The following is a 54,489-nucleotide window of genomic DNA, read 5'->3' on the forward strand; positions in this document are numbered from 1 at the left end:
CCTCGACGGTCGCCTCGTCGAAGCCCTCGAACCCGAGCACCGCCGAGGCGCCCACCGTGGCGCACACGTCCGGCAGGGGCCGGCCGCGCTCGGCCTCCAGGTGGGTGACCAGGGTCAGGCCGTGCTCGGCGAGGGCGACGGTCAGCTCCTCCACGAAGCGGCTGATGCTCGGGCCGATGGGCAGATCGGGAATGGACAGCAGCACGATGTCGCTGCGGCCGGCGGCCAGCGCGCGGGCGGAGGCGTGCGGCCGGTACTGGAGACGTTCGGCGGCGGCCAGCACCCGTTTCCTGGTCTCCTCCGGGATCGTCTGCCCGGGCCGGTTGTTGAGCACGTAGCTGACGGTCGTGCGTGAGACACCGGCCGCCTCGGCGACATCGGCGCTGGTGATCCGTTTCGCGGGGCGTGTCATGACCCTCTGATCCGTCCGAACCGTCGGCACGCCGGCGCGCGTGTCCCGCCCCTCGCGCCCGGCCCGCCACCTGCCGAGGTGTCGGCAGGCACCCCGATGATACGCGGCCCGCGACTTCGTCACTGACGCGCATCAGTCCATGCGGCTCAGGGGCGGCGGACGACACGGGTGCGTTCCATCAGGCGCTTCAGCGTCCCGTCCAGGGCGCCGCCCTCGACCAGGCCCACGACCCTCTTCATCGGTACGTCCCGCACCGCCTGGAGCAGCTCCGGCCGGTCGCCCAACTGGGAACCCTGGTCCTCGGGAAGAGCGGCGGTCAGCTCCTGGAGAAGGGTGGCGCCGACGGCGGGGTGGGCGATCCACTCGCCGAAGGTGGACTCCAGGGTCAGTTCCTGGGCCACGGCGTCTCCGGCGAGGGGGACGGCCGCCTCCGCGATCACCGAGGCCGCGTTCTCGCCGATCTGGACGAGGTACTCGCCGGGCGCGACCGCCCAGTCGCCGTCCTGGACGTCGTAGTGCGCGAAGGCGCGGCGGCCGAGGTCGAAGCCGACCGTCCGCGACTCGCCGGGCGCGAGGCGGACCTTGGCGAAGGCGCGCAGCTCGCGCGCGGGCCGCCGGACCGGTCCCGCCTCGGTGGCCACGTAGACCTGGACGACGTGCTTGCCCGCGCGGGCGCCGGTGTTGGTGACGGTGAGCGAGACGCGGGCCGAGTCGGCGCCGGTGCTCTCCACGGCCAGGTCGCCGACCGTGAAGGTGGTGTAGGACAGGCCGTGCCCGAACGGGTAGCGCACGGGTGCGCCCGTCGTCCCGTACCAGCGGTAGCCCACCATGACGCCCTCCCCGTGACGGACATGGCCCTGCTCGCCGGGGAAGTTCACGAAGCTCGGGTTGTCCTCCAGGCGCAGCGGAATCGTCTCCGCGAGGCGGCCCGACGGGTTGGCCTCGCCGAACAGCAGGTCGGCGATCGCGTGCCCGCCGCCCTGCCCGAGCAGAAACCCTTCCAGGATCGCGTCGACCTCGTTGTGCCAGCCCTCCAGCGAGACGATCCCGCCGTTGGACAGCACCACGACCGTACGGGCCGCCTCTGCGGCGACGGCACGGATCAGTTCGACCTGTACGGCCGGGAGGCACAGGTCGTCCCGGTCGAACCCCTCGGACTCCGCGCTCTCCGCGAGCCCGGCGAAGACGACGGCCACGTCCGAGGAACGGGCGGCGGCCAGCGCGGCCTCCCGCAGCGCCGCGGCGTCACCGGAACCGTCCAGCGTGAAGCCGGGCGCGAACTCCACCGTGCTGCCGTGCGCGGCTGCCGACTCCCGGATCGCGTCCAGGGCGTTGTCGAGCCGGGTCGGGTTGAGGTGCGAGCTGCCACCCGCCTGGTAGCGGGGAGTGGCCGCGAACTCCCCGATGACGGCGATCCGTTGAGCGGACGCCAGGGGGAGGGCGCGGTCCTCGTTCCTCAGCAGGACGGCGCACTCGGCCGCCAGCTCGCGGGCCAGCCGGTGGTGGGCGTCGGCGTCGAACCCGTAGGACTCGGGGGACCCGTCGGTTTCGTCCGACTGCCCGCCCGCGAGACCGGCCAGGGCCGCGATCCGTCGTACGGCCATGTCCACCACGCGTTCGTCCAACTCGCCGTCGCGCACGGCGTCCACGATGCGCCGGGCGTTCTCGGGGGAGGGGCCGGGCATCTCCAGGTCCAGCCCCGCGCGCACGGACGCCACCGGGCCGTGGACCGCGCCCCAGTCGGACACCACCGCTCCGGTGAACCCCCATTCGTCGCGCAGGACCTCGGTCAGCAGCCACCGGTTCTGCGCGGCGTGCACACCGTTGACCTTGTTGTAGGCGGCCATCACCGTGGCCGGGGCGGCCTCGGTCACGATGTGCTCGAAGGCCGGCAGGTAGATCTCGCGCAGGGTGCGCTCGTCGACGTCGGCGCTGACCCGCATCCGGTCGGTCTCCTGGTTGTTGACCGCGAAGTGCTTCAGCGAGGCGCCCACGCCCTGTTCCTGCTGGCCGCGCACGTGCGCCGCGCCGAGGTGCCCGGACAGCAGCGGGTCCTCGGAGTAGTACTCGAAGTTGCGCCCGCACAGCGGCGAGCGCTTGATGTTCACGCCGGGGCCGAGGACGACGTGCACACCGAGGGCGCGGGCCTCGCGTCCCACCGCCGCTCCGACGCGCGCGGCGACCTCGGGGTCCCAGCTGCTGCCGACGGCCACCGCGGGCGGGAAGCAGGTGGAGGGCATGCTCTCGTATATCCCCATGTGGTCGAACTCGCCGACCTGGCGGCGGACCCCGTGCGGGCCGTCGGTCAGGACGACCGAGGGGAGGCCGGCGTCCTGCGCCGGGCGGGTGGACCAGAAGTCCTGTCCCGACAGCAGTGCGGCTTTCTGCTCCAGGGGCAGACGGGACGGGTCGATGTCGGGCATGTGGGTGTCCTTCGGGATCGTGGCGGCGGCTCATCGCTCACTGACGCGCGTCAGTGGCGCGCGTCCGTGGACCTTAACCGGGTGACTGTGGGTGGACAAGAGCGAAGAGCCCGGCCGGACCCGGAATCATCCCGGGGCCGTACCCACCGCTCCTCCCGGAGGAGGACAGGACAGCGTCGGCTCGTGCGGGGGCACCAGGCGGGCTCGTGCGGGGACACCAAGCGCGATTGCGGGCAGCCGCACGATGCCCCGGCACCCCCTCTCCCGCCAGGCTGGCCGTCTACCCGAAACCTGACCTGGAGACCCGTTTCCCGTGGCTACCTTGCTCTACCGTCTGGGCCGGACCGCCTTCCGGCGCCGCTGGCTCGTGGTGCTGTTGTGGGCGGTGATCCTCGGCGGCGCCGGGGCCGGCGCCGTCACGGCGCCCGCCTCCTCCGACGACGGCACGTCGTTCATGCCCGGCATCGAGGCGCAGAAGGCGTTCGACCTGATCGGGGAGCGCTTCCCCGGCACGGACGCCAACGGCGCCGACGCGCGCATCGTGTTCGTGGCGCCCGACGGCGAGAAGGTGACGGCCGCCGGCAACCGGGCCGCCATCGACGCCCTCGTGACGGAGGCGGCCGACGAGCCGAAGGTCCTGAACGCCGTGAGCCCGTTCAAGGCGGGCGCGGTGAGCGAGGACGGCTCCACCGCCTACGCCACCGTGAACTTCAAGGTGACGGCCGACGACCTCACCGACGCCGACAAGGCCGCCCTGGAGAAGGCCATCGGCCAGGCGCGCACGTCCGGTCTCACGGTCGAGGTCGGCGGCACGGCCCTCGCCGAGCAGCCCGCGGCGGGCGGCAGCGCCGAGGCCATCGGTATCGGTCTCGCCGCGGTGATCCTGCTGATCACGTTCGGCTCCCTCGCGGCCGCGGGTCTCCCGCTGCTCACCGCGGTGATCGGCGTCGGCACCAGCATGGCCGCGATCATGGCTCTCGGCAGCGTCTTCGGGCTCTCCCTGACCACGGGCACGCTCGCCTCGATGCTCGGACTCGCGGTCGGTATCGACTACGCCCTGTTCGTGGTCTCCCGCTACCGGGAGGAGCGCGCCAACGGCCACGCCCCGGGCCAGGCGGCCGGACTCGCGGTCGGCACCGCCGGCTCCGCGGTGGTCTTCGCCGGGCTGACGGTCGTCATCGCGCTGGCGGGACTGACCGTGGTCGGCGTTCCGATGCTGACCAAGATGGGTCTGTGCGCGGCGGGCGCGGTGGTCGTCGCCGTGCTGGTGGCCCTCACCCTGGTTCCGGCGCTGCTCGGCATGTGGCCGGACGCGGTGCTGTCCCGCCGTACCCGCAAGGGCGGCCCCGCTCGGCGGGCGACCGACAACGGCGGCTCCCGGTGGGCGCGCTTCGTGATGCGCCGCCCGCTGGCCGTGCTGGTGGCGTGCGTCGCGGGCCTGGGCGTCCTGGCCCTGCCCGCCGCGAGCCTGGAGATGGGCATGCCGGGAGCCGAGTCCAAGCCGGTCTCGTCGACGGAACGGCGTGCCTACGACGCCCTCGCGGACGGCTTCGGCGCGGGCTTCAACGGGCCGCTGACGATCGTCGTGGACGCCAGGGGCGCGGCCGGCACCAAGGCGGCCACGGCGGCTGTGAAGGAGATCGCCAAGGAGATCGGCGCCACCGACGGGGTCGTGTCCGTCTCCTCGGCACGGTTCAACCCGGCCGGTGACACCGCGCTGTTCTCCGCGGTTCCGGCCACCGGCCCGAACGACGAGCACACCAAGGACCTCGTCCGCACCATCCGCTCGGAACGCACCGCCCTGGAGCGTGCGACGGGGGCGACCTTCGAGGTCACCGGCAGCACCGCGATGAACATCGACATCGCCGAGGCCCTGCAGGCCGCGCTCGTGCCCTACCTGGCCGTCATCGTCGTACTGGCCCTGCTTCTGCTGCTGGTGGTCTTCCGGTCGGTGCTCGTACCGGTCAAGGCCGCCTTCGGCTTCCTGCTGTCGGTGCTGGCCGCCCTCGGTTCGGTCGTGGCGGTCTTCCAGTGGGGCTGGGGCGCGGGGCTGCTGGGCGTGGAGCAGGCCGGGCCGATCATGAGCCTGATGCCGATCTTCCTGGTGGGCATCGTGTTCGGCCTGGCCATGGACTACGAGGTGTTCCTCGTCGCCCGGATGCGGGAGGCGTACGTCCACGGGGACCGGGCCCCCGACGCGGTCGTCTCAGGGTTCCGGCACAGTGCCCGGGTGGTCGTCGCCGCGGCGGTCATCATGATCGCGGTGTTCTCCGGGTTCGTCGGTTCCGGTGAGTCGATGGTCAAGACGATCGGCTTCGGGCTCGCCGTGGCGGTGCTGTTCGACGCGTTCGTGGTACGGCTGGCGCTGGTGCCCGCGGTCCTGGCGCTGCTCGGCGACAGGGCGTGGTGGCTGCCGGGATGGCTGGACCGGCTGCTGCCCCGTGTCGACGTGGAGGGGGCGGGGCTCGCGACCGCACCGCCGGTGGCGGGCGGCGAGGCCGCGCCGCAGGAGCCGGTCCGGGTCTGACGTCCGGAGCGGGTCTACGTCTGGCGCCCGGAGCCGGTTCGCGTCCGGCGCCGGGCGCCCGTCCGGGTCCGACACCCCGAGCCGGTCCGCGTCCGACGCCCGGAGCCGGTTCGCGTCCGACGCCCGCACCCGTGGTCGCGGCGCCGAGCAGCACGGCGTCGCGACCCGCGATATGTGAGCATGGCTGTTCCCTGGAGTGTTTCGGAGCGTGATGAGTACCAGCTGGCGGCACCGGGCGGCGACCCACCGGAAAGCCCTGGACCTCTCGGTCCTCGTCCTGCTGTTCGCCGTCACCTTCACCGGCCTCCTGCTCACCCGGGCACTGGCCTCCGGCCCACTGGCCCTGTGGCCCGGCGTCACCCTGTCCGCGCTCGCCTGCGCGGCGCTGCACCGGCGCCGGAGCCACCCCCTGGCCGTGCTCGCCGGCACCGCGCTGTGCACGATGGCCCTGGGCGCGCTGGGCTACCTCCTGACCCCGCTGCTGATGGGCCCGCTCCTGGTCGCGCAGTACGCCACGAGCCTGAGCACGCCCCGGCGCACCGGATGGAACAGCGCCCTGGTCGTCACCGGCTGCGTGGTGGCCAGTGGCCTGGTCTTCCCTTCTTTCCTCGACTCCCTGGTCTTCTCCGTGGTCAACCCCGCCGCGTGGATCCTGCTCTGCGCCGCTCTCGGCAGCTACCGGCGGGTGCGCCGCGAGTACGCCGTGGCCCGCGCCGAGTACAGCGACCGGCAGCGTGAGGAAGAGGCACGTCACCGGGTCGTCCAGGAGCGCATGCGCATCGCGCGCGAACTGCACGACGTGGTCGCCCACCACCTGACCCTGGCCGACGCCCAGGCCGGAGCCGTGAAACATCTCGTGCGGACCCGGCCCGACAAGGCCCAGGAGATCATCGACAGGCTCCCGGAGACGACGGCCGCGGCCCTGCGCGAACTCAAGGCCACGGTGGGGCTGCTGCGGGAGGACACCGACCCCGCCGACGACCTGGCCCCCGCCCCGGGACTCGACCGGCTGCCCGACCTGGTCGAATCCTGTGCGGCGGCCGGACTCCAGGTCACCGTCACCGTCGAGGGACAACGGTGCCCGCTCGGCCACGTACTCGATCTGACGGCCTACCGGATCCTCCAGGAAGCACTCACCAACGTCACCAAGCACGGCGCCGGCCGCACCGCCGAGGTACGGCTCGCCTACGCGCCCCGGCGTCTGACCCTGACCGTCACCAACGCCACCGCCCCCGGCCGCACCCCCGCGCCGCCGGGCCCGGACGGCGGGTTCGGCCTGATCAGCATGCGCGAACGCGCCACATCGGCGGGCGGCACCTTCCACGCGGGCCACCGCACCCAGGGCGGCTTCGAAGTCGTCTGCACCCTGCCGCTGGACACCCTGCCCGGCAGCGCCACCGACAGCGACCACGAAAGCCCCGCCCCATGACCATCCGCGTTCTGCTCGCCGACGACCAGGCCCTGCTCCGGGCCACCTTCCGCATCCTCATCGACTCGGCCGACGACCTGACGGTGGTCGCCGAGGCAGCCGACGGGCGGGAGGCCGTCGAGCTCACCGAGACGCACCGGCCCGACGTGGTCGTCATGGACATCCGGATGCCGAACCTCGACGGAGTGGCGGCCACCGCCGCGATCTGCTCCCGGCCGGAGCTGACGGGCACCCACATCCTCGTCCTCACCACCTTCGAGAACGACGAGAACGTCGCCAAGGCCCTGCGCGCCGGCGCGAGCGGCTTCCTCGGCAAGGGCGTCAGCCCCGACGTCCTGCTGTCGAGCATCCGCGTCGTCGCGGCCGGCGAAGCCCTCCTCTCACCCACCGCGACCCGCGCCCTCATCACCCGCTTCCTGACCAGCCCGGACACCGACGACCTCCTCGCCCTCCCCGACGCCGTCAAGGCGCTGACCGACCGTGAACGCGAGGTCGTGACGCTGGCCGCGCACGGCAGGTCCAACGCCCAGATCGCCGACCGGCTCGTCCTGAGCCCGCTGACCGTACGCAGCCACATCCAACGGGCCATGACCAAGCTCGACGCCCGCGACCGCGCCCAGCTCGTGGTCATCGCCTACCAGAGCGGACTGGTGAAACCGCAATCCCCCGCCCCGGGTCCGCCGGACACCCTCTGACCGGCGGAACCCGTCCCGTCGAAGGGAAGTCGAAGGGAAGTCGAAGGGAAGGGGAGCGCGGTGAGGAGGCGAGAAGCCGCCGGGCCAGGCGGGGCAACGCGCCCTGATCGGTTCCTGCCGGTGTCCCTGGCCGACGGCCGGCTGCCGCCGCCGCTCCCACCTTGTCGTCGTCAGGACCGGGCAGTTGACGGATCCTGACCGGGGACCGGCACGTCGAAGCAGTTCAGCACCATCGCGATGAGGCAGTAGCTGCCGATGAGGAACACGAGCTCGCCGACCCCGTCATGGCCAAGCAACTGCGTGGCCCGGTCGTATGTGGAGTCCGGCAGTATGCGCCCGGAGGTCAACGCCGCCGCGACGTCGTGGGCGACGGCCTGTTCGTCGCTCAGCCCGGACGGTCGGCCGCCCGCCGCCAAGGTCGCGATCTGTGCCGCCGGAAGGCCGACCTGATCCGCCGTCTGCTCGTGTGCGTACAGCAGGTACCGGGCGCCGTACGCGCCCCCGACGGTGAGGATCGCCACCTCGCGAACGACGGGATCGAGGCGAGCCTCGGCCGCGACCGCCCGCTGCAGAAACAGAGCCGGAACCCCGAACGTGGGGAAGTGCAGCATCGCCGCGAACGGCCCGACGAGTGCGCCGTCGTCGTCGAGGATGACGACGCGGTCCTGCTCCTCGGTGACGATGCCGGCGATGCCGTCGTGCACCTCGCGGAGTGCGGGGTCGAGCTCATCGGGTGGGATGGGGCGAATACGCATACGATGCTCCTCCTTCTCAGAGTCCGTCGGTGTACTGGCCGTCGATGAGTACGAAGGCGACCCGGCAGTTCACGGCCGACCGGTTTGCCCACGCGTGGTTGGTGCCGCGCTGAACCACGATGTCTCCGGTGCGGACGACGGTCTCGCCCTCGTCGAGGACCAGCGTGAGCTCGCCCTCGACGACGATCCCGTAGTCGATCGTCCGCGTGCGGTGCATCAACGGATGCGGGGTGCCGGCGGCGGACCGTGCGGCGTCGGCACCACCCATCTCCCCGAACTTCTCGGCCGCCTCGGCCCCCGTCAGGTTCCGGATCCGGTCGTCCTCCGGAGGGAAGTCGATCACCCGGATGCGAGTGCCCTGCTCGGGAGGCCCGAGCACCAGACCTTCCTCCGCCGGCTCACCCGACTGCCGGTCGATGACGGCCGGCGTCTGGCGTGTGTTCCACACCTCGTAGAAGGTCGGGCCACCAGGTCCGCCGATCTCCACCACGCGAGTCGGCGGCGCGTCCTGCGTGATCACCGCACGGCCGGACGCGTCATGGCCGGTCACGATTCTCCGGAACGGTTGCACTGGGCTCATATGGTAAGTCCCGTCCCTTTCAACTTGTTTGGGCATTCGAGGTCGTCGCGTCAGTGCGGTAAGCGGCCCGACGGACTTGGGTGCCGCCGCACACCGCAAGACTGGCGAACTCCACTTGACGCGGAGTGGACCGTCCGTGGACGGCGCTCCGCCGTCCGTAAAGTCCGTTTCGCTACGCGCGCCCAGCGAGAGGGGCGTCGATCGATGTTCACCCTTGCCCGAACAACCCGAGTGAGAAAGCAACGGAGTTGAGGGGGCCGCCCGCACCGGCCGGCCCACGTACACTCGCACGAGGTCGGCACTGGCGAAGAACGCGTCATATCCATCCCGGAATCGAGGAGTGTGGCGGTGCCAGTCCTTGCAGCCCGGTCCGGCGGTGAAGACCAGCCGGCCGGGAGGGGCTCGCCGTATCTGCAGATCCTGGGCCCGTTGCGGATCTGGCGGGACGGTGTCGAACTGGACCCCGGGCCCCGGCAGCAGTCGTACCTGCTCGCGGTGCTGCTCGCCCGCGCGGGCCAGCCGGTCAGCACGAACGAGTTGGTCGATCTGATCTGGGGCGAGGACGTCCCGGCGTCGGCGGTGAACATTCTTCAGAAGTACGTCGGCGCGTTGCGTCGGCTGTTCGAGCCTGTGCTGCCCGTCCGTGAAGCCGGATCGTTCCTTCAACGCCGTGGCAATGCCTACCTCTTCGCCGCCGGCCCCGCCATGCTGGACCTTGTCTCCTTCCGGGAACGCGTCGCTGCCGCCAGGGCTGCGGCGAATCGGCAGGATCACGAGGCGGCCCTCGATCACTTCGTGGAGGCGCTCGGGCTCTGGCACGGTTCGGCGGGCGACGGCATCGCCGAGGGGACCAACGCCACGACGGTCTTCGCTGCACTCGACAACGAGTTCTACGACGCGTGCATCGCGGCGGCGGAGCTGGCGGTGTCGACGGGGCGGCCGGAGCGGGTGCTGGTGGCTCTGCAACTGGCCGCGTCGATGGCGCCGTTCAATGAACGCGTGCAGGCCGGTCTCATCGGCGTTCTCGGCGCTGCCGGGCGTCAGGCGGAGGCGCTGTCGGTGTTCCGCCAGGCCCGCGACCGGCTCGCGGAGGAACTCGGCATCGACCCGGGTCCGGTGCTGGAGGACGCACACCGGCGGATTCTCGCCCAGCCCCCTGCTCCGCCGCCGGCGCAGAACGACCGGATCTTGTTCGGCCGGACCGAGGAACTCGCCATGCTCCAGGGCGTCGTGGAGCGCGCGCTCGCCGGTGACACCGCGATCGGTGTGGTCGAGGGCGAGCCGGGTGCGGGCAAGACCCGGCTGCTGGAGGAGGCCGCCGCCGTGGCGGAGCGGCTGGGCGCACTGACGGTGTGGGGTTCCTGTCTGGAGGGCGAGGGGACTCCGGCGATGTGGCCCTGGGAGCAGGCGCTGGGCCAGGTGGTGCGGAGTCTGCCCGCTGCGGCGGGTGAGCAGTGGCTCACCGGCGGGCTGGGCAGTCTCCTTGCGGCGCGGGACGACGCGGCCCGGGAACTGCCGGACGGCAACGCCCAGTTCCGGCTGTTCGAACAGGTCGTGGCCCTCGTCGGACGGGCCTCTGCGCGGCGGCCTACCCTCCTGATCCTCGACGACCTCCAATGGGCCGATGCCACCTCCCTGCGGTTGTTGCAGCACCTGGCGGGGCGGCTGCCCCAGTCCACCGCGGTCATCGGCGCGCTGCGCGACCGCGCCCCGGCACTCAGCCCCGGCCTCTCCCGGGTGCTGGCCGCTGCGGGTCGGCGGCCCGGTCACCGCAGGTTCCGGCTGGGCCCGCTCGGTCCGGCCGAGGTGGCCGAACTGATCCGCCACGAGGCCGGCCAGGAACCCGGCGACGCCGTCGCCCGTGCCATCCACGCCCGTACCTCCGGCAATCCGTTCTTCGTCCGTGAACTCGCCCGGCTCCTCGGCACGGCCGGCGCGATCGGCGACAGCGAAACCTCTGCTGCGGCCGGAGTCCCCTCCACCGTCCACGACGTCGTGCGCGACCGGATGGCCGGGCTCGACGACCGTGCCCGTGACCTGCTGCGGGTGGCCGCGCTGATCGGCCGCGACGTCGACCTCAGGCTGCTGTCCCGCGCCACCGGTGTGGACGTCGCGGACTGTCTGGATCGCCTGGAACCGCTGTATACGCTCGGGCTGCTCGAACCCGGGCCGCGGGACCCGTCCTCGCTGCGCTTCGCGCACGACCTGGTGCGCGAGTCGGTCTCCGGGAGCGCGACGAACGGGCAGGTCACCCAGTTGCATCTGCGCGTCGCGGACGCGCTCGAACAGATCCACGCCGACGACGAGGACGTCGCCGAACGCCTCGCCTACCACCTGTGGGCCGCCGGCCCCCTCGCCGAGCCCGACCGCACCGCGGAGGCGCTCATCCGCGCGGGGCGCCGCGCCGCGGCCAAGCTCGCGTTCGAGTCGGCCGGCCGGCAGCTGCGCTCCGCCGTTCAGGTCACCCGGGCTTGCGGACTCTTGGAACTGGAGTTCTCCGCACTCACCCTGCTCGCCATCGTCGTCAGACGAGAAGCGGGCTACGGTCCGGCGACCTTCGACCTGCTGGAGCGGGCCGAGTACCTGGCCCGCACCCTCGGCCGGGAGGCGGAGGCCGCCGACTTCCTCTTCATCCGCCTCATCGGCGCACACACCTCCATCGAGAACGGCCGCGGACAGCTGGCCCGCCGCATGCACGAGCTGGGTCAGGCGTCCTCCGATCCGGTCGTCCGACGCTACGGCCGGCTGGCCTGGGGCCTGCATCAGTGGGACACCGGCAACATCGGCGAGGCATACCGGTCCTTCACCGAGGCGGAGGGCGCCGCGGCCGACGGCACCCTCGCCCCGGACGGAGAGACACCGCTCCGGCGGGACGGCATCACCATCAGGGAAGGGCCCTTCATGCGGGCCGTCATGACCGCGCTGCTCGGTGACGTCGACGCGGCGCTGGCCTTCGTCAACACCGGGGACACTCCGGGGGATCCGTACGCGGCCTCGGTCCAGGTCTACTACACGACCATGATCGCTTCCATGGCCGGGGACGCCGAAGCGGCACGGCGAGCCGGCGAGCGGTGGTCCGCCGCCGGCCTCGACCGTCTCCGCACCCAGAGGGACCACTACATCCGGCAAGGCTGGTGCTGGGCACGCGCCCTCACCGGCGAGAACCCGGCCGCCGCCGCGGCCGAGGCCGAGGAACTCCTGGCCGCCCACCTGCTCGATCCGCCGCAATGGGGCATTACCTACCACTACGCACTGATCGCCGAGATGTGGCTGGCCGCCGGATCCCCCGACCGGGCCGAAGCCGCTCTCGACCGAGCCGACCAGACAATGCGGGACTACGGCCAGCGGTACGCCGAAGGGCTGCTCCTGCTGCTGAAGGCACGCCTGCTGCAGACCCGCGGCGCACCCCTCACCGCCGTCCGGGCCGCCGCCCAGCGGGCCCACACGCAATCCACCGCATCCGAGGCGCACCTGTTCGCACGCCGCGCCGAACGACTCCTCACAGGACTTCTTTCGCAGCCTTTCGGGGACATCCCGCGTTAGGGAGCCGACTCTCCCCACGCGCTCCCCGAATCGCGGTCGGAGAGTCGACCCGGGCAGCGGCGCCGGGCCGCTTCCCGGGCTGTGTGCCTGCCGTCGTGCTGGGCCGGGGTTCGGTTCACCTGTACGGCGGACATCCGCTCGTTCGCTCGCGAGCGCCGGGTGAGGCTGGCCGTAGCCCCGTCCGCCGTGGCGCCGGCCAGGCAGCAGCGAGGGAGATCCAGATGTCCCAGAGTACCGAGGGCAAGCCCGTGCAGCCGGGTGTCGCCGAGGCCAACAGGGCGGTGCTGCGGCGTTTCCCGTTCGACGACACCCGGGACCTGGAAGACGCACGGCGCGGCTTCATGGGCACGGCGCAGGAGAGCGTCGTCAAGGATGCCGACGGCCGCGCGGTGTGGGACCTCGGCGCGTACGGCTTCCTCGACCAGGACTGTCCGGACACGGCCAACCCGAGCCTGTGGCGGCAGAGCCGACTCTGCTCGGAGCACGGCCTGTTCGAGGTGGCCGAGGGTATCCACCAGGTACGCGGCTTCGACCTGTCGAACATGACGATCGTGGAGGGCGAGCGGGGCGTCCTCGTCATCGATCCGCTGCTCACCGCCGAGACCGCCGCGGCGGCCCTGGCCCTGTACCGCGCCCACCGAGGCGACCGCCCCGTGACCGCCGTCCTGTACACGCACAGCCACGCCGACCACTTCGGCGGCGTGCGGGGTGTCCTCACCGACGAGGACGTGGCCGGCGGGGTCCCCGTCCTCGCTCCGCACGGCTTCCTCCGGCACGCCGTCAGCGAGAACGTCTACGCCGGTACGGCCATGAACCGCCGCGCCGCCTACATGTACGGCGCCGCGCTGCCGAAGGGGGCGCGCGGGCAGATCGGCACCGGCCTCGGGCAGACCCTGTCGACCGGCACGGTCGGCCTGATCCCGCCCACGGTGGACATCGCGCGCACCGGGCAGACGGAGACCGTGGACGGTGTCCGCATGGTCTTCCAGCTCACTCCGGGCACCGAGGCGCCGGCGGAGCTGAACATCCACTTCCCCGACCACGCGGCGCTGTGCATGGCGGAGAACGCCACCCACAACCTGCACAACCTGCTGACGCTGCGGGGTGCCGTGGTGCGCAACCCACGCGTCTGGGCGCACTACCTCACCGAGGCCATCGGCCTCTTCGGCGCCTCCGTGGACCTCGCCTTCGCCTCCCACCACTGGCCGACCTGGGGCCGGGACCGGGTGGTGGAGTTCCTCTCCGGGCAGCGCGACCTCTACGCGTACCTGCACGACCAGACCCTGCGCATGCTCAACCAGGGTTTCACCGCACCGGAGATCGCCGAACGCATGGAACTGCCCCCGGCGCTGGAGCGGGCCTGGCACACCCACGGCTACTACGGGTCCGTCAGCCACAACACCAAGGCGATCTACCAGCGTTATCTCGGCTGGTTCGACGGCAATCCGGCTCACCTCTGGGAGCACCCCCCGGTCGAGGCCGCGCGGCGGTACGTGGAGTTCATGGGCGGCGCCGACGAGGTGCTGCGCCGCGCCCGGCGGTCGTACGCCGACGGCGACTTCCGCTGGGTGGCACAGGTCCTCGGCCACGTCGTGTTCGCCGACCCGGACCACGCCGAAGCCCGCGAGCTCCAGGCCGACGCCCTGGAACAGCTCGGCTACGGCAGCGAGAACGGCACCTGGCGCAACTTCTACCTGATGGGCGCCTACGAACTGCGCAACGGATCGGTCGGTACCCCCACCTCCACCGTCTCGCCCGACCTGCTCGCCGCGCTCACCCTCGACCAGCTCCTGGACTCCCTCGCCATCCGGGTCGACGGACCACGCAGCTGGGACGCCGACATCACGGTCCGCTGGAACGTCAAGGACGGCACCCCCGTCACCATGCGACTGCGCAACGGTGTCCTCACCCACGTCACCGGCACCGGCACGGCCGCCCCCGCCCCGGACGTCGAGTTCACCCTCACCGAGACCGACCTGCGGGCCGTCGTGCTCGGCACCCTCCCGCCCGCCGCCCTGTCGGCACGCGACGACATCAAGATCACCGGCGACGCCGGCAAACTGACCGAACTCCTCGGCCACCTCACCGCCCCCGACCCGGACTTCGCCATCGTCACCCCGTAACACCGCCCTGGTCAGAGCATGACCCGAGACTTCACCCAGACTTGAACAGCATCCGGCCGGAGCCGCAGCCCACCGTGACCTTCTCGACCGAATTTCCCGGACGCCCCCGTGACGCCCTGGGGGGACCGGTTGCTCAGAGCCAGTCCTTCCGCTTGAAAATGAAGTACAGGCTGGTACATACGATCGCCATCAGGATGATTGCGAAGGGGTATCCCCACACCCAGTGCAACTCCGGCATCTCCCGGAAGTTCATGCCGTAGATCGTGCCGACGAGGGTCGGGGCGAAGAGGATGGCGGCCCAGGAGGAGATCTTCTTGAAGTTGTCTACATAACGGCGCTGACCTGCAACGATGCTGCTGTTGACGTGCCTGGCCTGCGTCGATGTATCTTCCGCGGTCTTTCAGGCTTGGGTCGCGTTACGAAGTCGGTTCTCCCCACGCGCTCCCCAAGGCGGTTCATTCCCCCCAGATTCTCCCCACGGCTTGCAGTGGCCAGCTCAGTGGTCGCGCTGACGCTCGGTCCGTATCGAGCGCCACCACAGGAACGCAGAGTGACAGAGAGGGTGGGGAGGAAGGCTGTCTCGTTGCGTAGTCGGGCGCTCGGTTCGCGGACATGGGCGGGCCCGCGCTGCTCCTGAAGGAGTCGGCGCGGGCCCTGGATCGGTGCTGGGTGTCAGTGCAGTGCGCCGACTTCGGTCGCCGAGAGTGTGCGTGGGTAGACGTGGAGGTCGGTGACGGAGCCGGGGAAGGCGAGGTAGGGGGTGGTGGCGGAGGCGCTGTTAATGCAGCCGCCGATGGTGAGGGGCAGGGAGGAGTCGTACTGGGGGCTGAGGTTGGTGGCGGTTCCGATGAGGTTGCCGTTCTGGTAGAGGGCCATGTTTCCGGTGGTGGTGGCTCCCGGGACGGGTGCCCGGAAGGTGGCGACGAGGTGGGTCCAGGTACCGGTCGGGCCGCTGTTGGGGTCGCCTTCGGCGGTGGGGAAGTCGGAGTTCTCGTCGTTGGTGGTGGTGGTCTGGAACATCCAGGCGGCGCTGGGTTTGTCGTAGGAGAGGTAGAAGGCTTGGTGCTGGGTGGTGCCCTGGCAGACGGCGGTGGTGCCGAGTGCTGAGTTGATCTTCACCCAGGCCGAGACGGTGTAGTCGCCGAGGGTGTTGACCGCGCTCTGCTTGCTCTTGAGGAAGCCGGTGCTGCCGTCGAAGGCGACGCTGCCGGACATCCCGCTGGGTGCGTCCGTGTTGAAGGTGGCGGTGCCGGTCGGGGTGAGGGGGTTGAGGGAGGCGGTGTCGGTGCCGTTGGCGGCGAGTTTCCAGTCGTCCTCGGGCATGCCGTTCTGCCAGCCGCTGGGGACGATCACGCTGCCCGCGTCGGCGTCGCTCGCTGTCATGGCGTAGGGGTAGACCTGGACGTCCGAGACGGAGCCGGGGAAGGCGTTGTACGGGGAGGTCGCGGCGGGGTCGTTGACGCAGCCGCCGATGGTCAGGGGCATGGAGGAGTCGTACTGCGGGGTGAGGTTGGTGGCGGTCCCCATGAGGGTGCCGTTCTGGTAGATGGACATGACGCCGGTGCTGTCGTCGCCGTCGACGGGTGCGGTGTAGGTGACGAGGAGGTGGGTCCAGGTGCCGAGGGCTCCGGTGCCGGCGTCTCCTTCGGCGGTGGGGAAGTCGGAGCTGTCGTCGTTGGTGGTCGTGGTCTGGAACATCCAGCCCTGGTTGCCGCGGTCGTAGCCGAGGTAGAACGCCTGGTGCTGACTGGTTCCCTCGCAGATGGCGGTGGCGGGGCCTGCTGCCGAGTCGAGTTTCACCCAGGCGGAGACGGTGTAGTCGGCGAGGGTGTTGACGGCGGTGTGGTCGCTTTCCAGGAATCCGGTGCTGCCGTCGAAGGAGGTGGCGGCGGCGGGGGCGTTGAGCGCATCGGGTCCCGCAGCGTTGAAGGTCGCCCCGCCGACCGCCGTGAACGGGTTGTCGCCGCGCTGGTCGGTGCCGTCGGCGGCCAGCTCCCACTCGTTGTCGGGGGTGTCGCTGCCGGTGGAGACCGGGACGATCAGGTTTGGCGCGATGGCGATGGCATCAGTGTTGTTCGTGTCGCTGAGGTAGCGGGCGGCCAGGTCGTCGTAATAGGTGCTGGAAGGGGTGCCGTTGGTCAGGTCGGCGGCTTTGACGGTGGAGGATGTAGCTGTGCCGTCTGTGGAGACTGCTGCGGCGAAGTCGATGACCTGGCCCCCGAAGAGGTCGGGTAGTTGGCTGTTGACCTGCTCGCGTGCCGCTTCCTGCGTCGCCGTGCCTGGATGGGCGGCGGTGAACGGTGGGATGGTGGTGATGTAGACGGTGATGTTGGAGTTCTCCGTCACCGACTGATGGTCGTCGTATGGCTGCCCGTCGTCGGTGGTATATGAGCTCAGCTGGCTGTTGAGCGAGGTCAGTCCGCTCTCGACGCTTTTGGCGCAGGCGTCGGCGCTACCGGTGCAGTTGAGCAGGTCGGTGGCGCCGGTGGAGACGAGGACGGTGCGCACATTGCCTTGGGTCAGGACGTTGCGGTCCAGGGGGTTGAGCGCGTTGACCGGCCTGTCGCTGTAGGTGATCTGCGGCAGCTGGTTGTTGTTCAGGCTGGTGCTGTTGGTTCCCGCGTTGAGTACGCCGTAGTCGACGGAGTTGTCCCCGTTGGTGTCGCTGACCAGAGCGTTGGTGATGGCGTCGCTGAGATGGTAGGGGCTGCTACTGGTGCCTGCGGTGTCACCGTTGATGTTCTGGTCGCCGTAGAGGACCACCGCGCCGGTAGGAGTGGAGGTGGGGGTGGTGACGTCGATTCCGGTCAGGTACGGAAGGCCGGTGAACGTCGTCTGCGTGTAGTTCGCGGCTGAGGTGTCAAGAGTCCGGTTGGCTGCGTCGCTGATCCACACGGGTGTCCGTGCCGTGGCGTGACCGGGCAGGGCCGTGACCGAGGCGTGCACCTGAAGGCTGACCAGCACGGTTCCCTGCTGTGCGACGGCCAGGCTCACGGGGTCGCTGGTGGCGTCGGCGCCTGCAGGGATGGTGACGGAGGTAAGACCACCGAAGGCCAGCGCCGCGGGTGCTGCAGTTGTCGTGGCGCCGCCTGCGGTGGTGTCCTGCAGGGCCACGGAGGCCGCGTCGAAGGTCACGGGTGTGGTGCCCATGGCGTTGGACAGGTGGATGCGGACACCGTTGCCGTCGTCGGTACCGATGCTGACGTGTGCCGGGATGCGCAGGGTCTGCTTCCCGTTGGCAATGGCCGTGGTGCCGCCGGACTGCTGCACCTTGGCGGTGTCCTGGGCGGAGGACCAGGTGCCGACCCAGTGCTGGGTGTTGGATCCGCTACTGGTGAGGGCCATCGGGCGTATGCCCATCCCGAGGATGTGCAAGGCCGGCTGGTTCTGCTGAACGCCGTTGGTGAACAGCGGCAGGGAGATACTGCTGATGACCGAGCCCGGGCATTGCAGCGGAACGCTGATGGCGTAGATCTTGGGCCCGGCAGCCGGGCTGGTCTGGGTGTTGTCGTGATGGTTCTCGTGGACCAGCGTGAGCGCGGCAGCTGAGGCGGGGCCGCTGAGCCACTCGGGCACAGTGTCCAGCTGGTAGGGCTGGATGGGGTCGCCGCCTGGGCGGCAGTTGTCCTTGGCGTAGGTGATGGTGCCGTTGGTGCCCGTGGCGGCGCCGCCGGTGGCGAAGGCGAGGAATACCAGGGCGTCACCGGTGTTCACTATGCCACTGTCCGGCAGGGTGACGGTCTGGCCGGAGGCCAGCATATTGTCGTAGGTGCCGGTGCCGAACTTCGGCAGGGTGATGGTGGCGCCGTCGACGGTCACTGTCTTGCCGCTCTGCCAGCCGGAGGTACTCGTCAGGTCGGCGGAGTTGATGCTGTTGCCGGATCCGTCGGCGTCGGCCGGGCTGGTCGTGGTGGTGAAGGTGCTCGTCGCGGTGTTGTTCAGGCAGCTGCTGGTGTCGTTGATCGCGCAGGTCAGCGCCGGGGCGAGTCGCAGTACGTCGATGCCCGCCTGGAACCCGGCCGACTTGGAGTTGTTGCTGGTCAGGGTGAGGGTCAGAGTGTGTACACCCTGTTTGAGGGTGAGTAGTTGGCCGTTGGCGTCCTTGGGCATGCCGAGGTCGACGAAGTGGGTGGTGGTGTAGGAGCTGTAGGCGTCGTAGTCGCTGAGCAGTGTTGTCTGGGTACTCTTGCCCGCGTCCAGGACCAGTCGGTAGATGCCGTAGTCCTTGGCCTTGGTCAGGTTGACTCCGAAGCTCCAGGGGCCGTCCTTGGGGATGTCGAAGCTGAAGGTCGCGCTGTCGCCGGAGACGACCTTCGAGGTGGTGCTTTTGTTGGCGAGCCAGGCTTGGTAGCCGTCGGCGAACTCGTAGCCGCTGCCAGCGGCCTGGCTGATCAGCTGGCCGCCCTTGGTGGTGGTAGTCGCTTTGGGTACGGCTGTGGTGGTGCCGTCGGTGTTGGTCGCCGTCCACCCGGCGATCATCTTGTCGCCGTAGGCGTAGGTCGGGGTGCTGGTGCCGGCGTAGAAGGCGTAGGACGTCTGGACGGAGGTCGAGCCGGCCTGGTCCACCGCCTTGGCGTACAGCGTGTGAGGACCTGTGGTGCCAGGGGCGAAGGAGGGGGAGGCGCTGCCGTTGACGACCGACGTTCCGGTACCGGGGCCGTTGTCCGACGTGACGTAGTACGCCTGGCCCGGCACGATCTTGGTCGTGGCGGTCAAATGGATGACGTTGCTGCTGCTGTAGACGGTGTTGCCGAGTGTGGCGTCCAGAGCGAACAGGTATCCGGTGATGTTGTTGGTGTGTTTGTTGCCGAGCGTGAAGGTGCCCTTGTCGCCGAAGGCGGCGCCGATCTGGCCTGCCGGGAACTGGCTGGAGGTCACTGTGGGCGGGGGTGGCGCGAGGGTGTCCACGGTGAAGGTCTGGGTCTTGGTCCATGTTCCTGATCCGGTGCCGGCCCAGTAGCCCGCTGCGTTCTGCGCGGTGGCCTTCCAGGTGTAGGTGCCGTCGGGCAGGCTCGGGGTTGTCCAGTCGCTGCCGTTGGTGTTGTACCGGGCGCGTTTCTTGGAGTCGGTGCTGGGGCCGAAGCCTTGGTGGATCAGGGTGCCGGAGGAGTTGTAGACGTTGTACTCGATGCGGACCAGCTCGCTGCCCCCGGCCAGGTCGGGGTTGACCGCGCGGGCGGAAAGTGTCGGGGTGTGGGTGGTGGTCATTGTCTTGCCCAGGTTCACCGTGGACGGCTTGATGGCTGGGGTGCCGGTGCCGTTCTTGAGTTTGGGCCGGTAGCTGTAGGTGACCGACATGGTGGCGCCGCCGCCGTAGGCGAGCTGCTTCCACTGGGAGGCGTCGTTCATGTCGGGTGACTGGACCATCAGCGTCATGCTGCTCCAGCTGCCGGCCGCTGCGCTCTGGGCCCGGGAGGTCACGTCGAATTCGAGTGAGGGCGGGCTGACCCAGGAGTTGGCACCGTCGGTGACTGGGCAGGTGCCGGCCTCGTGGCTCTTGGGGTTCGTGCCCAGTGCGCCGGTACGGCTGGCGGGTTCGTTGCCCCAGTACAGCTTGGAGGAGCTCCATCCTGCGGGGCGGTCGGTGCCGTAGACGGCGGCGGGGGTGTCGGAGCAGGAGGCGGCGGAGAGCTGCTTCACGTACAGCGAGGCGTGGCTGACCACGGCGCCTTTGATGCCGCTGGTGTTGATCTGGTAGTAGGTGCGGGCCCGTTCGCCGTTGCCCGGCGTGTTGTTGTCCCACCCTTCGCGCGCGTTGGTGGCGCCTGTGGTGGACGTCGAGTTGTAGACGTTCCACCCGTTGTCGGAGATCCGGGCCCAGTCCAGCTGGGAGGGCTTGCCGCTCCACTCCGGGTCCACGTAGACGGGGTAGACGGTGCTCTTGGAGGAGAGCAACTTCCTGTCCAGGCCGAGTAGTTGCTTGCGCGGTTTCAGGTTCACGCGGACCTGGGCGCGGTGGCCGCCGGCCTTGCCCGACGCCTGGTGCTCGGCTCGTGCCGACGACACGGTCTTGGTGTGTGCCAGGGGCGTGTGCGTGGCTTTCTGCCCTGCGCTGTCCCACATCAGCGCGGTGTCGCTGTGGAAGACGGTCTCGCTCGTGTGCTTGTCCGTGGCCTGAACACCACCGTTGGGGGTGGCGGAGAGCTTGAGGCCGGACGAGGCAGTGTTGAGCGTGAGGCTCTTCAGTCGGGGATCGGCTGCGGCCTTGGGGGTCTTGACCACCAGGATCGAGGAGTAGCCCGAGGCGTCCGCGGTCAGCTGGAGATCGACCTGGGGCAGCACGTCCGGGTAGGTGGCGGTGTCACCGGAGACCACCGGCCTGGGCAGGGCGGTCGGCCAGGAGAAGCCCAGCCTGTCGGCCCCGCTGCGCATGGTGACAAGTGCGCCGAATCCGCCGTCGGAGAACGTCACGTCCGTGACGGCGGCTTTGGGTCCCCAGGTCCCGTTGGCGTGCCGTACCAGGGTGGTGTCGATGGGGACCCATTTCCCTTGCTGCTGTACGCGCTGCGGCATGGATGAGTCAGTCCGGGTGAAGGTGCCGTCCGGGTTGGCCACCACCTGCGTACCGGTGCCCGTGAGCGAGTCGATGGTCACCGGCTGGCCAGTGGCCTTCGCCTGCTGGGACGCCCACTCTGTTGCGTTGAGGCTGCGGGTGACGGACCGCGAGTCGTCGCGCTGCGAGGTGGCCTTGGAGGAGGAACTTGGCGTATCCAGCGGCCCGGCGTGGGCGGGTGCGATGGCGGCCAGCGATCCGGCAGCCAGGGCTGCGACGACGAACGCCGCAATCGGTCTGGACGCGGGGTGTCTGGCATGCGGAGATGTGCGAGAGGCGGACATGTGGGGTCGGAGTCCTTCGCAGGTGTCGTGCGGTTCCCCCCGTGGGCCCCGCGCCGTTGTGCATTCTGTGGGGCCGGTGTGAAGGCGGTCCATCGTCAATTGATCGACAAGTGCCCGCGTAGGGTCCGCTTTTGGCGACTACAGACCAACTTGCGGTCCAGGCTGTGGAGTTCCTTTGCTTTTCCTCTGGGAACGCTTTGCCTTCGGGGTTGAGGTCAAGCCCTAGCGTGATCGTGTGCGGGGGATGTGATCAATGTGTGCCTCCGCTGTGGCGTGCACTCAAGTCACCTAATTTGCAAGCAAGTTGGGTGGTCTGGGACCGGGGAGGGGACGCACAGCATGGCGCGGATATCGGGGCGGAGACGCGGTCGCGCGGCTTGGACGACGCGGCGGGTTCGGCACACGGCAGCGGTGGTGGCCGGTGCCTTGATGGTGGGCCTGCTGCCCGCCGGGGTCGCCGCGGCAACACCCTCTGAGCAGCGGCACGCAACGGCTCCTGCGGCACCGCAGAACAAGCGGGTGCCCTTGGTCCACTCCAGACCCGGGTGGGGCTCCACCTCGAAGCGTTTCCAGCACTTCGATCCCGGCGGTCACGCGAAGCTACCCGGGGCGGGCAGCTCCGTGGTCACTCTGCCGGTCCGCGCCGCTTCTGCGCGGCTGGCAGCCAAGGCTACCGAGGTGCGGGCCAAGGGCACGCCCGTACTGCTGGGTGACGTGGCAGGAGCGGGGTCAAAAGCTGCCGCCCTCACCGGATCGCAGCGGGTGCGGGTGACCGTGCTGGACCAGAAGACCGCACAGACCGTCGGCGTGCACGGTGTGCTCTTCACTCTCCAGCGCACCAGTGCTGGGGGCGGAAAGGTCGACCTGCGGGTTGATGACTCCTCGTTCCGTTACGCCTTCGGCGGTGACTTTGCTTCGCGCCTGCACCTGGTTCAGCTGCCCGCCTGCGCGCTGACCACGCCGAAGCTGGCGAAGTGCCAGACCCAGAGTGCGGTGCGCACCGCCCCCGGAACACCACTGTCCGCCCAGGTCACTCTTCCTGGGCCGAGGCCGGTGGCGTCGAATGTCGTCGGCTCGGCCCGTTCGGCGACGGCGTCGTCCGGTGCGATGGTGGTCATGGCGGCGGCCGCGGGTTCGTCGGGTTCGTCGGGTGACTACTCGGCGACCAGCCTGTCACCGGGCGGTTCTTGGTCGGTCTCCGGCAACACCGGTGCGTTCACCTACAGCTATCCGATCTCGGTGCCGCCAGCGATCGGCGGCACGGTCCCGAACGTCGATCTATTCTACAACTCCTCCAGCCAGGACGCGCGCACCGAGGGGACGAACAACCAGTCCTCATGGCTGGGCGACGGCTGGAGCTCGGCGGAGAACTACGTTGAGCGCACGTACAAGTCCTGCAAGGACGACTCGTCGTCCGGGGCCCCGGACAACGACGGCGACCAGTGCTGGGCGGGGCAGATCCTCACCCTCTCACTGAACGGCAAGTCCACCGAGGTCGTCTACGACGACTCGACCAAGACGTTCCACCCCGCCGACGACAGCTCCACCATCAAGATCGAGGACCTCACCGGCGCCACGAACGGTACAAAGAACGGGGAGTACTTCAAGGTCACCGAAGGAGGAGTGCAGTACTTCTTCGGCCGCAACCGCCTGCCTGGCTGGACCAGCGGCAAGGACGAGACGAAGTCGGTGTGGACCGAACCGGTCTACCACGCGCACAGCGGCATCTCCGACTGCCCGGACAGCACCGACTTCGCCGCCACCTCCTGCACGCTGGGCTACCGCTTCAACCTCGACTACGTGGTCGACACTCACAGCAACGCCACCGCCTGGTACTACTCCCCGGAAACGGGCTACTACGGCGCGGACATGAAGAACACCGCGGTCGCGTACATCCGCGGCGGCACCGTGTCCCGCATCGACTACGGCATGACCGCTTCGACGATCTACTCGGCCACCGCGCCGGAGCAGATCGTCTTCGACGCCTCGGCCGAACGCTGCATCCCGGGCACCCCGTCCGGGAACACGTGCGCGGACACTCAGTTCACCACGGCCAACGCCGCGTACTGGCCGGACGTACCGGTGGACCTGAACTGCGCCTCGGGCTCGACGAACTGCACCAACCACGGCCCGAGCTTCTGGTCCCGCAAGCGCCTGACCTCGATCACCACCCAGATCCAATCGGGCGGGGCGACCCAGCAGGTCGACAAGTACACCTTCACCCAGTCCTTCCCCGACGGCGGCGACCACGCCCCGACACTGTGGCTGGACTCCATCAAACGCACCGGCCTGGACACCCTTGGCGGCGCCTCGGGCAGCTCCTCCACCCCGGCGGTGAGCTTCGACCCGCCGCTGCAGCTGCCCAACAGGGTCGGGACGATCCCGCAGATGCCGCTGATGTACCACGACCGGATCCAGGTGGTCACCAGCGAGGCCGGCGCGCAGACGACGGTCACCTACGACCGCCCCGACTGTTCCAAAGCACCGGCGAGCGACCCCAACGACCCCACAGACGCGGTCGCCAAGACCTTCGCCTCCACCAACACGCTGTCCTGCTTCCCGGTGTACTGGACCCCTGACGGACAGCCCGCGCCGTGGATGGACTGGTTCTACAAGTACAAGGTCACCTCGGTGGTCACCGAGGACCCGAACAACTCCTACCAGGACGGCACCCAGCCCAAGCTGGAGACGGACTACGTCTACAAGGGCAACCCCGGCTGGCACTACGACGACAACGAGACCGTCAAGGCGAAGAACCGCACCTGGGGCCAGTTCCGGGGCTATCCGGAAGTGGACGTCACCACCGGCGACCCCACCGTGTTCCACAAGACGGACGGTGTCGCGGGGCACGACCAGAAGACGCTGACGAAGACGTACTACTTCCTGGGCATGAACAGCGACACCCTGCCCGGCGGCAAGACCCGCTCGGTTCCGGCGCTGACCAGCCAGGACGGTGCCACCTCGGTCGCCGACGACAACGCGCTGGCGGGGCAGACCTTCGAGACCGACACCTACGCCAGTGCCACGGGCAGCCTGGACAAGGCCGTGGTCAATGTGCCCACGATCATCGGTCCCACGGCCAGCCGCACCCGCAGCGGTCTGCCGGACCTGACGGCGCAGATGGCCCGCCCTGCCAAGACGCTGACCCGGCAGGCCGTTTCCTATGGCTGGCGCAAGACCGAGACCGACACCTTCTACAACACCGCTCTGGGCAAGTCGACCACGGGCATGGCCGTGCAGGTCGACGACCGCGGCGAGACCACAGCAAGCGGCAACGTCGCCAAGTGCACCTACAACCACTACCTCACCGGCAGCCTCGACACCCTGGTGCTGGCCGCCGAGACCCTCACCACGGCCCAGGACTGCTCCACCGCGGGTGCCACCCCCAGCGGCACCCTGATCTCCGACACCCGCACGTCCTACGACAGCAACGGCTTCGCCTACGACGGCGACGGGCAGACGAATCCCGCCCTGCCCAAGACCGGTGACGCCACCCTCGTCCAGGGAGCATCTGCCGCGAGCGGCGCCACCGCGACCGCCTTCGTCGACAAGACCGCCACCACCTACGACTCCTACGGCCGCACGACGAAGGTCACCCGAACCCCCAAGTCCACGTCACCGGACGGCAAGAGCCTCGCCCAGTCCGTCTTCACCGCCTACACCCCGGCCAGCGGTGCGCTGCCCACCAGCAGCACGACCGTCACCCAGGTCACGCCCGGCGTGGACTGCTCCGCGGTCACCGTCTCGTCCAAGGACTGCCAGCTCGCCAGCAGCACCCTGGACCCGTCCCGGGAGCTGCCCACCGCCAAGACAGATGCGGCCGGCAAGCTCACCTCGCTCACCTACGACGCACTCGGCCGCCTGACCGGGGTGTGGCTGCCCAACGAGATCAAAGCCAACAGCGCGCCGGCGAACACCACCTATACCTACAGCATCTCCCAGTCGGCACCCTCGGTCGTCGCCTCCAATGCCCTTCTCGACAATGGCAGTTACCAGACCAGCGAGACGCTGTACGACGCGTTGCTGCGGCCCCTGCAGGTTCAGAAGACCGGTGAGAACTCGAGCACGGCGGTCACGGACACCCAGTACGACTCCCACGGCTGGACGGTCGTCACCAACAACAACTACAGCGTCTCGGGCAGCCCCCGCAGCAGTCTGATCTCCGTCTCCCAGGTGACCATCCCTGACGCCACCGTCACCGACTACGACGGGCAGGGCCGCGCCGGCCTGGTCACCGAGGAACACAACGGACTCAAGACCTGGAGTACGGCCACCGCCTACACCGGGGACAAGACCACCGTCCTGCCGCCCAAGGGCGGAGTCGCCTCGACCACGTTGGTCGATGCACGCGGCCAGACCACCGAACTGGACCAGTACACCGCCCCGCCCACACTGACCGGGTCCGCGACCGCCGGATTCACCGCCACCGGCGGCACCACCTCGGCCACCACCTACCAGTACACGGCTGCCGGGCAGCAGCACCAGGTCACCGGCCCCGACAAAACGGTCTGGACGTTCGACTACGACCTGCTGGGACGCAAGAAGTCCCAGACCGACCCGGACACGGGCGGGAGCAGCTACGGGTACGACGACGCCGGCAACCTGATCTCCACCACCGACGCCAAGCAGGTCGAACTCGACTACACCTACGACCTCCTGGGCCGCAAGCTCACCGCGACGGACAAGGCCAAGTCGAACTTCCAGTTCGCGTCCTGGACCTACGACACCCTGCGCATCGGCCTGCCGACCTCCTCCACCCGCTACGTCCAGGGCACCACCGGCGGCTACACGGTCGCCACCACCGGCTACAGCAGCCTAGGCAAGCCGACAGGCACTCAGATCACGCTGCCGGCGTCCGAGGCACCGCTGCCCTCGATCTACAAAACAACCTATTCCTACACGCCCAATGACCAACTGCTCGCTTCGCAGACCGACCCCCGCGCCCAGGGCCTGAGCAACGAGACCATCACCTACGACCGCGACGTACTCGGCAACCCGACCGGCTCGGGAAGCAGCACCTTCGTCATTACCGGGACCGTGTACACCGACTACGGTCAGCCGTCACGGGTCACCATGGGAGCCTCGACCAACACGGCCACGGTCACCTATGACTACGACGACCAGACCCTCCGCCTGAAGGAACGAGTGGTCAGCCGGACCCAGGCGCCCGGCCCGACGGTCGACGACACCAACTACACCTATGACGCCTCCGGCAACCCCACCTCCACCATCGACCAGCAGTCGGAGACCGGCAACACCGTCACCGACCAGCAGTGCTACGGCTACGACACATTGGACCGGCTCACCGATGCCTGGACGGCCAACAACTGCAGCGTCAACCCGCCGACCAGCAGCACACTTACCACGACGGCTGGCTCCTACTGGCAGACGTTCAACTACGACGCCATCGGCAATCGGCACCAGAGCATCGACCACGCCATCGGCACCACTGCCAGCAGCGTCACCACCACCTACGCCGATGGCTGCATCGCCAACTGCAACTCCACGGGAGCCCAGCCCCACACCCTGACCGCCACCACCGGCGGCACCAACCCGACCACGTTCGGGTACGACGAAGACGGCAACCTGCACACCCGCACCCCCACCACCGGTCCCGGCCAGACCCTGACCTGGGACGACGAGGGCCACCTGGCCCAGGTGGACACCACCGGCGCCACCCTCACGAGCACCAAGTACCTCTACGACGCCGACGGCAACCAGCTCATCCGCCGCGACCCCGGCCAGACCACCCTCTTCGCCGGCGACACCGAGATCGTCGTCAACACCAGCGTCACCCCCAACACCCTGCTGGGCGCCGTCCGCATGTACAGCCACGGCGGCACAGGCTCCCCCGTCGCCATGAGCTCCAGTCTCTCCGGCGGGGGAGTGAAGTACCTCTTCAACGACGCCCATGGCACGTCGACCCTGGCGATGGACGCCAGCACCCAGCAGGTCGCCCGCCAGCAGTACACCCCCTACGGACAGCCAAGAGCCAGCGCCAACACCGTCACCTGGCCCGACCCCACCCACTCCTACCTCGGCAAACCACAAGACAAGAACACCGGCTACACCGACGTCGGCGCCCGCAAGTACGACCCCAACCTCGGAAGCTTCATCAGCGCCGACCCCATCTTCGAAGCCTCCAGCCCTCAGGAACTCGGCGGCTACACCTATGCCGCCGGCAATCCGGTGACAGGCAGCGACCCGACCGGCACCATCAGGGTGAACTCCGACGGTACCCAGTGCAGCGGCGGCTGGAATGAATGCGGCCCTGGCACCGTGAGCACCGGTGGCGGGTCGACGACGGAAGCCACCACCACGAGTCACGGAAGTGGTGGCCTCGGGGGCTGGTTCGGTGGCGTGGTCAGTACCGTGGTCGACCAGGCCAAGAAGACCATCGTCAACATGGTGGCGTCCCCCTACCTCCAGTACGAATCAGACAAGCAGTGCTTCACCAGCGGCGACAACTGCACATCGCTGCTTTCTCAAATCGACCCCAGCTTCGCCGCCTCCAATGCGGTAGTGGGTCGCGGGTCTGAGATCTATGGCGACTTCGCCCACGGCAGAACCGCCGAAGGCACCGGAAAGCTGCTGTTCGACGCGGCCTCGCTCGTCGTCACGCGCGGTGAGGGTGAAGCGGTCGAAGCCGAAGCCGCAGAAGCCAGAACCGTGGCCAAACCGGTGAAGTGCAGCTTCGCCCCCGCCACTCTCGTTCTCATAGCCAACGGCAAAACCAAACCCATCCGTGACGTCAAACCCGGCGACAAGGTCGAAGCCGCAGACCCCGAAACCGGAAAACACCAAGGCACCCGCACCGTCCAGCACGTGTGGATCAACCACGACCACGACCTGCTCGACCTCACCATCCGCACCAAGAACGGCCAAACCGCCACCCTCCACACCACCGCCAACCACCCCTTCTGGAACGACACCACCCACACCTGGGTCCCCGCCGGCAAACTCCACCACGGCGACACCCTCAACACCGCCACCAACGGCCACGCCTACGTCGACGCCGTCCATCCCACCTCCGGCACGGCAAACCGCTGGAACCTCACCGTCGAGCAACTCCACACGTACTATGTGGTGGCGGGCGGCGTCTCGATCTTGGTTCACAATACTGGTTGCCCCAATGATCCGGTGGTCCTGTATCGATCTCCGGGGACGGGTAACAGGGCCAGTGAGGCGAATGGGCTGAATGCGGCCAACCATGGTGGTGATCATCCGACCGCGTACCTCTCGAATCTCCCGGAGGGGGCTGCTCATTATGCAGGAAATGGTCATGATCTCGGGATGCATGTGTTCACCATGAAGCCGGGCTTTCGAGAGGCGTTCGGCAATAAGGAATTCCCGCTTGAGAATTCAATGGGGCTGACCGAGGGGTTGACTGAGTGGAGGATTCCGGCGGATCGGTTCGATGAATTCAATTCCTATATTGATCACGATTTGACAGAATGGTGGGATGCGGCCGACGGGCATTTCTTCGCGCCTCCGGGATCGATACATTCTCCGTGATGCTGTCGGGGTGGGGTGATTCCGGGGGAGAGTCGTCTCACTCACCGCATGGGAAAGGTAGAGCTCAGGTGACTGAGTCTGGTAGTTCTGAGCGGTTCGATCGCTTCGTGGAGCGCTTGAGCTCGGCTCTTGGTGCTGCTCCAGAAGTTCGTGAGGTCACACCGCGTGTCCCAGCCGATGGGCGGGTCTACTCGGTGGTGTTTGCGGATAGGCCCAAGTCGGGGCTTATTACCGGTATCACATATGGACTCTCGTCGCTGGTCGGTTCGCCGGCCTTCGGGCGTGAGCTTTGCATCACCATGCGTTCGGGTAATCGGGAATGGGCTATGGTCCCGGCGATCACCGTGGCTGCATTGCGCGGCTTGTGTCCCTTTGTGTCGGGGATGGTCATCGGATATGAAAAGCCATATGTTGAAGGGTCGGGCTTGAGTAGCCTTCTGCTTGGATCGCCTGAACCTAGGCTGCACTTGGAGCAGGGGATTAACCTTGCAGCCTTGCCGGGCAGGGATGCTGATGATTTCGTAGAAATCGTCGGAGCGTATCCGATCTATCCGTCGGAGAGGAAGTTTTTCCATGCCCGTGGAGCGGAAATGGCATGGAGCTCTGAATGGGATCCAACCAATCCGCTTCGTCCCGCCCTGGTCTGATGGCAGAGAGGCCCCACCGGAGGTTTCCCGGTGGGGCTCCCGAGGCGTCTGACGGCAGTAGTTGACGGCAACGTCAGCGGACGGGTGCTGTAGAAGACGGCGGATCGTCGCCATCGTCGGGCTTGGCTCCAGTTTCGGTGAGGTCGCCGAGTGCGTGTCCGAGGAGGTCGATAGCCTGGCGCTGGAGTCGGAGGCGGACGTGAGCGTAGACCGTCGCGGTCACCCCGATGTGCGCGTGGCCCAGGAGCTCCCGGTCATGGGCGACCTCGACCTCCATGGCATCCCCGTTGGAGTGCAGCAGGGAGGCGGTGGGGACCCCGCGCTCCACGGGGTCTGCCGCTGTGCCGGGCGCGCCCGCTTCAGGGCCGCGCCATCCGGTCCACCTTGGTGGGCCGCATTGGCCTCACTCTCAACGGCCGAGGGCGTTCTGCAGCTGCTTCTTGGTCATCGAGGAGCGGCCGTCGATGTTGCGGTCCTTCGCCTCCTCGTAGAGCTGGTCCTTGGTCGGGCCCTGCGCACCGCTGTGCGAGCGCTGCCCGCCGCGCTGGGACGCGGACTTGGGGTCACGGGTCGAGGTCTTGCTCGCGGTCTTCGACTCGCCGGACCTTGCCCGCTCCTTGTTGACCGTCCGCGCGGCGATCTCCTTGGCCCGTCCGGCGGACTCCCCCCGGTCCTGGGCGCTCTTCTTGATGTGTTCGTACTGTCGTTCCCGCTTGGAACTCGATCCGGCAGGCATGCTGCTCCTCCTTGCCGTACTCGACGAGACTGGACGGCGCCGCTGCTGGGGCTGCCAACGTCTCGGGTTCCCCGAAGCTGTCGTTCGACCCGCGAACCCTCCCGCTCCGCGTCAGCCGGTGAGCAACATCTCCCGGACTGCTCTGACGCGCAACTCCTCCAGCGTGTTCATCTGCCGTTCGGCTCGTGCGATCAGTCCGTCGAGCCCCTGCTCGTCGATGCGGCCGTCCGCCTCGGCCAGGGCGCGCAGCGTGCGCCAGCCGAGTTCCTTGCCCGTCACCCCCAGCCGGAGGAACTCAAGTTCGATCACCAGCGTCAGAGGTGAACGCCTGCAAAGGCGCCCATTGCTCTTGAGACGCCCCAGCCGCTCGGCCGCGCCGGATGCCGCGACCTTGTAGCGGCGCCGCGGCACGCCAGGCTCCGCATGATGCGCAGCAGGCTCGCGCGGTCCTCGGCGATCTCGTCGGCGAGATGCCGCAGCGGTTCCGCGTAGGGCGGGTCGCGATGCGAGCGGGCCGCGAACCGGGAGCGTCCGGCTCCGACCGTGGCACCTGCCAGATGGTCGTTGAGGTAGATCCCAAGCAGGTCCGTGCGGGCCCGGTGGATCTGCGGGCGTATGCCCGGCGTCGGTGTCTTCATGGCTCGTGCCCTCTCGCTTCTCTCCACCCACGTGCGGCGGTCTTGCACGAGTACCCGTACGGGACCCGTCCGGCCCCTCGCCTTCGGGGGACAGGACCACCGGGCGCCGCTCCCGGCGGGAGCCGTCCGAGCCATCTGTCTCAGCCGTGGCCGTCGGAGTGCGGGACGAGGACGTCGCAGGGGTGCTCGACCTTCGCGTCCGGCACGTCCTTGACGTTCCCGGTACGCGGTCCTCGGCGAACGGCGGCCGTCACGATCGCTCCTTTCGCGCCGCTCCGGTCCGCGGACCGGAAGGCGGCTGAGTGGGCCGGGGCCGGTTCATGCCGGGTCCTCGCGCGCGATTCCGGTGAATCGGGCTGAAGGGATGGGGTGCCGGGTCGACCTCGAACAGGTCGGTGCGTGTCGCCACGGCAGGACGGGAACTCGGCGGCCATGAAAACCGAGCAAGTGCTCCGCGGGTCGTACTGGATCGAGACCGCCCCGGGCGTCGAGCCCACTCTCCCGCCGTCCGGGGATCTCGCCGTCGAGGTCGCGGTGATCGGTGGCGGTGTCGCGGGGCTCAGCACCGCCTGGGAGCTGGCCCGGCGCGGCCACGAAGTGGCCGTACTGGAGGCCGACAGGATCGCTGCCGGGGGCACCGGCCACACGACGGCCAAGCTGACCGCGCTGCACACCCTGCTCTACGATCATCTGCGCCGCACCCGTGGCCGCGAGGGCGCCCGGCTGTATGCCGACTCGCAGTCCGCGGCGATCCGCCGGGCCGCCGAGATCGTGGCCGACCTGGAGATCGAGTGCGAGTGGGAGCAGGCAGCCGCCTGCACGTACGTGGAGAACCCGCGGCGCGTGACACAGCTGCGGGCGGAAGCCGAGGCGGCGCGGGAGGCGGGCCTGCCGGCCGAGTTCGTCACCGAAACGGAGCTTCCCTACCCGGTGGCGGGCGCCGTCCGGGTGACTGGCCAGGCACAGTTCCATCCCGTGAAGTACCTGCGTGCCCTGGCCGGCGACCTGCGTCGCCACGGCGGCACCGTGTACGAGGGAACGCGCGTCACGGCCTCACCGAAGGCGAACCCTGCGTCCTGGCGACCGACACGGGAGTGTCGGTGCGGGCCCGCGAGGTCGTGGTCGCCACGCACTATCCCGTCTTCGACCGGGCCCTGCTGTTCACCCGTCCATCCTGGAGGCCGCCAAGCAGGTGGGGGCCACCCTGAAGCGCGCCGGGCACAAGTTCGCGCTCGCCGGGAGCGTGGCGGTCTACGCCCACGGTGGCAGCGGCACACTCCAGCACGACGCCGACTTCTGCGTGCTGCCCGAGGAGGCCGAGGCGGTGGCTGGGTCGCTGCGGTCGGCCGGTCTCACCGTGCGGGTGCCCCCGGAGGACTGGCTGCTGAAGACCACCTGCCTCGGCCAGGACGTCGACATCATCTTCGAGCTCGCTCACCGGCCGGTGACCGTGGACCTGCTGGCCCGCGCCGAGGAGATCCCGGTCGACTCGGTGCACATGCCCGTCCTGTCGGCGACCGACCTGCTGGTGAATCTGAGCACCGCCTTCTCGGAGCACCACTGCGACTTCGGCGCCGTACTACCAGTCGCCCGGTCCCTGCGCGAGAAGGTCGACTGGCAGGAGGTGCGCCGCAGTTGCGGGGACGAGCCGATGCCCGCCGCCTTCCTCTACCTGCTGGAGCGGCTGCATGTCATCGGCCCCGACCAGGAACGGGAGCAGCGATGAACCTCGAATACCGCGTGGCCCACGTCACCGAGCGGCTCGCGGCGGGTTCCTGCGGCGAGCTGGGGGTGCGGGCCGAGATCCGCGGCGAGGCGGTCCTGCTGACGGGCACGGTGCCGTCCGCCGGATGCCGCGAGGACATCCTTCGTGTCGCCCACGAGGACCTGGCGGGCGTGCCCGTGCACTGCGATCTCGTCGTCGCCGAGACCTCCCCGCCCGACCATTCCGAGGAGCTGACATGACCCGGGTCGCGGTCGTCGGCGACATCCATATGGGCCTCGACAGCCAGGGCACCCTCCGGCCCGCCTTCGAGACCCTGCCCGACTGCGCCGACATCCTCCTGCTGGCCGGTGACCTCACCCGGCACGGCACGCCCGAGGAGGCCCGGGTGGTCGCCCGCGAGATCAAGGACCTCGGCGTCCCCGTCGTCGCCGTCCTCGGCAACCACGACCACCACGACGACCATCCCGACGAGGTCACCGCCATCCTGCGGGAGGCCGGAGCACACGTCCTGGAGGGCCAGGCGACCGTCGTGACCCACGGCGATCTACGGATCGGCGTGGCCGGCACCAAGGGGTTCGGCGGCGGGTTCGTGGGCCGGTGCGCCCCCGAGTTCGGAGAGCCCGCGATGAAGGAGTTCGTACGGTACTCACGCCACCGCGCCGACGGCCTGCGCGCGGCCCTGAAGGAACTCCACGGGTACGAGTGCGACGCGCGGATCGCCCTGACCCACTTCGCCCCCGTGCCTGACACCCTGGCCGGAGAACCCTTGGAGATCTACCCGTTCCTCGGCAGCTACCTCCTCGCCGAGGCCATCGACACAGCGGGCGCCGACCTCGCCGTCCACGGACACGCCCATGCCGGCACCGAACACGGCATGACTGGCGGCGGCGTGAAGGTGCGCAACGTCGCCCAGCCCGTCATCGGGCGGGCCTTCCACATCTACTCCCTGGACTCGTGTCGGCCCGGGGAGGGACTGCGCACGAGGGGTACCCGGTTGCCGACAGACACCAACGAACAGTGAGAAGGGGACCGGTCATGGCCCAGCATGTGCGCGACATCATGACGAGCGACCTTGTGACCGTCGAACCGCAGGCATCGGTGACCTCCGTGGCCCGGCTGATGCGCGATGAGGACGTCGGCGCCGTCCTGGTGACCGAGGAAGGACATCTGCGGTGTCTGGTGAGCGACCGCGACCTGGTGGTGCGGGCCTTCGCCGAAGGCGTCGACCCCGAGCAGACGACGGTGATGCAGGCCGCCAGCGACGACCTGATCACCATCACCCCGGACGACAGCCTGGACCGAGCGGTCCGGCTGATGCGCGAGCACGCCGTACGGAGACTCCCCGTCGTCGAGGGCGACCGGCCGGTGGGCATCCTCGCCCTGGGCGACCTTGCGATGGAACGAGACGAGGAATCCGCCCTCGGCGACATCAGCGTGGCCCGGCCCAACACGTGAAGACTTGGCGCCAGCCAGTCAGCCGGGGGCCGGCAGGTCGGTGCCACAGGCGGCCTGGTCGCATGCTAGGTCCGTGTACGGGATGAGATCCGACGCGAACTGCGCCGCACCGGAACCGACCTGTCCTCGATCACAGAATGGTCCTGGCGGGGCCGGCTTGACACGGCCGGTGCATAGTCCGAGACATACGGTGCGGCGAGTGCGCGGTGTGCGGCGAGAGTCTGTGGGTATTCGGCTCGGGTTGGTGAGGGAGCGGCGTACCACCTGGGGAGGTCGAGCGCCGCTCCCTGCCGACGGTCGGACTTGGGGAAGGTGCCAGCGATGAGTCGGCTACGGAGTCGGCTGCGCGACGGGCTCGCCCTGTGCGTCAGCTGTCGGCGCGCGCTGTGACGTCGTCCGCCACCCGCTTCATTCCCTCTGACCAGGCGGGCGATGGCGCTCGGGGACTTCGGGAGGCCGATCCGATCGGCGCCCTGGAGGGCCTTGGCGTCGAAATACGGCGCCACTTCGGGCCAGAGGCCCTGGGCTTCCCGAAGGGAGATGTCCGCGCCGGCGGGCCCGATGCCGGGTAGTTCGCGCAGCAGGCGCTTGCATTCCTCGTTGTCGCCGCCGGTGGCCTCCCGGAGCCTGTGTAGGTCGCCGCCGTACTGCTCCAGCAGCCGGTCGGCGGCTTCGCCGAGGCGTCCACCCCCTGGTGCCCGGTGGCTTCACGCATGCGCTTCGGGTTACATCCCGTCATTGCACAGGGCGCGTGCGGCGTCCGTGGCCACGGACGCCCTGACACGTGCGCTGAGCAGGTGGGCGAGCACCAGCAATTGGTAGAGGGGCTGCGGCGTGTGCGGAGTAGGGCGTCGGCCCTGGCCTGTTCCGTCGCGGTCGGCATGATCGCATCACTCCCTTCACCCGGTGCGGCACTCCCGCGACGAGTCCTACCAGGCCGCCCGGCAGACCGCCGAACGCGTCGAGGCGATCGGCCGCGCCATGGCGGCCGGCCATGCCCGCCACCGGGTGCAGCAGGGGACACTCGCCGCCGGCGCCGGAGAGAACGTCGTCAACGACGCCTACCTCGTCCCGCGCGAGGCGGCGGCGGAGTTCCGTTCGCGGGTCCTCGACACCGTCCAGGACCTGCCCGGCGTACGGATCGACGTCACCGGGCCGTGGGCGCCCTACTCCTTCGCCACCCCGCCCGGTGCGGAGACTCCCGCGACGGACCCGGCGCCATGAGCGCGGTCGAGCGGCCGCCCGGTGCCGAACCACTGGCCCAGCGCCAGGTGGCCCTCATCGACCTCCTCGACCGCCTGCTGAGCGGAGGTGTCGTAGTCACCGGGGATCTGGTCCTGTCGATCGCCGACATCGACCTGGTCCGGATCTCGCTGCGCGCCCTGATCGTCTCCGTGAGCGCCCGGAACCCGTCACCGTGGCCGACACCGGCCCGCCCCGAGGACGCGTCATGACGGACGCGGCCGCCGACCGACACTCCGGTCCCGGCGGCCCGGACCGGCTGGCCGAGGTCACAGCGGCGGCGGCCCGGGCCTTCCGGCTGCTGCCCGCCGTACCGGACGACACCCGGGAGCCGGGACCGCCGCGCCCGGCCCGCCGTATCAGCGCGGACCCGGACACCGTCGAACGTGACCTGGTCAGGCTCGTTCTCACGCTGGTCGAACTGCTGCGGCAGCTCATGGAACGGCAGGCGCTGCACCGGGTCGACCAGGGGGATCTCACCGAGGAGCAGGAAGAACGGCTGGGCTCGACCCTCATGATCCTCCACGACCGCATGTCCGACCTGTGCGCCACCTACGGTCTGACCATGGAGGACCTCAACCTGGACCTCGGCCCACTCGGCACCCTTCTTCCGCCGGCGCGCCCCGACTGACGATCGCCATTCCGTTTCAGCGTCCGACAGGGGGGTTACCCGGAACGGGTGCTCGATTTCCCATGGGGCGAGGAGGGAAGGACCATGGCCAAGCAGCAGAAGATCAAGGGCAAAGCCGAAGAAGCCGCGGGAAAGGCCAAGGAGACGGTTGGCCGCACCGTGGGCAACGAGCGGATGACGGCCGAAGGGCAGGCCAAGAAGTCGAAGGGCGCGGCCCGTCAGGCCAAGGAGAAGACGAAGGACGTCTTCAAGCCCTGACAAGTCGACCACCGGGCGGGCTCTCCATTCGGGGGCCCGCTCCGTCGTGCTCGGGAGGTGAGGAGAATATGGTCGTCCGGCACCCTGCCGAGAGAGGCAAAGGGAGATTCGAGCGGTTCGCCGAATCCGCCTCGAACGTGACCAGCTCGCCCGTGTTCTACGGGTTCTGCCTGCTGCTCGTCGCCTTCTTCGTGGCCACGCACGTCGCCGGTCTGTCGATCTCGCAGCAGATGCTGGCCGGTGACCTGATGACGTGCGTCACGTTGCTGCTGCTGGCGTTGTTGAAGAACTCGGAGCGACGGGCCGAGCGCGCCGTCCAGCGAAAGCTCGACGCGATCGCCGCAGCGCTCCTCGAACAGAGCGAGGGCGAGGCGCGCGAGGCCCAGGAGGACCTTCGGAACGCAATCAGACTGGAAGACGATCTCTGAATTCGCGTCTCTCGCTGCGCGACAGGTTGGGCGCGGAGGAAGGGGGCCAGCCGTGCCCCAGCATCTGCGCGACATGATGACCAGCGACCCTGGTAACCGTCGAACCGCGCAGGCTTCGGTGGTGTCCCTGACCCGGATGATGCGGGACGAGGACGTCGGCGCGGTCCTGGTCACCGAGGACGGACATCTGCGCTGCACGGTGATCGACCGCGACCTGGTGGTGCGGGTCTTCGCAGAAGGCTCCGACCGGGACCGAACCACAGTGATGCAGGCGGTAAGGCTGCCTGCGGGCGCGATGCGGGGAGGCTTCGGCGGCGAAGGGGGTCTTGGTCCCCAAACGCCGGGGGCGAAGCCACTGCTCACGTATCTTCGGGATGACTGATGCGACCGCGGCCGACCGGACTGATATCGCCGGCAACGTCCTCAGCGAGTTGGCCGCCGCTTTCGGGATCGGAGGGGTGCGGGAACGCCGCTACCTCGCCGACGGGCTGATGAACGTGAACTGGAAGGTCGACACTCCAGTCGGGGCATTCGCCCTCAAGCAGGTCACCGACGTGTCGCTTGACCGGTTGAGCCGCAACCTCGGCGTGCTCGCGACGCTCGCCGGCGACGGCGTCCCGGTCAGTGCTCCTGTCGCCCTCGATCGTCACTCGACGTCGACTCCGTAGGCGCGGGCCAGACCGTCGAGGCCGTTCGCCCAGCCCTGGCCGATGGCGCGGAGTTTCCAGGTGGGGTGGCCGTCGATGATGTGGCGGTACAGCTCGGCGACGACCATGGCCCGGATGTTCGGGTCGGCGGGCGGCTGGAAGATCCAGGATGCGCCTGTCGTGCACGTCATATGCAGGGCGGCGGAAGTGAGAGAACCACAGGTCAATCCGGTGTCGACGTCCATGTTGACGGCGATGGCCACGCGGCGGACCCGTTCGGGCAGGGCGGACAGGTGGACGGTGGCGCGTTCGACGGTGTGCGGTCCCTCGGGCTGTTTGCCGAGCAGGCGGGCGGCGCCGTCGGCGGCGGACGGCTGGTTGTAGAAGACGAAGTCCTCGTCGCTGGCGACACGGCCGTCATCCGTGGTGAGGAAGAGGGTGAGGTCGGCGTCCGCTCCCGCGAATCCGAAGGCGATGTGGAGCCCGTGCCAGGCTTCGTCGGGCAGTACCAGAGTCTGGCCGGGGATCAGCGCGGTCGGTTCCGAGGGAGGCGTGGACGGCATAGGAGGCGGTGGTGAGGAGATCTCCTGCCGCCACTCGGCGAAGGACTTGATGCGGTATGGCTCGACGACCGGATTCCCTTGGTCGGGGCGGGTGTTGGCGCCGAGGCTGATGTCGAGGTCGGCGATCGAGGACTCGCCTGCGTCGGGTTCGTCCTGAGCATGGTCCAGGAGTTCCTGGAGACCGGGGACGCGTGTGGTGTCCAGCGGCTTGATCGTGCTGGAGAGGTTGCCGGACGCGGTGGTGGTGACCGAGCATGCGACGTCCTGGCCGATGTCCAGGAAGCGCAGGGCGTCCTCGGCGGTGCGCCAGGGTGTGGACTCGATCGCCTGACGCGTCCAGCGGCCGTAGACCACGAATCCGAGGCGCTGTGTGTCGGGCAGGCGGGTCAGTACGGCCAGGTCGATGGCCGTGATGCCGGGGGCGGTGGCGAAGCCCTCCTTGAGTGTGGCGACGATGTTGGAGCCCACGGCGGTGAGCCACCACAGCAGCCGATCCCGCTTGGTGAGGTTCTTGAGGGTCGGACGTCCGCCCGGAGTCAGTCCGGGGGTCTGGGTGGGCATGAAGTCGAGGTCCTGCTGGCGCATCACCACCGACAGCACGGACCCGTCCACGCCGACGGCGCAGCCTGCGGCGGGGTTGTCGGAAAAGGCCGTGTTCACCGCCTCGCAGACCGTCGCCTCGTCGTTGGCCACCAGGTCCTGCCACCACTGCTGGGCCTCGCCGGCCAACTGCTGGTGCACCGCCGCCAGACGTGCCGACTCCGCGGCCAGGTACGCGGGCGCGTCCTGTTGCGCGCGCTGTTTCGCCGCAGCCCGTTCAGCGCGGGCCAGCCGGCCCACTCCCCGCAGATGGAAAGTCTGCGCCTCCGCGATTGCCCAAGGCAGACCCAGTTGAGGCGCCTCCGGGATCGTCGGCGGGTGAGCCGCCGGGAAGGACTGCAGGTGGACGCAGGTCATCTGCTCCCGCAGCGAGCGCAGTTGGGCGATCGCCGCATCGCGCTCGGCGTCCTGCTGCGCCCGTTCCGCCTGACGGCGGGCCCGGTCCAGCTGGGCAGCGGAGGGGACGACCGCCCGGGGACGTGAAGACCGCCGGGTGCTAGTCCGCCGTCGGCTTCCACCCAGGGAACTCGACGCGTAGAAGGGCCCGAGTCCCGACGACATCCGGGCCCCGCCGCTACCCACGCTGAGCCTCGCCATCCGCGGACCGATGGAGGTACGCACCCCACGTGTCGAGACCCGCACGCTCATCCCGGGAACTCCGACTCGGAACCCGAACCCCATGGCATACCCCTCTCCCCACCGCCAAGTCTGACATCGCTCAAGGACGGAAGGGGCAGGTATGACCATGCGTGATGCGATGTGGGTCATCGATTGTCCGGGGCCACGTAGCGACTGCCACGGGACGTTTGTCGCTGCCCGGCCCACGCTGATGTCTCCATCGGCCCCCGCACTTCTAACGCGGGCGCCGCTTAGGCGGTACCGGTCCGGGGATGACGTCAAGGTTCATGTGCTCCTTGAACAGGTGGACCAGATTGGCGCCGTCGAGGAGTTCGAGCCTCCCGTGCTCGTTGGCGAACGCCTCGCTCGCCCGGCCGAACCAGGAGGTCGTCACCAGGATGCCCTTGGCCGCACGCTTGTGTTCCACAACGCCGGCGAGAGCGGAGACGGTCTCGAACGGGACCACGTTCTTGGTGCGCTTGGCCTGGATGATGCACAACCCCTTCATGACCGGATCCGTGTTCATCGCGACCGCGTCCACACCTTCGTCCTTCGATGGCTGGGTGTTCACGCTGTCCAGGCCGATAGCTTCGAACAACTGTCGAATGAGGTGCTCGAATTCCGTGGGTGTCAGGTCCATCAGGACAGGTCGGCTGTCCAGACCGGCCACGACATCAAGGCTGTCCATGATTCGGAACTTGGACAGGTCGAACGTGACCAGCGGGCGCACTGGCTCCAGTTCGTACGGGTTGGGTGAGATCAGTGACCGTAGTCGTTTCAGGCAGGCCCGCGGGTCCACCTGTGTCAGGACCAACTGGCTGAATTCAGCCCGATCGGCCTGGAGAGTGATCAAGCACGGGTGGACGTTCCGCCCCGTGGCGCGATCGATAGTGGCGACATGCCCGTTCAGGGCGATGGACTGGACCACTTTTTCCGTGTCGGACGCGAAGAGTTCGTGGACGGTACGCAAGGCCGTCTGAGCCAGGACCGACGCGTACAGTTCCTTGCGATCTCTGTCCGGCCTCGGTACGGGAGTGATCTCGTCGCGGGTCTTCACGTATCGGTATGCACGGGCCGCGGGGACCACGTCTTCCAAGGGCAGGTCGATCTCAATCAGCAAGTCGCCGGTGTCGGCTTGGAACGAGACCTGGTGGGTCTTCGGGAAACCGTGTGGATAGACGGAGGCGGCCAGGACTTGGTCGACGAACCATTCGACGGCTTCGACATCCCTGTCCCGGTAGGCGCTGCGGCGCTCCTCCAGCGCTGCATTCCACGTTTCGACTCGGGCAGCCTCTTTCCGGTTTCCCTCCTCATGCTGTGCCCGTGCCTCCTCTAACTTCGCCACGCGCTTCTTCTCGTCACGTGCGTGGTCACGCAGAGCCCTGTCGAACCTCTTGCGCGCTGCCTCGACGTCCGCGTCGTACCCTCGCCGTCCGAATCCCAGAGCGCCCAGCAGCCCCCGCGGAGGCTCTGGCTCGTACTCCTCCCACCGGGGCAGAGGAGCAGCCTTGGTACGCCCTTTGGGCAGCAGGAACGGCGACGGAGCGAACTCCTGCTTCAATCGTTCGAACGTCAGCGGGCGCCCACCCACAACGGACGTGCGTAGCAGGTGGGAAAGCTGTTCGGCGTCATGCTCAGTCACGCTCGTCCGGTCTGCGGCCTCCTGGGCGCGGGCCGCCTCGTAGGCCAATTTCTCCGCGCGGGCCTTCTTCCTCGCCTCCGCCTCGGCGGCCTTCTGAGTCTTCTCTCGTTCTCTGGCCTGCCGTGCGAGTTCCCGTGCGTAAGGATCGTTCCCGCCCGCCACAGCTTTCCCCCAGTTCAGCGCATGATCGCCAGTTCGGAACGTTCCGCAGTATCCCGCAACAGGCCGATGGCGTCAGCAGGTACTTGTGGAAGGTGCTCCCTGCCATGCACTGCCCGGTCACTTCGCGGCCGAACCGGCTGGGGCGCTTGCGCATGGAGCCGGGGACTCTCCGATATCCACTTGGGCCGTCGGTGTCCGGCCTGCACGATGTTTCCGTGAATCAGCAGAGTGATCCTCATATCGTGATGATGACCTTGGACCGCGAGACCTCCTCGGTCGTTCTCACACGCTCAGACGGCAAGGAAGCTAGGGCGCCCCTGACAGACCCGCCGTTCGCCCCTACAAGCCTGCTGGTCCGGCTGCACTATTCACCTCTGGGTGGCCTGCTCGCCGTGACCCGTGACGGCGACGAGGTCGCTTTCGAGATGCCCGGTCGGGGCCGAACCGAGCCTCTCGACGGCCGACTTGTCGTGTATCTGGACCAGAACATGTGGCGCCCCGTCAGCGAGGCTCTGCAAGGCGGTGACACGGTGAGCGGAGAAGATCGAGCATCCGCTGAGCAGTTGGCGGAATGGGTTCGGACTAGGCGGATCATCATGCCGGCCTCGGCGGGTCACCACTACGAAACGACCAAGTGGTCCGTGGCGGACAAGCGATACAGCCTCGGCCTGACCATTCTCCAGCTGAGCAGGGGCTGGCAGATGCGGGACCCCCTGCAGGTGCGTGCAGACGAGATCCTTGAGATGTTCCGTTGCTGGAAGGGCAAGGCTGACAGCACCCGAGCGTCTTCCGTGTTCACGCTGGCCCCGAACGCACTCCACTCGTCGAGGAGCGGTGTAACGCCAAGCACGCCACCGTCGGACTTTTCAGCTGCCGACGCCTTCCGCTGGATGTCCCTGACGTCTGCAAGTACCTACATCGACGTCATGCTCGATGCCGAGCATGTTGAGCCTGGACCGGAGACCGGTTGGGTGGCATCGAATCAGCGGTACAGCGACTGGTTGGACACCCAGGACTGGGATTCGCAGCAGAAGCGCCGATCCATTGACGCCTTCCTGTTCAGCGACTTCCAACGTGAATTCGCGGAAGGAGCATACGCGGCGGGCCTGACTACTCAGGAAGTCCAGCAGTGGGGGCAGAAGCAGCCCGTGCAGGGTTTCGCTGTGCTGCCCGCGACAGGGCTCTACCGGGAGATGTTCCACAACCGACACCTCAACAAGGGCACGAAATGGAGGCGAAACGACCTCACGGACATGATCTACTTGTCCTGCGCGGCAGGGTACGCAGATTTCGTCGTTTGCGAGCGACACATGCGTGAGCCGCTTGAGCGGGGTATCAGGCGGCTTGGTCTGCGCGCGAAGGCGTTTCGTCGACTGAGCGAGGCGGTCTTGGCCATCGGCAATGCTCTGGAGCAGCAGGTGCCTCCAGTGGACGTGTCCGTTGATCAGAAGCCGGTTCCTTCGGCCGGCGATTGACGAGCACGATGCATACTCCTCGGCGCAGGCGATCGCGGCGCCGTGTGTCGCCAAGCGTGGGCCGCACCCTACCCCTCCTGCAGGATCCGCGGGACAGGCGCTGGGTGATCCTCTGCCGGAATACGCTTCGCGACCCGGAAGACCGTGCGTGCACCTGCGCACCTGCCATTCTTGGCGTCAGCCGAGGCGCCCGATTTGGATGGCCAGGGCACCCAGCGCCTCCTTTTCGGGCGGGTAGATGGCGCGGATGTTGGAGAGTTGCTCGTCGCGGGAGGCGTTGGGGTTGACGTTGGTGGGGCCTTCGCCGTCGAGGAGGGACTCGAAGTCGGGGTATTCGGTGACTCGCTCGACCCTGACCTCGCAGGTCTCGTCGGTGCCTTTGATGCGGAAGCGGATGGTGTCGCCGGCGGCGAGGTCGGCGAGGCGGGGGTATTTGACCCGGACTTCGATGGTCTTGGTGCCTGCAGCGACCAGTTCGAAGTATTGGCGGTAGAGGTTGAGTTCGTGGTGGCGCGGGGTGGTGCTGTTCATGGGGAGGAGAGGCTCCTGGGTGCTGGTGCGGTGATCAGGCGGCCGATCTCGGCCGCGGAGTACGAACGGAAGAAGTGCCTGGGGTCTGACAGCAGTGTCTCCGTCATGGCCACCAGCTGGTCGGCGTATTCGGTGACGGAGCCGGGCCATTGCCGGGTGTCGAGCATCCAATCGGTGGCGCCCTCGGGCAAGGGGGCGCGACCCTCGCGGATGAGGGACTTGGACAGCTTTGCCCCCGTGTCGGTGACGACCTGCGGGCAGAACAGGCGGGCGGGGAGCTGAGCGCGGTTGAGGCCGACGGCCTGGAGGGCTTCGTCGACGAGGAGGGAGCCGAAGACCCAGTCACCGCCCTTGACCATGACGTGCAGGGTTCCGCCGGCGGGTGTGCTGGTGAGGGCGAGTTCCTTGACGAGGTTGCGGTAAAGGGTGGCCAGGTCGAGGTAGCCGCCTGTGGTCGACGTGATGGTGGCTCGGTAGGGGCCGTGGTGGAGGCACACGGCGGTGATGTCGGCTTCTTCGCGGTCCGTGAGCTGGACGCGGGTGCGTTCGGCGTGCTTCTCGGCCCAGCCACAGCCCGAGTGCGGGCAGGGGATCCGGAGGTGTGGGGTGCCGGTGGAGGGGGCGAGCCACCAGCGGGCCGCGTCGAGGCGGGGCAGGAGCCGCAGCCAGGTGCGGCGGAAGTGCTCGCAGGCTTGCTGCTGGGCGTAGGTCTCGATGCGGTAGGGGATGCCGAGGCGTCGGGACAGGGCCGTGAAAAGGGGTTGGTACAGGGCGTCGATGAGATCGGTCAGGGCCTTGTCGCCGAGTGCCTGGGCGTAGGTGCGTTGGTAGCGGTGGGCGCTCGCCGGGTCTGTGGCCAGTTCGTACGGGGCGTTGTCGAGGGCGCTGAAAAGGACTTCGGCCGTGATGCCGAAACGGTCGCGCAATCGGGCTGCCATGGCGAAGGCGAGGGACTGCACGAGGGAGGTGCCTATGTGCGGGGCACCGTTGATCTGGGTGCCGACGACCAGCACGATCCGCTCGGGTGGAGTGGCCAGGATGCGTGGGGTCAGGACGTCCTCGGTGCGGAGGAGCGCGTTGGCGAGGACGGTGTTCGGTGAGACGAGATGGGCTGTCACGGATGTCCCCTTGAGGTCGGGGTGCTGGTGGTTGAACTGCCCGGAGCGGGGATCAGGGAGCCGATGCGACTGCGACACCGATCACGAATCCGCAGGAGGCGGAGATCGCGATGACGATCAGTGGTCCCGCGAAACGGCCCAGGCAGGCGATCATCGGTCGCCTCGCAGGTGCCGCCAGGTGCGCCAGGGCCGCGTGATGATCTCGCGGTAGGTGTGATGCGAGGGATGCTGCCCGCAGTGCTCCAGCACCCAGTTCTGGGGCTCGATGAAGTCTTCGCTGGCCGGTGACGTCTCGCCGTCCACGGCGCACTGCATGGCGTAGGTGGTCGGTTCGGCGTCGGGGTCTCGGTCGGGTTGGAGTGTCCAGGTCTCGTACCGCAGGACCGCTCGTGCGCTCATCGTCCCCACCGCCCGTTGGCCACGGCGACCTTGGCGCTGAGTTCCTCCGCCTGGGTGGGCGGGCGCAGCTGCTGGGGAGGCACGTCCCATTCCCTGCCGCCCTGCGGCGGGCGGAGTTGGACATAGGGGCCGGTGCGACCCATGACCGTGCCGACCTGGTCGTTGCGCTTGTCGACCATCAAGGTCCCCCTCTCATACTGCGGGGACTCGGTCATGGTCATCACCTCGGGTGGGGCGGGTGCCGCGCAGTACGGAGACCGTCGGGTGGGGAGCGAAGCCGGTCGGCAGGGGAGTACGGGGTTCGCCGAGGGCGCGCAGGAGCTGTCGCTCTCCAGAGAAGCGGGTGCGGGCGTGCAGCCAGCGGTGGTTGTCCAGGAGGTAGCCCTGGCCCGCCCCGAGTGTCAGGCGGTGTCGGGTGTCGGCGATGGCCGTGCGGAGAGCGGGCAGGTACGGCTGGACGATCGGGCTCCAGCGGGCCAGGCCGTCTTGGCGCAGCCGTATGGAGATCCGGCCGTCTGGCTGGACGGTGAAGACCTGGGTGGCATGGCCGGCCCCGGCTCCGAAGTAGGCGGTCCGTGGCTGGGAGAGCGCGACCGCGGCTTCGCGTGACGTCGTCATGAGTCGTGTGTGCACCTCGCGTCCGTCGGTGAGCAGCGTCTCGCCTCCTGTCGTAGAGGGGCGCAGGCATACGAGGAGGATCAGGCGAGGAGGCGCGGGTGTGCCGGATCGTTCGGTGTGGGGCTCCAGGCCGCCGTTGCCCAGGCCGGCGAAACCGGCTCGGTGGGCGTGGCTGCCCGTGTTGTGGATCAGGGTCAGGCCGTCCGGGGCGCTGTGGGGGTGAGGGGTGATCGTCATCAGTCGGGTGGCGAAGGCCAGGACCGCCTGCCGGGTGGTGAGGCCGTCGAGGGTGACGAGGCCGGTCTCGCGAAGCTGTGCGGCGATCACGTCTTGGGCGTGCGGGGTGCGGAGGCTGACGTAGTGGTCCGAGAAGAGTTTTTCGGACCCAGCGGAGGCGTCGGGCATCGCCGTACTCCTTCGATCGGGATCGGTGTGATCAGGGTGGGAAGAGATGGTGGTCGGGGTAAAGCGACGCATTGTCGACTCGGACAAATCACCTGCTAAAGGCGCCGGGTTGGTGAGTGCGTGCTACGTTCCGAAAGCCCGGCTCGCACCCCGCAGGACGAGGACCGTCATGACGTACACGCCCCCGCTCTGGCCCGTCTCCGTGAAGGGCGTAGCGCTCGGCGCGCACCATCGCGTGCTGCTGCTGAAGAACGAGCGGGAGGAATGGGAGCTGCCCGGCGGCCGCTTGGAGATCGGCAGCCCGGACGGGACACAAGTACCTGACGCCAGTCCGGAGGCGGCGCTGGAGCGCGAGATCCAGGAGGAGACCGGCTGGGAGGTCAAGGCCGGCTCGCTGATCGACGGCGGGGTGTGGATCTACCAGCCGATTCCCGGACGGCGGGTCCTGATCGTGACGTACGGCTGCACCGTACTGACCCCCGACCGGCCGCCGGTCGTCAGCCATGAGCACAAGCAGCTGGGCATGTTCACCGCTGACGAGGTGCCGGAACTGAACATGCCGGACGGCTACAAGCAGGCCATCGCCGCCTGGTACGGCCTCCAGCGTGCAGACTCCCAAGTACCGGACGACTACGGGCGGATGTAGCCGACGATGGCCGACGGCGAGATCGTGAAGCGAGCGGACGCGGACGGCGGCCGTCTTCCCCGCCCCTCGACCCGGCACGCACAGTGGCACTGGGCGACCCCGCAGGCCCAACTGGTCCTGGCAACAGGCGAGCTGGCCGATGTACTGCGCTTCTACCGGCGCGTGCATGGCCTCAACCAGACCGCGCTCGGCGACCTCCTCGGCTACGACAAGACATACATCTCCGCGTTGGAGTTGGGGAAGCGAGCACTCGACGACGTCGGCTCCCGCCGACGGATCTGCGAGTCCCTCAACCTCCCACCGCACGTCCTCGGCGTCACCGATCCCACCGACACCGACCACCGGGCGATGCTCCAGTTCGGTGAGTCCACGGTCCGGCTCGCCGAGATTGCCCGCCAGTCAGGGCACGCCTCCGAAGCCGTCTCTGAACTGTGGCCGCTCGTCGCCCGCCTCGAAGCCCGCGTCGACGACGGCCACACCGAGCGCGACGTCCTGCATCTGCTCGCGAGAGCCCGCGTCGGCCTCGGCGTCGCCCTGGGCAACGTGCTGCCCGAAGAACGCCTGGCCACCGCCGCACGCTGGACGGCCAAGGGCCTGGAGATCGCCGAATACTTCGACGACCCCCGCATGACCTCGTACGTCCTGCGCATGCACGGCAACGAACTGCGCAAGGCCAACCTCCGAGGCGCCGCCGTGCAGCGGTTGTGCCGCGCCGCCGCCATCGCACCCGATGACACCGCTCGCGCCGCGGCCCTGCCTCTCCTCGCCCGGGCCTCCGGTGCCCTGGGCAACAGGGAGATGTTCGACCGCGTGATGCGCGAAACGGACACGCTGGTGGACCGTGTCGAGCACACGAGCCTGTTCAACCCTTTCTCGTTGCACGAGATCCGCCTGCGCGGTCTCGTCGCCACCGGTCGTACGAAGGCCGCGATGCGGCTGGTGGAGGCGAGTCCCGTTCCTACGACCGTCGTGGCCCCGCAGTGGCGTGTCATCGAGCTGATCACGGTGGCGCACGTCCAACTGCTCGCCGATGACCGCAGAGGTGCCGCCGGGTCGCTGGACACAGCGACCCGGGAGGCGGTGACCCAGCGTCTTCCTCACCAACTCCAGCGGATCATGCGCGCTGCGGGGACACGGCTGCCGGCGCAGCAGGCCGCGGCATCCGATTTCCTGGACCGGATACGAAGTGAGATGGCGGCCTGACCGGGTCGGCGCCTGACGGTCGAGTCGGTCAGCGTCGGAGACGGGACGCGCCCGATTGCCGCGGCATGTGCGGGGTTGACGTGTGGGTGGTGCTCTGTCCATGACGGGGGTTGGTTGCGTCCGCGAGTAGGTCTGCCATACGCCGCAAGCGCCACGTCAGGACATCGCTGATGGAAGAGGCGCTGTCCAGTTCCCGCAGGCCGGCGGCTTCTGCCAGAAGCGCTCGGGGATCGCGGCCGGCCTGTTCGGCCTGTGCCATGGTGGCGACGAGCGCTGGCCATCCGGGCTCGGCGATGACCGAGTCCGCGAGGTCGGGAAGGGCCACGTGGACCTGGAGCGCGTACCAGTCGCGGACTGGCTGGATGATCTGTCGGCCCTGTTCCCTCAGCAGGGCGAGGGGAGCCTCGGCTGTTGTGGCGTAGGCGGTACGCAGGTGGGCTGCGGCCCGGCGGGCGGACTCTGCTTGCTGCGCATGCCGGCGCTGGGCGTGCCAGTGGGCGGTGGCGAGCATCAGGAAGAAGAGGGTGTCGATCAGCATGGCCGTGGTGGCGCCGTCTTCTCCTCTGCCTCGGGCGGGCCCGCTGTGGAGCAGTTCACGGGCGGCCAGGCGCAGGGCTTGGGCGTGGCGGTGCTCGGCGCGGGTGTGGGACAGGCGTGCGCGTTCGAATGCCCAGGCTGCCTCTCTGAGCTGCTGGCGGGTGCCGGTGTCGCTGGTCATGGCGAGGGCGTCGAGGATCTCGCCGGTGGCGGTGATGCGAGCGGCCGTCGCGCCGTCACCGTCCTGGTCGATGGTGAGCAGGGCGACCCAGGCAGCGTGGGTGGCGGAGCGCCGACTGGTGGCGGCGGCTGACGGCTTGTGCCAGGTGCCGTCCGTTCCACGGTTCGTGGCGTGTTGGTGTGTCTCGGCCGGGGCGGTGGCGAAGCGCTCACGGATGCGAGGCAGAGACAGGTCGGCGGAAAGGGTCGAGCCGGCGAAGTAGACCGGTTTGCCGGCCTGGTTCCGGTCGTCGGGGAGAGCGACGTTGTAACCGAGCAGGTCACCCGATGGGGCCGCGCGCTGCCGGACGAGGAGTCCGGTGGCATGGAGCCGGGCGAAGAACTCGTCCTCACTGGTGGCGCCTGTCAGTGCCTGCCGGACGGCTGTCCGCAGCTCTTCTCGTGCGGCGCGGTCGCGTCCCTGGCGGTCGGCCTTGTGCTGTTCGGCGCTCGTGGGGCGCTTCGGCGCGGTGCCGTCGCCAGGCGTCACTCGGCGCAGGTCGTAGTCGACTTCGATGCGGCGGGCCTCGTCCTGGGCGCGCTTGCCGGAGCGGTGATGGTCGGGACGCCGCCCGTCCTCCCGGACGAGGGTGGCGATGATGTGGATGTGGTCATCGGCGTGCCGGACTGCGGCCCAGCGGCAGCCGACGCCGTCGCCGGGGTCGATACCGGCGGCGACGACCATGCGCCGTGCGATGTCCGCCCAGCCGGCGTCGGACAGAACGCGGTCACCCGGCGAGGCGCGCACCGAACAGTGCCAGACATGGCGGGGCGGACGCTGGTCATCGTCCAGGAGGTGAAGGGGCTGGTCGAGAATCTGCTGGAGAGCGGTGAGGCCGGCGTTCACGTCCCGTCCCGGATCGGGGGCCGAGCCGTCGTACGAGGCGACCAGATGCGGATCGACGTGCTCCTCCTTGGTGCCCTTGCCGTAGAGGTAAGCGAGCAGGCCGTAGGTGTTGCTGCCCTGCTTGTGAATCTTTGGGATCATGCGGCCTCGCCGTACTGGTCGCGCCGCAACCGAGGTTGAGGGCTGCTCGGGTCGATCAGGGCGATGAACCGCTGGACGGCTTCGTCGACGCGGTTCCGTGTGGTGGCCGTCCGCTCGATGGCATCGTCCAGGTACGGGACTTCCGCTCCGGCGTTGAGAGCGGCGACGGCCTGGTTGAGGAGGTTGCCGTACTGGGTGAGGGCACGGCGGGCGGCGAACAGTTCCTGAAGGACGCGGCGGTTGTCGGCGATCGCGGCGGTGACGCCGGTCAGATCGCGTGCTGCGGCGAGGCCGGACTGGGCCAGGAACCCGGCCAGGGTCAGGTTCGCAGCTTGTGCTCCGGCTTCGGCGAGGACTCTCTCGCTGCTGCTGAGCCGCACGCTGACGGCCGGTCGCTGCATCGGCTTGCGCGGCCGAGATCGTGGCCTGGGCTTGCTCGGCGAGGGCATGGTGGGCCCTGTTTGCTCGCCCTGCTGCGGTCCGCCCTCGGTCGCAGCCTGGTCGACCGGTGCCCCCTGGCGCCGGTCGTCTGCCTCCGCCACCCCCGGGGCGGAGGCCGGTTGGGACACGCCCCCTGCGGGGGAGTGTCCCAACCTCCAACTTGCTCCGGCTGAGGTCGGTGCCGTGGTCGCCTTCTGGTTGATGGTGGGGTGCTCCTGATGTGGGTCGTGCATGAGTGGGCCTCCGAGACGTAATCGGTCGGCGGACGGGGCTTGTGGGCGGACGCTGATGTCAGGTGTGTGCAGCATCTGAAGAGCTCGGTTGCTGCGGGATGCCATTCGGAATGGGCTGTTGGGGCGTGGACACATGGGAAGCAGCGGGACCGGTCCCCTGAGGCAATGCGGTCCCCGGTCCCCGAACGCTTCGGGGACCGGGCGTCGGCGTTCATCGGGGACGGTCCCCCTGACACGTCGTCACGGGGACCGTCCCGTTCGACTGCACGGTCCCCGGTCCCCGACTGCACGGTCCCCGGTCCCCGACGGGACGGTCCCCGTTGTCGGGACGCTCCGGGGACCGACGTGCATTGCCCTCTGACCTGGTCTTTCGGCGGGGACCGTCCCCTTTCGGTCCCCGGTTCAGCGGCACTGCGGTCCCCGATTCCGGTGCTCGACGGTCCCCGCCAGGTGGTGACCGTGATCGCGGGACCAGCGGGGACCGTAGGCCGGTCCCCAGGGCGTCGGTCCCCGATCGGCTCTCGGCTCGGTCTTCGAGTGCACCCCGGCCTGCCGCCGTGAAAGTCAGGTGTGGATGTGCCGTCTGCGGTCGGGGCCGGTGAGGATGACGCGCTCGGTCATCTCGGCGAGGCGTGAGGCGACCCGGTCGCCGAGAGTGGCCCGCAGCTCCGGGATCGGCAGGTTGGTGGTGATCAGGGTGGGGAGCATGTGCTCGTACCGGTGGTTGATCAGCCGGTAGGTGAGCTCCTCCGTCCACTCGCTGCTCTTGGCCGCTCCGAGGTCGTCCAGGACCAGCAGCGGGCAGCGGGCCAGCGTCTGCAACTCGCGTTCGGTGTCGTGGCCCGGACGGGGGCGGAGCCGTGCGTGGAGGTCGGCGGAGGTCGTGGCCTCCCAGCGGAGCCTGACACCTCGTGTGAGGAGGGCGCGGACGGCGCCGTACGCCTGGTAGGTCTTGCCGGTGCCGGTGGGGCCGGCGATCAGCAGCGACGGTCCCTCGGCAATGCCGGGGCCGCTGGGGCCCGGACGTCCGGCGTGGGCGACCTGGCCGGCCCAGGCGGTGATCTGGGGGTGATCGGCAAGGGCGCGACGGTAGCGGGCGGGGATGCGGGCGTCGGCGAGTTCCAGTGCCGTGACCGGCTCGGGTGGCGGTTCCTCCGCTGCGGCGGCGGGGTCGATTCCGCGGTCGGCGAGGATCGTGTGGAGCCGGTCGACGAGCGGACCGGCCCGCAGGGGCTCACGGGTGAGGGTGGCGTTCAGAGTTCACCTCCGTAGGCGGCATCCACGTTGCTGGGGTTCGTCCACGCCTGGTGGGGGACCGGTTTGGGCGCGGCGTTCATGGCCTCGTGGACGAGACTGGGAAGGGTGCTGGGATGCAGCCCTTTGGCCCGGTGATGCGCCAGTCCCGCCCGGAGGTGGGTGGCCGTGATGCCTTCGCCGAGGAGTTTGCGCACCTCGCGGCCGAGATGGCCCAGGACGCTTTCCGGCGGTCGGTGGGCGCACGCGGCGGCGTACTCGGCGATCAGCTGCTGGGCCGAGACGGTGTCGGGCGCGGGGGCGCTCGCGCCCCCCGAAGGGGTACTTCCTAGATCCATGATCCTAGGTCCTAGATCCGTCCCCTGAGGGCTCACGTTTGCTGCCCGGAGCCCTCCCTGCTTCCTCACGGAAGACTCCGTGAAACGCTCCTGACCTGCACGATCACCGCCATCCCCCGAATTCAGTGAGGGCTCCCGTATCTCGTGGGAGTCCTCCCGGAGCGTTCCGTGAGGCGAGGGTGAGGGGGCCATGACGTCGACGTTCCCGATGAGCGTGGTGGCTCCGGCGGGTGCGTCGTGGTGAGGGCATCCGGGGAGACGGCTCTTGCTGGGGCGGTTGATCTTCTGGTGCTGGTGCCACGTGACGATGTGGAGGTACCGCTTGTCGTCCGGCCCCTTGTAGCGGCAGATCAGCCTGGCGGTGGCGAGCTGGGCGAGGTCCGTCTCGACGTCCGTGGAGCCGTGTTCCGGGCGCAGGACCCACAGCTGTCCGGCGATGATCGCGGCGTGGTCGCGGTGGCGGCCCTGGTCGTCGGCCTGGGTGAGCAGGCCGAGGAAGGTGCGCTCGGCGGTCAGGGAGACGGCGGCCAGGGACTCGGAGACGAAGGCTTCGGGCTTGATGGTGCGGATTCGGGCCAAGAGGCGGGGTTTCCTCACTCGGTTGCAGGGTGGCAGGCACCCACGGCTCACCGTCGTCGTGGCGGTACGGGGGAAAGGGGCGGGGGAGTCGGCCGGCCGGCGGTGCAGGGCGTCTGGAGTCCACTCGCGTTTTCCGGGGGTGTCGTCAACATAGCCACACCCAGGCCGCGCAAGTCCAGCCCAATCCGGCGCAATCTCTCACGGCAGAAAGGCTGCCGAGGAAACTGGCTGTGAAAGGCGGTGCGAAAACCGTAAGGGACGATCGGCGGTTGACCAAAAAGTTGTTCTGGACGTCGAGCCAGACAGATCACATCGAGAACCTGTTGACGTACTGCCGAAGCGGAAGCTACAACACAACACCCCTGCGCCGAAGGGCAATCGGAGTCCCGGCCTGACGCCAGTCTCCACAGCCTGAAGGGATACGCGTCGACTCTTCGGCCGTGCGCGGCGGGGCAACATAGACCACGATCGCCGGTTCACCAAACCGGCGAATGCAAGTTACAACTGGAGCCATGGCAGCACGCTCTCTGGACATCGGACCCGCAGGCATACGAACCGCCCGAACCATCGAAATCGTCCGCACCGAACGCGGCCTCTCCCAGCGCCGGCTTGCCGCTCGCGTGACGGCCGTCGGCCGTCCGATGTCCAACACCATGCTGTCCCGCATCGAACGCGCCCAACGCCGTTGTGACGTCGATGACCTGGTCGCTCTCGCCGAAGCACTGCACGTTTCCGTCCTGGTGCTTCTCGGAGTCGACCCCTTGCCCGGTCCGCACTCCCTGCGCACCTAGCACGGGATCCCCGGTCTGCGACACCGGGGATCCTCCGGACCACCTCTCGCGCTCGCCGGCCCTGCTTGGTGACCGCGCTCACTCCGAAACTCTCCGACGAAAGGCAACCGTGCCTGTCCGCCCCCTTGATATTCACCACCCGGGTGCCGATCCGGTATCAGCGACGAGCCCTGCCATGCGGCAGGCATTCCTGAGTGTGAAAGAGGCCGCCGAATATCTCGGTATGTCGCCGCACACTCTTTACGTCTGGCGGCATCGTCGAATCGGTCCACCCAGTTTCCGGATGGGATCCCGTGGGCGGGTGACGTACAGGTTTGAAGCGCTGGACGCCTGGATCTGCGAGCAAGAACGCGCAGATTCGCGCTCCAACCCGGCCCTGAGCCCATTGGGCGTCGAGCCGGAGCGGCGCTCGGACTACGCCACGAGTGCCTGACTGAGCCTGCCCCCCACCCCACGCAACCTGCCATCAAGGGACGTATTTGGCCGGCTACATCGAAGACCGTTGGATCAAGAAGAAGAAAGACGCCGTCACCGGCAAGCGGGAGCGCACCACTCGCTACGGCAAAGGCTCCAGGTATCGGGTAGCCGGTATCCCCGGAGTCCGGGACAAGTCATTCGACATCCTCGAAGACGCCAAGGCGTGGCTCCGCAGGGTCGGCACGGACAGCGAACGCGGCGAGTTCGTCGACCCCCGCGACGGTTCGATCACGGTTGACGACTACGTGACACGCTTCTGGCGGACGGGAGTCCGCGGGACGCCTGCCACGGTCAAGCGCATCGACGAGCGGGTTCGTCTCCACATCCAGCCTCACCTGGGCACGGTGTCTCTTCGCGACATCACACCGGTGGTGTTGCGCGGCTACATCGCTGCGCTGGAGGCCGAATGCTCGCCGCGGTACGCGCGCCAGATCCTGTCCTCGCTCTCGAACATCTTCGAGACCGCCATCGACGACAAGCGTCTGGTGCGCAATCCGCTCCGGGCCAAGTCGGTTCGTTGGCCGAAGGTGCCCGACGACCAGCGGGAAGCCTGGCCGCTGAAGACGGCGATGAAGGTCCTGGAGGCCATCAACCCGCGGTACCGCATTGCCGCTGTGGTGGCATTGGGCTGCGGATTGCGACAGGGCGAAGTGTTCGGGCTGTCGCCGGAGGACGTCGACTTCTCCCGCGGAGTCCTGCGCATCCGGCGACAGGTCCAACTTCTCCACGGCCGCCTGTACTTCACGCTCCCGAAGGGCGGCAAGAGCCGTGTCGTCGACATGCCCCCATCGGTCGCCTCGGCGTTGGCCGACTACTTCCTGGAGTTCCCGGCTGTCGAGGTTGAGTTGCCCTGGGGAGGTCCCGAGGGGGACAGGGAGCGGAGGAAGTTCCCGCTCATCCTCACCACCACGTACGGCAACGCCCTCCGCGCGAACATATTCAACGTGGATGTGTGGAAGCCCGCGCTCGCAGTGGCTGGTGTCATCCCCATGCGGAAGGCGGGTGAGCGATGGGCGGCCTCCCGCAAGGACGGCTTCCACGTGCTGCGCCACACGTACGCCTCGGTAATCCTCGAAGCAGGCGAGTCCGTGGTGACCCTGGCCCGCTGGCTGGGGCACTCCAGCCCGACCATCACGCTGGACTACTACGCGCACTTCATGCCCGAGGCGGGCGGGAAGGGGCGCAGTGCCATCGACACCCTGCTCGCTCAGACGTCCCAAGCCGCCGTGGCCGCGTAGGGGGAATGACGAGCCACAAAGGTCCGTGAGTAGAGAGGGGCGCAGCACCGCTGCGCCCCTCTTTGGCGTTTAAGACGCCATTTCATTTGGTGAGTCGGCGGTGACATATGAGGGTCGCGGCGATGGCGGTGAAGGCGAGGAAGTGTTCCGGCTTGCGCTCGTAGCGG

General features: G+C 68.7%; 45 protein-coding genes and 2 pseudogenes (1 of these 47 cut by a window edge). 26 read left to right on the forward strand and 21 right to left on the reverse strand.

All coding sequences use genetic code 11. From position 1 onward, the window contains the following. A protein-coding gene (locus tag ACIPSJ_RS50970; protein WP_401357085.1) for a LacI family DNA-binding transcriptional regulator crosses the window boundary here: on the reverse strand, positions 1 to 412 show its 5' end (the start). It extends 569 nt beyond the left edge of the window; only the first 412 of its 981 coding nucleotides appear in the window; the start codon lies at positions 410 to 412; its stop codon lies beyond the left edge, outside the window. Positions 413 to 558: 146 nt separating this feature from the next. Then, the gene (locus ACIPSJ_RS50975; protein WP_401357088.1) at positions 559 to 2,835 is read right to left on the reverse strand and encodes a glycoside hydrolase family 3 C-terminal domain-containing protein; all 2,277 of its coding nucleotides are present in this window, start codon (positions 2,833 to 2,835) and stop codon (positions 559 to 561) included. A 313-nt stretch (positions 2,836 to 3,148) separates the two neighbouring features. On the opposite strand from ACIPSJ_RS50975, the gene ACIPSJ_RS50980 reads away from it, so the two are divergent. The 3 genes from ACIPSJ_RS50980 to ACIPSJ_RS50990 all read left to right on the forward strand — a co-directional run bounded on the left by ACIPSJ_RS50980 (position 3,149) and on the right by ACIPSJ_RS50990 (position 7,486). Further along, on the forward strand, positions 3,149 to 5,362 hold the full coding sequence (locus ACIPSJ_RS50980; protein ID WP_401357091.1) for an MMPL family transporter: 2,214 nt from the start codon (positions 3,149 to 3,151) through the stop codon (positions 5,360 to 5,362). A gap of 211 nt (positions 5,363 to 5,573) precedes the next feature. After that, positions 5,574 to 6,791: a sensor histidine kinase gene (locus tag ACIPSJ_RS50985; RefSeq protein ID WP_401357094.1), complete on the forward strand. Its 1,218-nt coding sequence runs from the start codon at positions 5,574 to 5,576 to the stop codon at positions 6,789 to 6,791. Then, positions 6,788 to 7,486 (forward strand): response regulator, encoded by a 699-nt coding sequence (locus tag ACIPSJ_RS50990; RefSeq protein WP_401357097.1) that lies wholly within the window; start codon positions 6,788 to 6,790, stop codon positions 7,484 to 7,486. The genes ACIPSJ_RS50985 and ACIPSJ_RS50990 overlap by 4 nt, the downstream gene beginning before the upstream one ends. A 170-nt stretch (positions 7,487 to 7,656) precedes the next feature. Here the strand turns inward: ACIPSJ_RS50990 and ACIPSJ_RS50995 are convergent, their stop codons facing one another. Further along, complete coding sequence (locus tag ACIPSJ_RS50995; protein ID WP_401357100.1) at positions 7,657 to 8,190, reverse strand: carboxymuconolactone decarboxylase family protein; 534 nt, start codon at positions 8,188 to 8,190, stop codon at positions 7,657 to 7,659. A 67-nt stretch (positions 8,191 to 8,257) separates the two neighbouring features. After that, the gene (locus ACIPSJ_RS51000; protein ID WP_401357103.1) at positions 8,258 to 8,791 is read right to left on the reverse strand and encodes a cupin domain-containing protein; all 534 of its coding nucleotides are present in this window, start codon (positions 8,789 to 8,791) and stop codon (positions 8,258 to 8,260) included. A 378-nt stretch (positions 8,792 to 9,169) separates the two neighbouring features. Between ACIPSJ_RS51000 and ACIPSJ_RS51005 the strand changes: the two genes are divergently transcribed. Together ACIPSJ_RS51005 and ACIPSJ_RS51010 are read left to right on the forward strand one after the other, a co-directional pair. Continuing rightward, positions 9,170 to 12,364 carry an ATP-binding protein gene (locus ACIPSJ_RS51005; RefSeq protein ID WP_401357106.1) on the forward strand — a complete coding sequence of 1,065 codons (3,195 nt, stop codon included), beginning with the start codon at positions 9,170 to 9,172 and terminating at the stop codon, positions 12,362 to 12,364. Positions 12,365 to 12,585: 221 nt separating this feature from the next. Beyond that, positions 12,586 to 14,487 (forward strand): alkyl/aryl-sulfatase, encoded by a 1,902-nt coding sequence (locus tag ACIPSJ_RS51010; RefSeq protein ID WP_401357109.1) that lies wholly within the window; start codon positions 12,586 to 12,588, stop codon positions 14,485 to 14,487. 133 nt (positions 14,488 to 14,620) lie between these two features. Here ACIPSJ_RS51010 and ACIPSJ_RS51015 read toward each other — a convergent pair. After that, a pseudogene (locus tag ACIPSJ_RS51015) lies at positions 14,621 to 14,812 on the reverse strand (CorA family divalent cation transporter); the annotation flags it as partial. A 347-nt stretch (positions 14,813 to 15,159) separates the two neighbouring features. After that, positions 15,160 to 21,081 carry a LamG-like jellyroll fold domain-containing protein gene (locus tag ACIPSJ_RS51020; protein ID WP_401357112.1) on the reverse strand — a complete coding sequence of 1,974 codons (5,922 nt, stop codon included), beginning with the start codon at positions 21,079 to 21,081 and terminating at the stop codon, positions 15,160 to 15,162. Between the two features lie 864 nt (positions 21,082 to 21,945). Between ACIPSJ_RS51020 and ACIPSJ_RS51025 the strand changes: the two genes are divergently transcribed. After that, positions 21,946 to 28,839 (forward strand): RHS repeat-associated core domain-containing protein, encoded by a 6,894-nt coding sequence (locus ACIPSJ_RS51025; protein WP_401357115.1) that lies wholly within the window; start codon positions 21,946 to 21,948, stop codon positions 28,837 to 28,839. Between the two features lie 107 nt (positions 28,840 to 28,946). Continuing rightward, the gene (locus tag ACIPSJ_RS51030) at positions 28,947 to 29,486 is read left to right on the forward strand and encodes a hypothetical protein (RefSeq protein ID WP_401357118.1); all 540 of its coding nucleotides are present in this window, start codon (positions 28,947 to 28,949) and stop codon (positions 29,484 to 29,486) included. Between the two features lie 73 nt (positions 29,487 to 29,559). Here the strand turns inward: ACIPSJ_RS51030 and ACIPSJ_RS51035 are convergent, their stop codons facing one another. The 4 genes from ACIPSJ_RS51035 to ACIPSJ_RS51050 all read right to left on the reverse strand — a co-directional run bounded on the left by ACIPSJ_RS51035 (position 29,560) and on the right by ACIPSJ_RS51050 (position 30,860). After that, on the reverse strand, positions 29,560 to 29,814 hold the full coding sequence (locus ACIPSJ_RS51035) for a hypothetical protein (RefSeq protein ID WP_401357120.1): 255 nt from the start codon (positions 29,812 to 29,814) through the stop codon (positions 29,560 to 29,562). A gap of 81 nt (positions 29,815 to 29,895) precedes the next feature. After that, positions 29,896 to 30,222 carry a plasmid stabilization protein gene (locus ACIPSJ_RS51040; RefSeq protein ID WP_401357122.1) on the reverse strand — a complete coding sequence of 109 codons (327 nt, stop codon included), beginning with the start codon at positions 30,220 to 30,222 and terminating at the stop codon, positions 29,896 to 29,898. Positions 30,223 to 30,333: 111 nt separating this feature from the next. Further along, positions 30,334 to 30,531, reverse strand: a complete 198-nt coding sequence (locus ACIPSJ_RS51045) for a hypothetical protein (protein WP_401357124.1) — start codon at positions 30,529 to 30,531, stop codon at positions 30,334 to 30,336. A 5-nt stretch (positions 30,532 to 30,536) separates the two neighbouring features. Further along, on the reverse strand, positions 30,537 to 30,860 hold the full coding sequence (locus tag ACIPSJ_RS51050; protein WP_401357127.1) for a hypothetical protein: 324 nt from the start codon (positions 30,858 to 30,860) through the stop codon (positions 30,537 to 30,539). 432 nt (positions 30,861 to 31,292) lie between these two features. Between ACIPSJ_RS51050 and ACIPSJ_RS51055 the strand changes: the two are divergent. From ACIPSJ_RS51055 to ACIPSJ_RS51110, 12 genes and pseudogenes are all read left to right on the forward strand, one after another. After that, positions 31,293 to 32,041 (forward strand): annotated as a pseudogene (locus tag ACIPSJ_RS51055) (NAD(P)/FAD-dependent oxidoreductase); the annotation flags it as partial. Beyond that, the gene (locus ACIPSJ_RS51060) at positions 31,930 to 32,586 is read left to right on the forward strand and encodes a hypothetical protein (RefSeq protein ID WP_401357197.1); all 657 of its coding nucleotides are present in this window, start codon (positions 31,930 to 31,932) and stop codon (positions 32,584 to 32,586) included. The pseudogene ACIPSJ_RS51055 and the gene ACIPSJ_RS51060, both read left to right, overlap by 112 nt. Next, positions 32,583 to 32,825: a BON domain-containing protein gene (locus tag ACIPSJ_RS51065; RefSeq protein WP_401357130.1), complete on the forward strand. Its 243-nt coding sequence runs from the start codon at positions 32,583 to 32,585 to the stop codon at positions 32,823 to 32,825. Before ACIPSJ_RS51060 ends, ACIPSJ_RS51065 begins: the two co-directional genes overlap by 4 nt. Beyond that, a complete protein-coding gene (locus ACIPSJ_RS51070; RefSeq protein ID WP_401357132.1) occupies positions 32,822 to 33,607 on the forward strand; it encodes a metallophosphoesterase in 786 nt (261 codons plus the stop codon). The genes ACIPSJ_RS51065 and ACIPSJ_RS51070 overlap by 4 nt, the downstream gene beginning before the upstream one ends. A 14-nt stretch (positions 33,608 to 33,621) precedes the next feature. Further along, positions 33,622 to 34,041 carry a CBS domain-containing protein gene (locus ACIPSJ_RS51075; protein WP_401357135.1) on the forward strand — a complete coding sequence of 140 codons (420 nt, stop codon included), beginning with the start codon at positions 33,622 to 33,624 and terminating at the stop codon, positions 34,039 to 34,041. 906 nt (positions 34,042 to 34,947) lie between these two features. Further along, positions 34,948 to 35,265 carry a GvpL/GvpF family gas vesicle protein gene (locus ACIPSJ_RS51080; RefSeq protein WP_401357137.1) on the forward strand — a complete coding sequence of 106 codons (318 nt, stop codon included), beginning with the start codon at positions 34,948 to 34,950 and terminating at the stop codon, positions 35,263 to 35,265. Next, the gene (locus ACIPSJ_RS51085; RefSeq protein WP_401357139.1) at positions 35,262 to 35,495 is read left to right on the forward strand and encodes a gas vesicle protein; all 234 of its coding nucleotides are present in this window, start codon (positions 35,262 to 35,264) and stop codon (positions 35,493 to 35,495) included. The genes ACIPSJ_RS51080 and ACIPSJ_RS51085 overlap by 4 nt, the downstream gene beginning before the upstream one ends. Continuing rightward, on the forward strand, positions 35,492 to 35,914 hold the full coding sequence (locus tag ACIPSJ_RS51090) for a gas vesicle protein K (RefSeq protein WP_401357142.1): 423 nt from the start codon (positions 35,492 to 35,494) through the stop codon (positions 35,912 to 35,914). The genes ACIPSJ_RS51085 and ACIPSJ_RS51090 overlap by 4 nt, the downstream gene beginning before the upstream one ends. A gap of 84 nt (positions 35,915 to 35,998) precedes the next feature. Next, the gene (locus tag ACIPSJ_RS51095; RefSeq protein ID WP_365689622.1) at positions 35,999 to 36,172 is read left to right on the forward strand and encodes a CsbD family protein; all 174 of its coding nucleotides are present in this window, start codon (positions 35,999 to 36,001) and stop codon (positions 36,170 to 36,172) included. 68 nt (positions 36,173 to 36,240) lie between these two features. Then, complete coding sequence (locus ACIPSJ_RS51100) at positions 36,241 to 36,600, forward strand: low affinity iron permease family protein (protein ID WP_365689624.1); 360 nt, start codon at positions 36,241 to 36,243, stop codon at positions 36,598 to 36,600. A gap of 52 nt (positions 36,601 to 36,652) precedes the next feature. Then, positions 36,653 to 36,982 carry a hypothetical protein gene (locus ACIPSJ_RS51105; RefSeq protein WP_401357146.1) on the forward strand — a complete coding sequence of 110 codons (330 nt, stop codon included), beginning with the start codon at positions 36,653 to 36,655 and terminating at the stop codon, positions 36,980 to 36,982. Next, the gene (locus tag ACIPSJ_RS51110; RefSeq protein ID WP_401357148.1) at positions 36,975 to 37,268 is read left to right on the forward strand and encodes a hypothetical protein; all 294 of its coding nucleotides are present in this window, start codon (positions 36,975 to 36,977) and stop codon (positions 37,266 to 37,268) included. The genes ACIPSJ_RS51105 and ACIPSJ_RS51110 overlap by 8 nt, the downstream gene beginning before the upstream one ends. Here ACIPSJ_RS51110 and ACIPSJ_RS51115 read toward each other — a convergent pair. Continuing rightward, positions 37,247 to 38,767 carry a TerD family protein gene (locus ACIPSJ_RS51115; RefSeq protein ID WP_401357150.1) on the reverse strand — a complete coding sequence of 507 codons (1,521 nt, stop codon included), beginning with the start codon at positions 38,765 to 38,767 and terminating at the stop codon, positions 37,247 to 37,249. The genes ACIPSJ_RS51110 and ACIPSJ_RS51115 overlap by 22 nt on opposite strands. Between ACIPSJ_RS51115 and ACIPSJ_RS51120 the strand changes: the two genes are divergently transcribed. Further along, positions 38,753 to 38,893, forward strand: coding sequence for a hypothetical protein (locus tag ACIPSJ_RS51120; RefSeq protein ID WP_401357151.1), 141 nt, complete (start codon positions 38,753 to 38,755; stop codon positions 38,891 to 38,893). The genes ACIPSJ_RS51115 and ACIPSJ_RS51120 overlap by 15 nt on opposite strands. Positions 38,894 to 39,263: 370 nt before the next feature. Here ACIPSJ_RS51120 and ACIPSJ_RS51125 read toward each other — a convergent pair whose 3' ends face one another. Then, positions 39,264 to 40,832: a restriction endonuclease gene (locus tag ACIPSJ_RS51125; protein ID WP_401357153.1), complete on the reverse strand. Its 1,569-nt coding sequence runs from the start codon at positions 40,830 to 40,832 to the stop codon at positions 39,264 to 39,266. Between the two features lie 215 nt (positions 40,833 to 41,047). On the opposite strand from ACIPSJ_RS51125, the gene ACIPSJ_RS51130 reads away from it, so the two are divergent. Further along, positions 41,048 to 42,307, forward strand: a complete 1,260-nt coding sequence (locus ACIPSJ_RS51130) for a hypothetical protein (protein ID WP_401357156.1) — start codon at positions 41,048 to 41,050, stop codon at positions 42,305 to 42,307. A 177-nt stretch (positions 42,308 to 42,484) separates the two neighbouring features. Here ACIPSJ_RS51130 and ACIPSJ_RS51135 read toward each other — a convergent pair whose 3' ends face one another. From ACIPSJ_RS51135 to ACIPSJ_RS51155, 5 genes are all read right to left on the reverse strand, one after another. After that, positions 42,485 to 42,838 carry an ASCH domain-containing protein gene (locus ACIPSJ_RS51135; RefSeq protein WP_401357159.1) on the reverse strand — a complete coding sequence of 118 codons (354 nt, stop codon included), beginning with the start codon at positions 42,836 to 42,838 and terminating at the stop codon, positions 42,485 to 42,487. Beyond that, the gene (locus ACIPSJ_RS51140) at positions 42,835 to 43,956 is read right to left on the reverse strand and encodes a hypothetical protein (RefSeq protein ID WP_401357162.1); all 1,122 of its coding nucleotides are present in this window, start codon (positions 43,954 to 43,956) and stop codon (positions 42,835 to 42,837) included. Before ACIPSJ_RS51140 ends, ACIPSJ_RS51135 begins: the two co-directional genes overlap by 4 nt. Before the next feature lie 150 nt (positions 43,957 to 44,106). After that, a complete protein-coding gene (locus ACIPSJ_RS51145) occupies positions 44,107 to 44,364 on the reverse strand; it encodes a hypothetical protein (RefSeq protein ID WP_401357164.1) in 258 nt (85 codons plus the stop codon). Beyond that, the gene (locus tag ACIPSJ_RS51150; RefSeq protein ID WP_401357167.1) at positions 44,352 to 44,576 is read right to left on the reverse strand and encodes a hypothetical protein; all 225 of its coding nucleotides are present in this window, start codon (positions 44,574 to 44,576) and stop codon (positions 44,352 to 44,354) included. The genes ACIPSJ_RS51145 and ACIPSJ_RS51150 overlap by 13 nt, the downstream gene beginning before the upstream one ends. Beyond that, the gene (locus ACIPSJ_RS51155; protein ID WP_401357170.1) at positions 44,548 to 45,378 is read right to left on the reverse strand and encodes a TauD/TfdA family dioxygenase; all 831 of its coding nucleotides are present in this window, start codon (positions 45,376 to 45,378) and stop codon (positions 44,548 to 44,550) included. The genes ACIPSJ_RS51150 and ACIPSJ_RS51155 overlap by 29 nt, the downstream gene beginning before the upstream one ends. A gap of 169 nt (positions 45,379 to 45,547) precedes the next feature. Between ACIPSJ_RS51155 and ACIPSJ_RS51160 the strand changes: the two genes are divergently transcribed. Both ACIPSJ_RS51160 and ACIPSJ_RS51165 read left to right on the forward strand, forming a co-directional pair. Then, on the forward strand, positions 45,548 to 46,024 hold the full coding sequence (locus ACIPSJ_RS51160) for an NUDIX domain-containing protein (protein WP_401357173.1): 477 nt from the start codon (positions 45,548 to 45,550) through the stop codon (positions 46,022 to 46,024). A gap of 6 nt (positions 46,025 to 46,030) precedes the next feature. Next, positions 46,031 to 47,227 carry a helix-turn-helix domain-containing protein gene (locus ACIPSJ_RS51165; RefSeq protein ID WP_401357176.1) on the forward strand — a complete coding sequence of 399 codons (1,197 nt, stop codon included), beginning with the start codon at positions 46,031 to 46,033 and terminating at the stop codon, positions 47,225 to 47,227. 28 nt (positions 47,228 to 47,255) lie between these two features. Here ACIPSJ_RS51165 and ACIPSJ_RS51170 read toward each other — a convergent pair whose 3' ends face one another. The 4 genes from ACIPSJ_RS51170 to ACIPSJ_RS51185 form a co-directional block, all read right to left on the reverse strand. Beyond that, the gene (locus ACIPSJ_RS51170; RefSeq protein WP_401357179.1) at positions 47,256 to 48,971 is read right to left on the reverse strand and encodes a relaxase/mobilization nuclease domain-containing protein; all 1,716 of its coding nucleotides are present in this window, start codon (positions 48,969 to 48,971) and stop codon (positions 47,256 to 47,258) included. Then, entirely contained in the window at positions 48,968 to 49,372 is a 405-nt protein-coding gene (locus tag ACIPSJ_RS51175) for a hypothetical protein (RefSeq protein ID WP_401357181.1), read from the reverse strand. Before ACIPSJ_RS51175 ends, ACIPSJ_RS51170 begins: the two co-directional genes overlap by 4 nt. Positions 49,373 to 50,209: 837 nt before the next feature. Beyond that, positions 50,210 to 50,902 carry an ATP-binding protein gene (locus tag ACIPSJ_RS51180; RefSeq protein ID WP_401357199.1) on the reverse strand — a complete coding sequence of 231 codons (693 nt, stop codon included), beginning with the start codon at positions 50,900 to 50,902 and terminating at the stop codon, positions 50,210 to 50,212. Further along, a complete protein-coding gene (locus ACIPSJ_RS51185; RefSeq protein WP_401357183.1) occupies positions 50,899 to 51,816 on the reverse strand; it encodes a hypothetical protein in 918 nt (305 codons plus the stop codon). The genes ACIPSJ_RS51180 and ACIPSJ_RS51185 overlap by 4 nt, the downstream gene beginning before the upstream one ends. 512 nt (positions 51,817 to 52,328) lie before the next feature. Here ACIPSJ_RS51185 and ACIPSJ_RS51190 point away from each other — a divergent pair. The 3 genes from ACIPSJ_RS51190 (at position 52,329) to ACIPSJ_RS51200 (ending at position 54,322) form a co-directional block, all read left to right on the forward strand. Next, positions 52,329 to 52,607 (forward strand): helix-turn-helix domain-containing protein, encoded by a 279-nt coding sequence (locus ACIPSJ_RS51190; protein WP_401357185.1) that lies wholly within the window; start codon positions 52,329 to 52,331, stop codon positions 52,605 to 52,607. A 175-nt stretch (positions 52,608 to 52,782) separates the two neighbouring features. Further along, the gene (locus ACIPSJ_RS51195; RefSeq protein WP_401357187.1) at positions 52,783 to 53,040 is read left to right on the forward strand and encodes a helix-turn-helix transcriptional regulator; all 258 of its coding nucleotides are present in this window, start codon (positions 52,783 to 52,785) and stop codon (positions 53,038 to 53,040) included. A gap of 46 nt (positions 53,041 to 53,086) precedes the next feature. Continuing rightward, a complete protein-coding gene (locus tag ACIPSJ_RS51200; protein WP_401357189.1) occupies positions 53,087 to 54,322 on the forward strand; it encodes a tyrosine-type recombinase/integrase in 1,236 nt (411 codons plus the stop codon). Positions 54,323 to 54,489: the final 167 nt, after the last annotated feature.

The sequence above is a fragment of the Streptomyces sp. NPDC090088 genome (genome assembly GCF_044747345.1).
Lineage (GTDB): Bacteria > Actinomycetota > Actinomycetes > Streptomycetales > Streptomycetaceae > Streptomyces.

Coding starts and splice junctions, on each gene's coding strand:
- ACIPSJ_RS51085 (WP_401357139.1), top strand. CDS start 35,262: ATGAGCGCGGTCGAGCGGCCGCCCGGTGCCGAACCACTGGCCCAGCGC.
- ACIPSJ_RS51170 (WP_401357179.1), bottom strand. CDS start 48,971: ATGATCCCAAAGATTCACAAGCAGGGCAGCAACACCTACGGCCTGCTC.
- ACIPSJ_RS51190 (WP_401357185.1), top strand. CDS start 52,329: ATGGCAGCACGCTCTCTGGACATCGGACCCGCAGGCATACGAACCGCC.
- ACIPSJ_RS51195 (WP_401357187.1), top strand. CDS start 52,783: ATGCGGCAGGCATTCCTGAGTGTGAAAGAGGCCGCCGAATATCTCGGT.
- ACIPSJ_RS51075 (WP_401357135.1), top strand. CDS start 33,622: ATGGCCCAGCATGTGCGCGACATCATGACGAGCGACCTTGTGACCGTC.
- ACIPSJ_RS51160 (WP_401357173.1), top strand. CDS start 45,548: ATGACGTACACGCCCCCGCTCTGGCCCGTCTCCGTGAAGGGCGTAGCG.
- ACIPSJ_RS51165 (WP_401357176.1), top strand. CDS start 46,031: ATGGCCGACGGCGAGATCGTGAAGCGAGCGGACGCGGACGGCGGCCGT.
- ACIPSJ_RS51115 (WP_401357150.1), bottom strand. CDS start 38,767: ATGACCTGCGTCCACCTGCAGTCCTTCCCGGCGGCTCACCCGCCGACG.
- ACIPSJ_RS50990 (WP_401357097.1), top strand. CDS start 6,788: ATGACCATCCGCGTTCTGCTCGCCGACGACCAGGCCCTGCTCCGGGCC.
- ACIPSJ_RS51090 (WP_401357142.1), top strand. CDS start 35,492: ATGACGGACGCGGCCGCCGACCGACACTCCGGTCCCGGCGGCCCGGAC.
- ACIPSJ_RS51135 (WP_401357159.1), bottom strand. CDS start 42,838: ATGAACAGCACCACCCCGCGCCACCACGAACTCAACCTCTACCGCCAA.
- ACIPSJ_RS51050 (WP_401357127.1), bottom strand. CDS start 30,860: ATGAAGACACCGACGCCGGGCATACGCCCGCAGATCCACCGGGCCCGC.
- ACIPSJ_RS51095 (WP_365689622.1), top strand. CDS start 35,999: ATGGCCAAGCAGCAGAAGATCAAGGGCAAAGCCGAAGAAGCCGCGGGA.
- ACIPSJ_RS51100 (WP_365689624.1), top strand. CDS start 36,241: ATGGTCGTCCGGCACCCTGCCGAGAGAGGCAAAGGGAGATTCGAGCGG.
- ACIPSJ_RS50985 (WP_401357094.1), top strand. CDS start 5,574: ATGAGTACCAGCTGGCGGCACCGGGCGGCGACCCACCGGAAAGCCCTG.
- ACIPSJ_RS51150 (WP_401357167.1), bottom strand. CDS start 44,576: ATGACCATGACCGAGTCCCCGCAGTATGAGAGGGGGACCTTGATGGTC.
- ACIPSJ_RS51040 (WP_401357122.1), bottom strand. CDS start 30,222: ATGCCTGCCGGATCGAGTTCCAAGCGGGAACGACAGTACGAACACATC.
- ACIPSJ_RS51070 (WP_401357132.1), top strand. CDS start 32,822: ATGACCCGGGTCGCGGTCGTCGGCGACATCCATATGGGCCTCGACAGC.
- ACIPSJ_RS51065 (WP_401357130.1), top strand. CDS start 32,583: ATGAACCTCGAATACCGCGTGGCCCACGTCACCGAGCGGCTCGCGGCG.
- ACIPSJ_RS51110 (WP_401357148.1), top strand. CDS start 36,975: ATGACTGATGCGACCGCGGCCGACCGGACTGATATCGCCGGCAACGTC.
- ACIPSJ_RS51175 (WP_401357181.1), bottom strand. CDS start 49,372: ATGCAGCGACCGGCCGTCAGCGTGCGGCTCAGCAGCAGCGAGAGAGTC.
- ACIPSJ_RS50975 (WP_401357088.1), bottom strand. CDS start 2,835: ATGCCCGACATCGACCCGTCCCGTCTGCCCCTGGAGCAGAAAGCCGCA.
- ACIPSJ_RS51010 (WP_401357109.1), top strand. CDS start 12,586: ATGTCCCAGAGTACCGAGGGCAAGCCCGTGCAGCCGGGTGTCGCCGAG.
- ACIPSJ_RS51155 (WP_401357170.1), bottom strand. CDS start 45,378: ATGCCCGACGCCTCCGCTGGGTCCGAAAAACTCTTCTCGGACCACTAC.